The sequence below is a fragment of the Sorangium sp. So ce321 genome (assembly GCF_051530195.1).
Taxonomy (GTDB): Bacteria; Myxococcota_A; Polyangia; order Polyangiales; family Polyangiaceae; genus Sorangium.
In genome coordinates this window covers 8,933,330-8,991,000 of the sequence record NZ_CP150329.1, presented here as the reverse complement: position 1 = coordinate 8,991,000, position 57,671 = coordinate 8,933,330, and the positions used below count along the sequence as shown (strand labels likewise).

General features: G+C 71.1%; 39 protein-coding genes and 2 pseudogenes (1 of these 41 cut by a window edge). 28 read left to right on the top strand and 13 right to left on the bottom strand.

The features are described 5' to 3' along the window. A protein-coding gene (locus tag WME89_RS33120) for an AAA family ATPase (RefSeq protein WP_438003652.1) crosses the window boundary here: on the bottom strand, positions 1–5,794 show its 5' portion. The gene continues 488 nt to the left of window position 1, outside the view; 5,794 of the gene's 6,282 nt are visible here — the first part of the coding sequence; its start codon is at positions 5,792–5,794; its stop codon lies beyond the left edge, outside the window. A gap of 721 nt (positions 5,795–6,515) precedes the next feature. Here WME89_RS33120 and WME89_RS33115 point away from each other — a divergent pair. The 9 genes from WME89_RS33115 to WME89_RS33075 all read left to right on the top strand — a co-directional run bounded on the left by WME89_RS33115 (position 6,516) and on the right by WME89_RS33075 (position 15,058). Further along, a complete protein-coding gene (locus tag WME89_RS33115; protein ID WP_438003651.1) occupies positions 6,516–6,680 on the top strand; it encodes a hypothetical protein in 165 nt (54 codons plus the stop codon). A gap of 812 nt (positions 6,681–7,492) precedes the next feature. Next, on the top strand, positions 7,493–8,101 hold the full coding sequence (locus WME89_RS33110) for a hypothetical protein (RefSeq protein ID WP_438003644.1): 609 nt from the start codon (positions 7,493–7,495) through the stop codon (positions 8,099–8,101). 126 nt (positions 8,102–8,227) lie between these two features. Next, entirely contained in the window at positions 8,228–9,577 is a 1,350-nt protein-coding gene (locus tag WME89_RS33105) for a helix-turn-helix domain-containing protein (protein ID WP_438003645.1), read from the top strand. Then, positions 9,574–10,389, top strand: coding sequence for an ExeA family protein (locus WME89_RS33100; protein ID WP_438003646.1), 816 nt, complete (start codon positions 9,574–9,576; stop codon positions 10,387–10,389). The genes WME89_RS33105 and WME89_RS33100 overlap by 4 nt, the downstream gene beginning before the upstream one ends. Beyond that, on the top strand, positions 10,386–10,643 hold the full coding sequence (locus WME89_RS33095) for a hypothetical protein (protein WP_438003647.1): 258 nt from the start codon (positions 10,386–10,388) through the stop codon (positions 10,641–10,643). Before WME89_RS33100 ends, WME89_RS33095 begins: the two co-directional genes overlap by 4 nt. 706 nt (positions 10,644–11,349) lie before the next feature. Beyond that, the gene (locus tag WME89_RS33090; protein ID WP_438003650.1) at positions 11,350–13,053 is read left to right on the top strand and encodes a PAS domain-containing sensor histidine kinase; all 1,704 of its coding nucleotides are present in this window, start codon (positions 11,350–11,352) and stop codon (positions 13,051–13,053) included. Next, complete coding sequence (locus WME89_RS33085) at positions 13,037–13,414, top strand: response regulator (protein ID WP_438003649.1); 378 nt, start codon at positions 13,037–13,039, stop codon at positions 13,412–13,414. The genes WME89_RS33090 and WME89_RS33085 overlap by 17 nt, the downstream gene beginning before the upstream one ends. A gap of 93 nt (positions 13,415–13,507) precedes the next feature. After that, positions 13,508–14,269, top strand: a complete 762-nt coding sequence (locus WME89_RS33080) for a tyrosine-type recombinase/integrase (RefSeq protein WP_438003648.1) — start codon at positions 13,508–13,510, stop codon at positions 14,267–14,269. Between the two features lie 138 nt (positions 14,270–14,407). Beyond that, positions 14,408–15,058 (top strand): IS91 family transposase, encoded by a 651-nt coding sequence (locus WME89_RS33075; RefSeq protein ID WP_438012003.1) that lies wholly within the window; start codon positions 14,408–14,410, stop codon positions 15,056–15,058. 113 nt (positions 15,059–15,171) lie between these two features. On the opposite strand, the gene WME89_RS33070 is transcribed toward WME89_RS33075, so the two are convergent. The 4 genes from WME89_RS33070 to WME89_RS33055 form a co-directional block, all read right to left on the bottom strand. Further along, a complete protein-coding gene (locus tag WME89_RS33070; RefSeq protein WP_438003647.1) occupies positions 15,172–15,429 on the bottom strand; it encodes a hypothetical protein in 258 nt (85 codons plus the stop codon). Beyond that, a complete protein-coding gene (locus WME89_RS33065; RefSeq protein ID WP_438003646.1) occupies positions 15,426–16,241 on the bottom strand; it encodes an ExeA family protein in 816 nt (271 codons plus the stop codon). The genes WME89_RS33070 and WME89_RS33065 overlap by 4 nt, the downstream gene beginning before the upstream one ends. Continuing rightward, positions 16,238–17,587, bottom strand: coding sequence for a helix-turn-helix domain-containing protein (locus WME89_RS33060; RefSeq protein WP_438003645.1), 1,350 nt, complete (start codon positions 17,585–17,587; stop codon positions 16,238–16,240). The genes WME89_RS33065 and WME89_RS33060 overlap by 4 nt, the downstream gene beginning before the upstream one ends. Before the next feature lie 126 nt (positions 17,588–17,713). After that, on the bottom strand, positions 17,714–18,322 hold the full coding sequence (locus tag WME89_RS33055; RefSeq protein ID WP_438003644.1) for a hypothetical protein: 609 nt from the start codon (positions 18,320–18,322) through the stop codon (positions 17,714–17,716). Positions 18,323–18,745: 423 nt separating this feature from the next. On the opposite strand from WME89_RS33055, the pseudogene WME89_RS33050 reads away from it, so the two are divergent. The 7 genes and pseudogenes from WME89_RS33050 to WME89_RS33020 all read left to right on the top strand — a co-directional run. Then, positions 18,746–18,971, top strand: a pseudogene (locus WME89_RS33050) (transposase); the annotation flags it as partial. 1,667 nt (positions 18,972–20,638) lie between these two features. Next, positions 20,639–21,256, top strand: coding sequence for a hypothetical protein (locus tag WME89_RS33045; protein ID WP_438003643.1), 618 nt, complete (start codon positions 20,639–20,641; stop codon positions 21,254–21,256). Further along, complete coding sequence (locus WME89_RS33040; RefSeq protein WP_438003642.1) at positions 21,253–22,014, top strand: hypothetical protein; 762 nt, start codon at positions 21,253–21,255, stop codon at positions 22,012–22,014. Before WME89_RS33045 ends, WME89_RS33040 begins: the two co-directional genes overlap by 4 nt. Next, positions 22,011–22,574, top strand: a complete 564-nt coding sequence (locus tag WME89_RS33035; protein ID WP_438003641.1) for a hypothetical protein — start codon at positions 22,011–22,013, stop codon at positions 22,572–22,574. The genes WME89_RS33040 and WME89_RS33035 overlap by 4 nt, the downstream gene beginning before the upstream one ends. A gap of 104 nt (positions 22,575–22,678) precedes the next feature. Then, positions 22,679–22,828: a hypothetical protein gene (locus WME89_RS33030; protein ID WP_438003640.1), complete on the top strand. Its 150-nt coding sequence runs from the start codon at positions 22,679–22,681 to the stop codon at positions 22,826–22,828. Between the two features lie 368 nt (positions 22,829–23,196). Then, a complete protein-coding gene (locus WME89_RS33025; protein ID WP_438003639.1) occupies positions 23,197–23,502 on the top strand; it encodes a tetratricopeptide repeat protein in 306 nt (101 codons plus the stop codon). 583 nt (positions 23,503–24,085) lie between these two features. Next, positions 24,086–27,199 (top strand): hybrid sensor histidine kinase/response regulator, encoded by a 3,114-nt coding sequence (locus tag WME89_RS33020; RefSeq protein ID WP_438003638.1) that lies wholly within the window; start codon positions 24,086–24,088, stop codon positions 27,197–27,199. A gap of 33 nt (positions 27,200–27,232) precedes the next feature. Here WME89_RS33020 and WME89_RS33015 read toward each other — a convergent pair whose 3' ends face one another. Both WME89_RS33015 and WME89_RS33010 read right to left on the bottom strand, forming a co-directional pair. After that, positions 27,233–28,021: an OmpA family protein gene (locus tag WME89_RS33015; protein WP_437618546.1), complete on the bottom strand. Its 789-nt coding sequence runs from the start codon at positions 28,019–28,021 to the stop codon at positions 27,233–27,235. Between the two features lie 142 nt (positions 28,022–28,163). Next, entirely contained in the window at positions 28,164–30,299 is a 2,136-nt protein-coding gene (locus tag WME89_RS33010; protein WP_438003637.1) for an OmpA family protein, read from the bottom strand. Between the two features lie 430 nt (positions 30,300–30,729). Here WME89_RS33010 and WME89_RS33005 point away from each other — a divergent pair, with 430 nt between their 5' ends. From WME89_RS33005 to alaS, 3 genes are all read left to right on the top strand, one after another. After that, on the top strand, positions 30,730–33,048 hold the full coding sequence (locus WME89_RS33005) for a TIGR04551 family protein (protein ID WP_438003636.1): 2,319 nt from the start codon (positions 30,730–30,732) through the stop codon (positions 33,046–33,048). A 146-nt stretch (positions 33,049–33,194) separates the two neighbouring features. Then, entirely contained in the window at positions 33,195–34,157 is a 963-nt protein-coding gene (locus WME89_RS33000; RefSeq protein ID WP_438003635.1) for a HEAT repeat domain-containing protein, read from the top strand. Between the two features lie 284 nt (positions 34,158–34,441). After that, the gene (gene alaS / locus WME89_RS32995) at positions 34,442–37,195 is read left to right on the top strand and encodes an alanine--tRNA ligase (RefSeq protein ID WP_438003634.1); all 2,754 of its coding nucleotides are present in this window, start codon (positions 34,442–34,444) and stop codon (positions 37,193–37,195) included. Between the two features lie 250 nt (positions 37,196–37,445). On the opposite strand, the gene WME89_RS32990 is transcribed toward alaS, so the two are convergent. Continuing rightward, a complete protein-coding gene (locus WME89_RS32990) occupies positions 37,446–37,838 on the bottom strand; it encodes a hypothetical protein (protein WP_437618541.1) in 393 nt (130 codons plus the stop codon). Between the two features lie 768 nt (positions 37,839–38,606). Between WME89_RS32990 and WME89_RS32985 the strand changes: the two genes are divergently transcribed. The 3 genes from WME89_RS32985 (at position 38,607) to WME89_RS32975 (ending at position 43,220) form a co-directional block, all read left to right on the top strand. Beyond that, positions 38,607–40,520 carry an HTH domain-containing protein gene (locus WME89_RS32985; RefSeq protein WP_438003633.1) on the top strand — a complete coding sequence of 638 codons (1,914 nt, stop codon included), beginning with the start codon at positions 38,607–38,609 and terminating at the stop codon, positions 40,518–40,520. A gap of 175 nt (positions 40,521–40,695) precedes the next feature. After that, positions 40,696–41,583: a LolA family protein gene (locus WME89_RS32980; RefSeq protein WP_438003632.1), complete on the top strand. Its 888-nt coding sequence runs from the start codon at positions 40,696–40,698 to the stop codon at positions 41,581–41,583. A 158-nt stretch (positions 41,584–41,741) separates the two neighbouring features. Further along, positions 41,742–43,220, top strand: coding sequence for a serine/threonine-protein kinase (locus WME89_RS32975; protein WP_438003631.1), 1,479 nt, complete (start codon positions 41,742–41,744; stop codon positions 43,218–43,220). Positions 43,221–43,357: 137 nt separating this feature from the next. Here WME89_RS32975 and WME89_RS32970 read toward each other — a convergent pair whose 3' ends face one another. Both WME89_RS32970 and WME89_RS32965 read right to left on the bottom strand, forming a co-directional pair. Then, positions 43,358–44,146, bottom strand: coding sequence for a glycerophosphodiester phosphodiesterase (locus tag WME89_RS32970; RefSeq protein ID WP_438003630.1), 789 nt, complete (start codon positions 44,144–44,146; stop codon positions 43,358–43,360). Further along, complete coding sequence (locus WME89_RS32965; protein WP_438003629.1) at positions 44,143–45,147, bottom strand: hypothetical protein; 1,005 nt, start codon at positions 45,145–45,147, stop codon at positions 44,143–44,145. The genes WME89_RS32970 and WME89_RS32965 overlap by 4 nt, the downstream gene beginning before the upstream one ends. 133 nt (positions 45,148–45,280) lie before the next feature. On the opposite strand from WME89_RS32965, the gene WME89_RS32960 reads away from it, so the two are divergent. From WME89_RS32960 to WME89_RS32940, 5 genes are all read left to right on the top strand, one after another. After that, complete coding sequence (locus WME89_RS32960; protein WP_438003628.1) at positions 45,281–46,096, top strand: hypothetical protein; 816 nt, start codon at positions 45,281–45,283, stop codon at positions 46,094–46,096. 81 nt (positions 46,097–46,177) lie between these two features. Continuing rightward, complete coding sequence (locus tag WME89_RS32955) at positions 46,178–47,230, top strand: DNA-processing protein DprA (protein ID WP_438003627.1); 1,053 nt, start codon at positions 46,178–46,180, stop codon at positions 47,228–47,230. 126 nt (positions 47,231–47,356) lie between these two features. Beyond that, positions 47,357–49,951, top strand: coding sequence for a type I DNA topoisomerase (gene topA / locus WME89_RS32950; RefSeq protein WP_438003626.1), 2,595 nt, complete (start codon positions 47,357–47,359; stop codon positions 49,949–49,951). 39 nt (positions 49,952–49,990) lie between these two features. Continuing rightward, positions 49,991–51,430 (top strand): methylenetetrahydrofolate--tRNA-(uracil(54)-C(5))-methyltransferase (FADH(2)-oxidizing) TrmFO, encoded by a 1,440-nt coding sequence (gene trmFO, locus WME89_RS32945; protein ID WP_438003625.1) that lies wholly within the window; start codon positions 49,991–49,993, stop codon positions 51,428–51,430. Between the two features lie 213 nt (positions 51,431–51,643). Next, complete coding sequence (locus WME89_RS32940; protein WP_438003624.1) at positions 51,644–53,125, top strand: DUF2330 domain-containing protein; 1,482 nt, start codon at positions 51,644–51,646, stop codon at positions 53,123–53,125. A gap of 67 nt (positions 53,126–53,192) precedes the next feature. On the opposite strand, the pseudogene WME89_RS32935 reads toward WME89_RS32940, so the two are convergent. Next, a pseudogene (locus tag WME89_RS32935) lies at positions 53,193–53,447 on the bottom strand (YetF domain-containing protein); the annotation flags it as partial. Positions 53,448–53,637: 190 nt separating this feature from the next. Between WME89_RS32935 and WME89_RS32930 the strand changes: the two are divergent. Beyond that, the gene (locus WME89_RS32930) at positions 53,638–54,771 is read left to right on the top strand and encodes a phospholipase D-like domain-containing protein (protein WP_438003623.1); all 1,134 of its coding nucleotides are present in this window, start codon (positions 53,638–53,640) and stop codon (positions 54,769–54,771) included. A gap of 254 nt (positions 54,772–55,025) precedes the next feature. Here WME89_RS32930 and WME89_RS32925 read toward each other — a convergent pair whose 3' ends face one another. Both WME89_RS32925 and WME89_RS32920 read right to left on the bottom strand, forming a co-directional pair. After that, on the bottom strand, positions 55,026–56,891 hold the full coding sequence (locus tag WME89_RS32925; protein WP_438003622.1) for a protein kinase domain-containing protein: 1,866 nt from the start codon (positions 56,889–56,891) through the stop codon (positions 55,026–55,028). A 219-nt stretch (positions 56,892–57,110) separates the two neighbouring features. Further along, positions 57,111–57,578, bottom strand: a complete 468-nt coding sequence (locus WME89_RS32920) for a hypothetical protein (RefSeq protein WP_438003621.1) — start codon at positions 57,576–57,578, stop codon at positions 57,111–57,113. Positions 57,579–57,671 lie beyond the last annotated feature (93 nt).

Genomic DNA, 57,671 nt, shown 5'->3' with positions numbered 1-57,671 from the left:
GACGAATGCAATGGATGGCTGCCAGTCCGCCCATCACCGGCATGACCATATCCATCACCGCCAGATCCGGGGACGCAGCCATCTCCTGCTCGACGGCCTCCTGGCCGCTGGCCGCCTCGCAGACCTCGAAGCCCAGGCCGCTCAGCAGGTCCAACAGCACCGCCCGATTGCCCACTACATCGTCGGCGACCAGCACCTTCCGGCGCGGCCCCTCGTAGCCGATGGCATCCCGCTCGGAGGGCGGGCGTGGTGCTGCAACCTCGGCCACTGGCAGGGTCACCTCGAAGAAGAAGCGGCTGCCTTCGCCGGTCCGGCTTTGCACGTGGATCTCGCTGCCCATGAGGTGCACCAGCTGGCGGCTTATCATCAGCCCGAGGCCGGTCCCGGCGCGGCGCCGCACATCCCCCACCCGTTCGAAGGGCTGGAAGAGCTTTGCCAGGTGCTCCGGCGCCATTCCGACGCCGGTGTCCTCCACCTCGAAGCGCAGGCGCGCCGCGCTCCCGTCCTGGGCCAGCCCCTGCACCCCGAAGCGCACCCGCCCCCGATCGGTGAATTTCACCGCATTGCCCAGGAGGTTGAGCAGCACCTGACGCAGGCGCTTCTCGTCGGCCAGCACCGCCTGGGGCAGGTGGGGCGCGGCCTCATAGGTGAAGTAAAGGCTCTTCTGCTCCGCCCTGACGCGGATGATGTCGGCGACGACCGTGACGAAGGTCGAGAGGTGGATCGGCTCGGGGCAGAGATCGAGCTTGCCCGCCTCGATCTTGGCCAGGTCCAGGAGGTCGTCGATGAGGGTCAAGAGGTGCTGGCCGCTCTGCTGGATGGTATTCAGCCCCGTCGCCTCGCGGCCTTCGAGCCCCAGGGAGCGCTTGAGGACCTGGGCGTAGCCGAGGATGGCGTTGAGCGGCGTGCGCAGCTCGTGGCTCATGTTCCTCAGGAACTCGGTCTTCGCGCGGCTCTCGGCTTCGGCGGTCTTGCGGGCCTGGCGCTCCGCTTCGGCCTGCTTGCGCTCGGTGATGTCGGTGGAGATGCCGCAGACGGCATAGGGCTGCTGCGCCGCGTTGCACAGGGGGTACTTGAGGGCGATGTAGGTGTGCAGCCCATCGTCCTGGGGGACCTCTTCCTCGGCCTGCAGCGCCGCTCCGGTGGCCAGCACCTCCTGGTCGACGGCGCGGAAGGCATCGGCCCGCTCCCTGGGGAAGACATCGTAGTCGGTCCGGCCGACGATCGCTTGCTCACCGACGTGGAACAGCTCGGCGTAGCGTCGGTTGATCATCAGGTAGCGCCCCTCGAGGTCCTTGAGGTAGATGACCGCTGTCGAGTTGTCTACGATCGACTGCAGCAGCTCTTTGCTGTCCCGCACGGCCTGCTCCGCTCGCCGGCGTTCGCTGTTCTCCTGGAGCAGGTCGGCGTAGAGCGTGGCATTGGCGATCGATATGGCGGCCTGGGCCGAGAGCAGCTCCAGCACGGAGAGCCGGTCCGGGGTGAACGCGCCGGCGACGAGGTCGTTTTCCAGGTAGAGCAGCCCCACGAGCTCCGCCTGCCGCAGGATGGGCAGGCAGAGCGCGGATCTGGGGCGCCGAGAGAGGTGGTCGCCGGCGACGATCGGATTCCGTGCCGTCCCGTCGTCCAGGATCACCTTCTCCCGGCTGCGCCGGACGTAGTTGAGGAGGGACGCCGGCAGGTCCGGAGGGGAGGCTTCGGGCTCGTGGGGAATACGCACCTCGATCTGGGGCCCCTCCGCCTTCGCCTCGGCAGCCAAGAACAGGGTCTCGGCGTGGGCGAGGAGCAGGCAGCCCCGCCTCGCGCCGGCGTTCTTGACCAGGATGCGCATGAGCGCGTCGAGCAGGCGGTCGAGGACGATCTCGCCCGAGATGGCCTGGGAGGCCTTGAGCACCGAGCCGAGGTCGAGCGCGGCGCTGGCGGGCGCGGCGGCCTCCGGGCCCGTCGCGCCGCGGAGGATTTCGCTGGGGACGAGGTCGGGGTACGCGCGCTCGAGGCGCCGCATCGCCTCGGTCGCGCCCCAGCAGCCGTAGAGCCGGTGGGCCTCGCTCAGGTAGGCGCGGGCGATGGTGGTCTTGCCGAGAGCGCGAAAGGAGAGGCCGGCGAGCTCGTTGGCGAGCGCCTCGTCGTGGAGGTAGCCGCCGCGCTGCGCGAGGGCGATCGCCTCGTCGTAGCGGTCGCCGGCGGCCCGCGCGTCACCGCGGGCGCGCTCGAGCTCGGCGCCGAGCAGGACGCTGCGGTGCGCCAGGCTCTCCGGACACAGGCTCGCCCAGCGCGAGAGCCTCTCCGCGAAGAGCTCCGCGCGGGCGAGGAAGAGCGCGCGCTCGTCCGAGGAGACCATGTCCGCCGCCTGTGTGAGCGCGACGCCGGCGTAGAAATGGAACGCGGGGTTGCCGTGCCAGGCCGCCACGGCCGGGATCTCGATGTTCAGCGTCAGCGCGAGGCGTGCTGCGTCCTCGAACGCGCCCTGGAACACGCCGAGGAGCACGACGAAGAAGTGGGCGAAGAAGAGTGAAGCCTGGTTGTCGATCCGGCGGGCCTCCTCCACGACCTCGTCGATATCGACCCACTCGCCCTTGAGCGCGGCCGGGCGCGCCGTCTCGACCGAGAGCTGGTGCGCGAGCTGTCCGACCGCGCCGGTCACCCAGGTGATGGCGTTGGACTTGTCGAGCCGGTGTATCGGCTGGTAGCCCTCCGTCTCGGCGAGGAGGTCGGAGAGCGGGAGGCCGCGCAGGAGGCTGTTCGTGCTCAGGTTGACCGTGTTGTAGAACGCCCAGATATACTGGCCGGTCTCGAGCCCGGCGTGCATGCCGACGCGCAGCGTCTCCCTGCAGGCGGCGTAACCCTCCTTCCAGTGCTGAATGAAGGCACCCCACATGTTGCAGAGCATCGACTCGGACTTCTTGTCCGGGTACCGCTCGGCGAGCTCTACGGCGATTCGCCCGAGTCGATAGCCGAGCTCGATGTCGCCGCGCGCGCAGAGGAACATCCCGAAGTTCACGCAGCCGTAGATCGAGGTCTCCGACAGCCCGTGGCGGAGCGTGTTATCGAGGATCTTGGCGACGGCGATGCCGAAGTTGCGCGAGGCGAGGAAGTAGCAGGGAACGAACAGCTCCAGGAGCACGTCCTGCATGGCACCGATCTCCGGGTCCCGCAGCGGCGGCAGGCCCTGTAGCGCCTCGAGCGTCCGCTCCCGGACCAGCTCCATCGTCGCGTCGATCTGGGCGTCGACCATGGCTTGGTCGGGGAAGAGGGGCAGGTTGAGCCCGAACGGGCGCAGGGCGGCGAGTCCCTCCTCGAGCGCGGCGGGCAGGTCGTTCTTGAGCACCTGCACGTTCATCTTGAGCCGCAGCACCTCGGTGCGATCGAGCCGGCTCGCAACCCGCTCCAGGCAGTCGGAGAGGATCGCCAGCGCTTCGTCGTGCCGGCCGCTGAGCGAGAGCATGAGCGCGGTCTTCTTCGCGTACTCGAGGCGGAGCGGGCGCTGCGACGCCCAGGCGTCCTCCGGGAGGCGCAGGAGGCCGAATTGCAGGTAGCGCAGCGCGGCGCCGAAGGCCGCCGAGTCCGCGGCACGGCCCGCGGCCTCGAGGCTCATGCGAGCGAGCTGCAGGCGCTCCGCGGGGGCCGACACGAGGTCGCCTGCGCTGTTCAGGTGGCCGACGACGTCGAAGAGGCTCTGGCTGTCCGAGAGGTCCAGCTTGTCCGCGAGCAGCCGGCCGATCCGGAGGTGGAACGCGGGCCGGTCCGCCTCCGGGAACATCCCGTAGACGCCCTCCTGGACCTTGTCATGGGCGAACCGGTAGCGCTCGCGCCCGGCGATCACGAGCCCCTCGCTCACCGCGGGATCGAGGCGGGCGTACGCGTCTTTCGGCGAGCATTCGCTCACCGCGGCGAGCACGTCGAGGTCGAACCGGTTGCCGATCGCCGCGGCGAGCTTGAGCGCCTTCACCGTCGCCGGTGGCAGGCGCGCGATGGTCCGCACCATGAGGTCGACCACGTTGTCCGTGTACCCGAGCGCGTCGATCGCGGCGAGATCCCATCGCCAGCCCGATCCGGCCGTATACGCGAGGACGCCATGGTCGTACAGCGACCGGACGAACTCCTTGACGAAGAACGGGTTGCCGCCGGTCTTCGTCTGCACCGCATCGGCGAGCGGCCCGCAGTCGCTGCGCTTGAGGCTGTCCGAGAGCATCTCGATCAGGTGCGGGCGCGCGAGCGGGCCGAGGACGATGTTGCATACGACGAGCCCGGCCTCCTCGATGGCCCGAACGAACGGGTGCCCGGGCGATACCTCGTTGTCGCGGTAGGCGCCGCAGAAGAAGAGCGCCTCGAGCGAGGTGTCGGCGAGGAGCTCGCGGAGCAGCCCGAGGCTCGCGGGGTCGATCCATTGCAGATCGTCGAGGAACAGGACGAGCGGATGGGCGCGGCGCGCGAACACCGAGACGAGCTGCAAGAAGCACCGGTTCAGGCGGTTCTGCGCCTCGAGCGGGCCGAGCGTCGGGACGGGCGGCTGCGCTCCGATCACATGGGAGAGCGACGGGATGACGTCGCAGACGACCTGCGCGTTCGGCCCGAGCGCCTCGAGGATCGCGCTCCGCCACCGGGAGATGCGCGCCTCACTCTCGCTGAGGATCTGCCGCACGAGGCCGTCGAACGCCTGGATCACCACGCTGTAGGGCGCGTCGCGGTTGTACTGGTCCGATTTGCCGCACGTGAAATAGCCCTTCTTCCGCGCGAGCGGCCGCAGGATCTCCAGCACGAGCGAGGTCTTGCCGATGCCCGAGTAGCCGGAGACGAGGACGCTCTCGCGGCTGCCCTCGAGCGCGCGCTCGGACGCCGCCGCGCGCTCGAACGCGGCGGTGAGCGTCTCGATGTCCTGCTCGCGGCCGTAGAGCTTCTGGTGGATCCGGAACAGGTCCTGGCGATCGTGCTGGCCCGCGACGAAGGGCTCGATCGTCCCCGTGCCGCGCAAGGCCTCGCGGCAGCGATCGAGGTCGGCGAGCAGGCCCTCGGCGCTCTGGTAGCGGTCCTCGGCGTCCTTCGCGAGCAGCTTGAGCACAACGCCGGAGACGGCCTCGGGGATCGTCGGGTCGACGCGAGACGGCGGCGCGGGCGCGAGGGCGAGGTGCGCGTGGATGAGCTCCATCGGGTCCAGGGACTCGAAGGGGCGCTGGCCCGTGAGCATCTGGTGAAGGATGACGCCGAGCGCGTAGAGGTCCGTCCGGTAGTCGACGCCGCGGTTCATGCGGCCTGTCTGCTCGGGGGAGACGTAGGGCAGCACGTCGGCGATCACCGCCGGCTCGTAGAGCCGTTCGTGCGCGCGGGTGATCTCGGCGTCGACGCCGAAGCTCGTGATCTTGGCCGCGCCGCACGCGCCGACGAGCACGTTGTGCGGGCGCAGATCGCGGTGGATGAGCCCCGCCGCGTGCACCGCGGCGAGGCCTTCGGCGAGCGCCGCCGCGAGATCGAGCGCCTCGCAGATCGGCATTCTGCTCGACGGGCGCGCGGCGAGGACCCGCGCGAGATCGCGGCCCGGGAAGTCCTCGAGAACGACGATCAGGGCGCCGGCGAGCTCCTCGACGCCACGCAGCGCGACGAGGCGGGGTGAGGCGAGCTGCGCGATGCGCTCGCACTGGTGCTTGAAGCGCGCGACCTCGGCCCGAGTGGCTCTTTCCGCTCGCAGGATTTTCAGCAAGACCGGGACGTCCTCACCCTCGCGGCACGCGCGGATCAGGCTAAAATCGGCGGTTTCCTCGATCTTCTCGCGGAGCGCATAGCCTGTCCCGACGATCATCGACACCCCTGCTCGCTCGCCAGCGTGGTAATGCAGCTCACGCGTTCGAGTATATGCGCGAGGTGAGACTTCGCACAGGAATTGGGCCGCACCACCGGGGCTCGGCGCTGCCCACGCCCCCCGCCCGCTCGCGCGCCGCGACAGGAGATTTCACCGAGCTCAAGCTGCCGCTTGGTCCCCTGGTGGACGGTTCGATAAGTTTTTTAACGTAATCACGAGGCATGCCGCTCAACCCAGCGGTGCATCTTTTGCCGTGTCCAGGAGCATCTGAACGGGTGAGCGTAGAGCTGGTCGTACTCCCGCCAACTCGCGTCCAGGCGGCCAACGAACTGCTGGCGGCTCTTCCAGCTGCAGTGCCCTATGCGTCGGCGGAGAAAGCGCGTGATTCCAGGCGAGCAGAGAGGATGTCCTTCATGAGCGTCCTTCGGGTGAGCGAGCGCTACCATCACCTGCAGGAGAGCTCCTGTTCACGGGCTTCGTGGAGCGTGGCGTTCGCGCCCTAGGCGCGGCGGCTGCTCCGGGCGCCGAGCGTCTTCGGCGAGGTGTTCTGCAAGGGGGAAACGATTCGGAGACGCAAAAACAATCCCGAATGGTTCCGTGAGGTTGCATGCTGTGCCTGGCAGCTGCGGTGGCAAGCGCGGGGACGCCGGGGGAGCTGTACGGGGCCATGGGTGCGCGCCCGTGCCGATGCTGGCGGTAGCGGGTCGTCAAGGGCGCGGCTTTGGATCGCTGCGCCTGGGGCACGCGCTCGGGGCTGTGGTCGTTCACCATCCAGCAGCTCGACAAGGAGGAACTCGGCGCGGCCGCCGTCGAGTACCTGGCGCCGGAGCCGGTCGGCGCGGACCCGCGGCGCGGGCGTCGGGTCGGGGGACCACTCCACGCCTAGCCGACGTCGAGGTCCCCGGGCACGAACTCGGGGCCGCCGTCGTCCACTTAGGCTCGCTCGGGGCCGTCGCGGATGTCGAAGCGGACGTCGTCCACCTCGGCTAGTTCCGCGTGTCAGAAATCCCGCCAGGATCTCCGAGGGACCTGCCGGTCGCGACGCTCCGCAGGGAGTAGCCGCCGTCGCCCGTGGAGGCGACATCCCGGCTCCAGCGCATCGCGCCCGAGGAAGAGCGGCTGGAGCACTACGTCGTCAGGACGAAGCGCGGGACGGCGTCGGCGACGATCTCGCGAAGCTTGATGCTACTGGCGAGGTGCTGGTGGCGGGAGGGACCCGTGACCGCGTCATTTCTTCCTCCTCATTTTCAACCGCTGAGCTGCGCAATCCGACGACTGTTACTGAGCACCGTTCTTGATGCCGATGGTTCGCTTGTCGATCTAGCTCTTTGATGGCGGGGTGGCCGGCCGACCGCAGCGGGCCATCGGCGAGGCGGATCATGCTCGATGGCGGCGTCGTCCGGGGGGCGGCAAGGTGCCAGGGCGTTCTCGGTCATGCGTTACGCCGGGTCCGAGAAAATTCTCAACGTAGCTCCTGCTGAAACGACAGCGGCGGCGAGCGGCGGCTCCCACGCCAGAGAGGGCGTGGTGCATTCCGTTCACGCATCGAAAATTACCAACACGACTCCTCACCCGTCCGCATAAGGACCGGGGTAGGTCAGCGGCTGGAGCGGAGCATCGGCGCGGCGCCGGCCACAAAATAGGCGACGGGAGGAGCTCGTTTGGCCGCGTGCCCCCTCCCGTCGTGCTCCGAATCGCTTGAAAGAGCGGAGCCCCCAACAAATCGTTCATCTGGACCTCGATGTCAAAGGCTGGCTCGCTTCACCGCCCACCGTAAACCGCGCGCGGCCAGCCCGCTGCCCGCGTTGCGGCGCGGCGGGCTGCCCGCTGGGGGGCGCGTTGGGGCTGTGGGGTCACGGAACGCGGTCGCGGCAGGTGCGCGGGCCGCTGGCTGCCGGCGAGCGCGGCGGGCTCGTCACGATCGAGGCGCGCCGCTATCGATGCCAGCGCTGCGGCGCCGCGATCACGGTCGTGCCGCGGGGCGTCGCACCGCGACGGCACTTCGCCGCGACGGCCATCGGTCTGGCTCTGCTGCTCGTCGGCACCACCGGTGCAGCGCTTATCGAGGTGCGGCGGCGTGTCAGCCCCTGGTCTGCCAGCTTCGATGCCGACAGCTGGGCGACCGTGCGGCGCTGGTTGCTCGCCATCGACCAAAAGCGCCTCTTTCCGTCGGTCCGCCCCAGTCCTCCCGCTTCTTCCCTGCGGCAGCGGGCCGAGCGGGCCGCGATGACGCTCGTCGCGATGGCGCCTTGTGCGGCCGAGGTCCCCGAGGCCGCCGTCATGGCCGGCGCCGCGCGGGCTGCGTGATGGCGAGCGGCGCGCTGGCCGGGCTCATGTCGGGCCCCACCCAGTTGGATCCTCGGTCGGCGGAGCGCCTTGCGCTTGGATGGGTGTGCGGCCGGTGCGGTGTCATCGGCGCGGAAAGGACACGACGTGCAAGACCCCCTCCAGCCGAAGGACCACGCCGAAGCGGTGGCGCTCTACCGCAGTGAGATCATCGGCTCGCTCATGCACCGCGAGCTCGACCGCGGAGAGCTCGCCGAAGCGCTCGCCGACCTGAGCCAGCAGCGGTTTCGCCCCCCGCGCGCCCATTCTCCGCGCTCCTACTCGGTCCCCACGCTCGAGCGCTGGTACTACGCGTACAAGACCGAAGGTCTCGAAGGCCTTCGCCCCAAGCCCCGCAAGGACAAGGGGCGGGCGCGAGAGCTGACGGCCGAGCAACGGCAGATGCTGCTCGACATTCGAGAAGAGCACCCGAGCGCCTCGGTCTCGCTCATCCTCGACACCTTGATCGCGGCAGGCCGGATCGACAAGGAGGCCATCTCCGCCACCACGGTGCGACGCCTGTACGCCGAGCACCACCTCGATCGCGTCGCGCTGCGCGATCGCACGGGCGGCAAGGTGCGGCTGCGCTGGCAGGCCGAGCACCCCGGCGCTCTGTGGCACGGCGACGTGTGTCACGCGTCACCGATCTTCGTTGGCGGCAGCCCGGCGCCGGTGCGGATCCACGCGCTGCTCGACGACGCCTCCCGTTACATCCTCGCGATCGAGGCGATGAGCGCCGAGCGGGAGGTCGACATGCTGGCGCTCTTCATCCGGGCGCTGCGCAAGCACGGCGCTCCCGACGCCCTCTACCTGGACAACGGCTCGACCTACCGCGGGCACACCTTGCACCTTGCGTGCGAGCGACTCGGCACCACCCTGATCCACGCTCGTCCGTACGACGCCCCCGCACGCGGCAAGATGGAGCGCTTCTGGAGGACATTGCGAGAGAGGTGTGTGGACTTCACCGGCGCGCTCGGCTCGCTGCACGACCTCAACGTCCGGCTCTACGCGTGGGTCGACGAGCACTACCACCGCACGCCGCACGCGGCGCTCTTCGGCAAATCCCCCGCGCAGGTCTACGAGGAATATCCCCACGTCACCGACGACCTCGACGAGCGAAAGCTGCGCGACGCGCTCACGACCCAGGCCCGCCGGCGCGTCCGGCGTGACAGCACGCTCTCGATGGATGGAGAGGACTGGGAGACCGACCTCGGCTTCCTCGCCGGCCAGCTCGTCACGGTGTCGCGGTGCCTCGTCGCGCCGAACGAGCCGCCCTGGATCGAACACGAGGGCAAACGCTTCGCCCTGCACCGGGTCGATCCGGTGAAGAACGCCCGTCGCCCGCGGTCCGCCTGCAACCTCGATGTCGCTCACGAGGCGCGCGTGCCCTTCGACCCGCCGAAGACGCTCCTGGACAAGGCGCTCGGCCGAACGCCCCGCGATGACGAGGAAGGATGACCATGGACTTCTGTAGCTATTTCAGCTTCACCGCAGAGCCGTTTTCCAAGGAGGTCGAAGACGGCGAGCTCTGGCTACCCCCGTCCAAGCAGATGGTACTCGAGACACTCATCGAGGCGGTGCACGCCAGAAAGAGCGTGCTCCTCGCCGGTGACCCAGGCGTCGGCAAGACGTGCCTCCTCCGCGCGCTCCGTCATGCCCTTTCGCCGCAGACGTTTCGCTTGACCTACTGCGCCAACGTGACGCTTGGACGTCGGGACTTCTATCGCCAGCTCTGTCTGGCGCTCGGCCTCGCTCGCTGCAGCACCGCTGGAGACGTCTTCTACGCGGTCAGCACGCACGTCGAGGAACTCGCGAAGGAGCGCGTATTCCCGGTCTTCGTCCTTGATGAGGCCCATCTACTTCATCAGGACACGCTCGATCATCTTCACATACTCCTTAATTACGCGTGGGATAGCCGCGCACTGCTTTCGCTCGTGTTGCTTGGCTTGCCCGAGCTCGGCGAGCGGCTCCGCGTGCGCCGCAATCGCTCCCTGTATTCGCGCCTCCACTACCGATTGACCATCGACCCGCTCACGCCGGACGATACGGCCGACTATCTGCGTGTACGTCTCAACCGAGTCGGCTGCACGAAAGAGCTCTTCACCTCGGACGCGATCGCGATGTTGCACGAGGCGGCCGCCGGCAGCCTGCGCGACACCGACCGACTCGCCACGGCCGCGCTCCGCGCCGCTGCGCGTAAAAAACGCAAGCTCGTCGAGCGCGATGTCCTGAGCCGCATCCTGCAACTGGACGCAGAGGAAGCCGGATGAACCCCATCCCCCTGGCCGAGGAGGACACGCGGCGGGCTGACGACGAGGGCAGCGCAGCCGCCGCCCTCGTCGTTGCCCTCGCGCTCGCCCGCGACGCGCTCACCGCGAACTACCCGGACGACCCCGACCCGCTGTGCCCTCGCCTCTACGCCGTCGACGTCGTGCTCCACCACATCGACGGGCTGAGCGACGCCCTCGCTCGCCACCGCGCCGCCCTCGACGGCGACGATCGCCTGCCCACTCACATCGACTGAGAACGTCGGCGCCCCGCGACCGCTGAAGTGCCCCGGCGCCTCGCCTCGCTGCCATCGCGGCAAGCGGAGATCCAGGTCGACGATGGCCATCACGGAGCCGGATCTTCCGGCCATCAAGCAGCCCGCTCGGTAACAACGACCAATGACCGGTCGGCGGCCGGGGACGCAGCACCATCGGATCTGCTTTGACCGCCGAGCTGCCCAGAGCATCATCGCGAGGGCATCCTCGCCGCTCTCCGAAGGGTGCCCGGGCCGCGCGTCGAGGGCGGCGAACCAGGGTAGGGCTCGACCGCCGGCCGGCTCGTCGCGCTGCGTCATCAGGAGCGGTGCCGTCGCGCCCACCTTGACAACCTGACGGTGCTTCGCACGATCCGTCATTGTGGGGGTCCATGCGTACCGAGATCGACGATCACACAGAGCCAGGCGCGCTCGTTGTCAACCATGCCCGCCACCCGGCCCGGGGCTGGGCGAGCCCGCGCCGTCGGAGCGCGCTGAGAGCGCGGGCCTCGGGCCGCACGGGGCCGCCTCCGGCTGCCCGCCGGAGCAGCGTCTGGACGATCTCGGGATGAAGACCTCTTCGCCCGGGAGCGGCCGAAGAAGCCAATCAAGCACGGTCGCGATCGACATTCCGACGGACATTGCTCGCAAGTGGCAGGATATGACCGATCTCCTCGCGGAGATCCTTCGCGTCCCGGCCGCTCTGATCATGAGAATCGAGCCGTCCGAGATCGTCGTCTGCGTCTCCAGCAAGTCGAAGGGGAACCCTTACGAGCCCAACGAACGCGCGCGTCTCGACACCGGGCTCTACTGCGAGACGGTGATGAAGACCCGAATGCCGCTGCTGGTCACTGACGCCTTGAAAGACGAGCTGTGGAGGTCATCTCCGGATGTCAAACTCGGGATGATATCCTACCTCGGTTTCCCGATCACCTGGCCGACGGGGGATATTTTCGGAACCATCTGCGTGCTGGATGACCGCACGAACCACTACAGCAAGGCCTACCAGACGCTCATCGCGCAATGTCGCGATGTGATCGAGGTGGACTTGAAATCCATCTTCGCCTTCGATGCTCGCCTGGCAGAAGAAGCCCGGGCAAAAGAGCGGCTGGAACAGCAGGTCGCCGAGCGCACCGCCGAGCTCAGCCGTATCAACGCCCAGCTCAGGCAGAAGATCGCGGAGCACGAGCAGACGGAGGCGGCGCTGCGGAAGGTCGCGGAGGAGCGCAGGCGCGCGGAGGAGGCGTTGCGCACGAGCCAGGAGCTCCTGCGCGCCATCATCGACAGCTCGACGGCCGTCGTCTCCGTCAAGGACATCGAGGGGCGCTACATCCTCGTCAACCGCTGCTTCGAGGAGCTGTTCGGCATCACTCGCGAGGCCATCGTGGGCAAGAGCGACTATGACGTGTTCTCCCGGGAGCACGCCGAGGCGCTTCGCGCCTTCGACCAGCGGGCGCTCCTCGCTGGGACGGCGCTGAAAGACGAGGAGGTGATGCCCCAGGACGACGGCGTGCACACCTATCTCGCCATCAAGTTCCCTCTGCGCGACGCTGCCGGCGTCCCGTACGCGGTGGGCGGCATCTCCACGGACATCACGGAGCGGAAGAAGATCGAGGCGGAGCGCGTCCTGCTCCTGGAGTACGAGCAGAGGGCGCGGGCCGCTGCCGAAGCAGCGGTGCGGATGCGCGACGACTTCGTGTCGATCGCCTCTCATGAGCTCTATACCCCCATCGCGGGCCTGAAGCTCGCCGTGCAAGGCTTGATGCGTGAGGCCACGACGCTCCCCGCCGGCGCGGAGAGGCTGGCCGGGATGGCCGAGCGGCAGTGCCAGCGGCTCGTCAGGCTCATTGAAGATCTGCTCAACGTGGCTCGGATCCAGGCAGGCAAGCTCGAGCTGACGTTGGGAGACGTCGATCTCCGGGCGCTTTCGCGAGAGGTCGTGGAGGACTTCGACGTCGAGCTGAAGCAGGCCGGAAGTACAGTGATATGGCGGGCCGACGCTCCCGTGGTGGGCAGGTGGGACAGGGCCCGTCTGGAGCAGGTGGTGACGAACCTGGTGCTGAACGCCATCAAGTATGGGAGGGGCAAGCCGATCGAGATCAGCGTCGCGGCCGAGGGCGAGATGGCCAAGCTGGTCGTCGCCGATCACGGCATCGGGATCGACGCGGGCTGCGTGCCGTACATCTTCGAACGCTTCGAGCGAGGCGTCTCGACGCAGCACTACGGCGGTCTCGGCCTGGGGCTGTACATCAGCCGCCGAATCGTGAACGCCCATGGTGGCTCGATTCGGGTCGAGAGCGAGCTCGGCGCGGGGGCTGCCTTCATCGTGGAGCTCCCCCTGCGCCGGCGCCGCCACGCTCCGCGGACCGAGGTGTCCCCGCCGGCCGGAGGTCCCGATGAGCCCGCAGGATGATCATCGCGACGGCGTCTTGGTCGTCGATGACGACAGTGGGTTTCGCTCTGTCGTAGAGGAGCTCTTGCAGGCATTCGGCTACGAGGTCGTCTGCGCGGAAAATGGCTCGGTGGCGCTGGATCTGCTCCGCCGCGGCCTCCGCCCGAGCATCATCCTGCTCGACCTCATGATGCCGGAGATCAATGGCTGGGAGTTTCTCGCGCTCAAGCGACAGGAGCCCGCGCTGGCGGGCATCCCGGTGGCGATCCTGTCGGGCGTCGACTCTCTGGAAGTCAGAGCGGCCACCCTGGACGCGTGCGCGCTGCTCAAGAAGCCGCTCGATCTCGACACCCTTCTCGCCGTGGTCGCGCGGACACAATGAGCGCGTGTCGGGGCCGAGGGCGACGGCGCGGCTCAGGGAGTTGGCGAGCGAGGCGACCACCGCAGCCCGACGCGACGGCTGTCACGGCAGTGATTGCACCGCAAGCCGCCGCAGCAGCTGGGTCTCGACGAGGTGCGCGCGTTTTTGCTCTACCTCGCCGAGCAGCGGAAGATCGCGGAGGCGACGCAGCACCAGTACGTGGCGGCGATCAAGTTCCTCTACGCCACCACGCTCGGGCGTGCGGAGGTCGCCGTCGCGATCCCCTGGCCGAAGGTCCCCCAGAAGCTGCCGCCGGTCCTCAGCGGCACCGAGGTCGAGGCGCTGCTCAACGCGATCGGCTCGGTCAAGCAGCGCACGATCGTACTGACGGCGTACGGCGCCGGTCTGCGGATCGATGAGGTCTGCTCGCTGCGGGTCGAGGACATCGACAGCAAGCGCAACCTCATCCACGTCCGCAATGGCAAGCACGGGCGTGATCGGTACGTGATGCTCAGCGCCCCCGTGCTGACCGCGCTGCGCAGCTACTGGCGGGCGGACAGACCCGCTGGACCGGAGCTGTTCCCGGGTCGCAAGCAGGGCTCGGTCATCTCGCACGAGGCGGTGCGCAGCGCGCTGCGCGAGGCAGCGAAGCGCTGCAAGCTGCACAAGCGCGTCACCCCGCACGTGCTGCGGCACAGCTTCGCTACCCACCTGCTCGAGCTCGGCACCGTCATCCGCGTCATCCAGGCCTTGCTCGGCCATCGCTCCATCCGCACCACCGTCCGCTACGCCCGCGTCAGCCAGGCTCACGTCGGTCGCACCCGCAGCCCGGTCGAAGTGCTCGGCACCCAGGAGGCCAAGAAGAAGCTCGGCTGAGGCCGCGTGCACCCGCATCGCCCGGCGCCGCGGCCCGCCGCGACAGGTAGGCCTCGGCTCGAGGTCGCGGATATCGTCCGCGCCCACGGCGAGGCCTACCTGCGCGCCCACGCCGTCTCCGCCGCCCAGCGCTAGGTCCTGCGCGACATTGCTGCGTGCAGGACCGCGGTGCTGGGCGGCCACGTCGACGTGTGCACGAGCTGCGGCCACGAGCAGCCCTCGTACGACTCCTGCCGCAACCGCCACTGTCCCAAGTGCCAGAGCCTCAGCCAGGCCAGGTGGATCGCCGAGCGGCAGCAGCGCATCCTGCCGGCGCACTACTTCCACGTCGTCTTCACGCTCCCGGCCGAGCTGCGCCCGCCGGCGCTCGTCAACCAGCAGACGGTCTTCGATCTGCTCTTCCAGTGCGGCTCGCAGACCCTGCTCACGATCGGCCGCGATCCCAAGCGGCTCGGCGCCGACCTCGGTGTCACCGCCGTGCTGCACACCTGGAGCCGCGATCTCAGCTTCCATCCACACCTGCACTGCATCGTCACCGGCGGCGGGCTCTCGCTCGACGGCTCGCGCTGGATTGAGGGGCGGCGCGGCTACCTCTTCCCTGTGCAGGTCCTCGGCAAGCTCTTCCGCGGCAAGTTGCTCGCCGCGCTCCGGCAGGCCTATGACGCCGGAGAGCTCGACCTGACCGGCGGGGCCGCCGCGCTGGCCGACCCCGCGGCCTTTGCTGCGCTGCTCGGCGCGCTCTACCGCAAGCCCTGGGTAGTCTACGCTGTTACCGAGCGGGCTGCTTGATGGCCGGAAGATCCGGCTCCGTGATGGCCATCGTCGACCTGGATCTCCGCTTGCCGCGATGGCAGCGAGGCGAGGCGCCGGGGCACTTCAGCGGTCGCGGGGCGCCGACGTTCTCAGTCGATGTGAGTGGGCAGGCGATCGTCGCCGTCGAGGGCGGCGCGGTGGCGAGCGAGGGCGTCGCTCAGCCCGTCGATGTGGTGGAGCACGACGTCGACGGCGTAGAGGCGAGGGCACAGCGGGTCGGGGTCGTCCGGGTAGTTCGCGGTGAGCGCGTCGCGGGCGAGCGCGAGGGCAACGACGAGGGCGGCGGCTGCGCTGCCCTCGTCGTCAGCCCGCCGCGTGTCCTCCTCGGCCAGGGGGATGGGGTTCATCCGGCTTCCTCTGCGTCCAGTTGCAGGATGCGGCTCAGGACATCGCGCTCGACGAGCTTGCGTTTTTTACGCGCAGCGGCGCGGAGCGCGGCCGTGGCGAGTCGGTCGGTGTCGCGCAGGCTGCCGGCGGCCGCCTCGTGCAACATCGCGATCGCGTCCGAGGTGAAGAGCTCTTTCGTGCAGCCGACTCGGTTGAGACGTACACGCAGATAGTCGGCCGTATCGTCCGGCGTGAGCGGGTCGATGGTCAATCGGTAGTGGAGGCGCGAATACAGGGAGCGATTGCGGCGCACGCGGAGCCGCTCGCCGAGCTCGGGCAAGCCAAGCAACACGAGCGAAAGCAGTGCGCGGCTATCCCACGCGTAATTAAGGAGTATGTGAAGATGATCGAGCGTGTCCTGATGAAGTAGATGGGCCTCATCAAGGACGAAGACCGGGAATACGCGCTCCTTCGCGAGTTCCTCGACGTGCGTGCTGACCGCGTAGAAGACGTCTCCAGCGGTGCTGCAGCGAGCGAGGCCGAGCGCCAGACAGAGCTGGCGATAGAAGTCCCGACGTCCAAGCGTCACGTTGGCGCAGTAGGTCAAGCGAAACGTCTGCGGCGAAAGGGCATGACGGAGCGCGCGGAGGAGGCACGTCTTGCCGACGCCTGGGTCACCGGCGAGGAGCACGCTCTTTCTGGCGTGCACCGCCTCGATGAGTGTCTCGAGTACCATCTGCTTGGACGGGGGTAGCCAGAGCTCGCCGTCTTCGACCTCCTTGGAAAACGGCTCTGCGGTGAAGCTGAAATAGCTACAGAAGTCCATGGTCATCCTTCCTCGTCATCGCGGGGCGTTCGGCCGAGCGCCTTGTCCAGGAGCGTCTTCGGCGGGTCGAAGGGCACGCGCGCCTCGTGAGCGACATCGAGGTTGCAGGCGGACCGCGGGCGACGGGCGTTCTTCACCGGATCGACCCGGTGCAGGGCGAAGCGTTTGCCCTCGTGTTCGATCCAGGGCGGCTCGTTCGGCGCGACGAGGCACCGCGACACCGTGACGAGCTGGCCGGCGAGGAAGCCGAGGTCGGTCTCCCAGTCCTCTCCATCCATCGAGAGCGTGCTGTCACGCCGGACGCGCCGGCGGGCCTGGGTCGTGAGCGCGTCGCGCAGCTTTCGCTCGTCGAGGTCGTCGGTGACGTGGGGATATTCCTCGTAGACCTGCGCGGGGGATTTGCCGAAGAGCGCCGCGTGCGGCGTGCGGTGGTAGTGCTCGTCGACCCACGCGTAGAGCCGGACGTTGAGGTCGTGCAGCGAGCCGAGCGCGCCGGTGAAGTCCACACACCTCTCTCGCAATGTCCTCCAGAAGCGCTCCATCTTGCCGCGTGCGGGGGCGTCGTACGGACGAGCGTGGATCAGGGTGGTGCCGAGTCGCTCGCACGCAAGGTGCAAGGTGTGCCCGCGGTAGGTCGAGCCGTTGTCCAGGTAGAGGGCGTCGGGAGCGCCGTGCTTGCGCAGCGCCCGGATGAAGAGCGCCAGCATGTCGACCTCCCGCTCGGCGCTCATCGCCTCGATCGCGAGGATGTAACGGGAGGCGTCGTCGAGCAGCGCGTGGATCCGCACCGGCGCCGGGCTGCCGCCAACGAAGATCGGTGACGCGTGACACACGTCGCCGTGCCACAGAGCGCCGGGGTGCTCGGCCTGCCAGCGCAGCCGCACCTTGCCGCCCGTGCGATCGCGCAGCGCGACGCGATCGAGGTGGTGCTCGGCGTACAGGCGTCGCACCGTGGTGGCGGAGATGGCCTCCTTGTCGATCCGGCCTGCCGCGATCAAGGTGTCGAGGATGAGCGAGACCGAGGCGCTCGGGTGCTCTTCTCGAATGTCGAGCAGCATCTGCCGTTGCTCGGCCGTCAGCTCTCGCGCCCGCCCCTTGTCCTTGCGGGGCTTGGGGCGAAGGCCTTCGAGACCTTCGGTCTTGTACGCGTAGTACCAGCGCTCGAGCGTGGGGACCGAGTAGGAGCGCGGAGAATGGGCGCGCGGGGGGCGAAACCGCTGCTGGCTCAGGTCGGCGAGCGCTTCGGCGAGCTCTCCGCGGTCGAGCTCGCGGTGCATGAGCGAGCCGATGATCTCACTGCGGTAGAGCGCCACCGCTTCGGCGTGGTCCTTCGGCTGGAGGGGGTCTTGCACGTCGTGTCCTTTCCGCGCCGATGACACCGCACCGGCCGCACACCCATCCAAGCGCAAGGCGCTCCGCCGACCGAGGATCCAACTGGGTGGGGCCCGACATGAGCCCGGCCAGCGCGCCGCTCGCCATCACGCAGCCCGCGCGGCGCCGGCCATGACGGCGGCCTCGGGGACCTCGGCCGCACAAGGCGCCATCGCGACGAGCGTCATCGCGGCCCGCTCGGCCCGCTGCCGCAGGGAAGAAGCGGGAGGACTGGGGCGGACCGACGGAAAGAGGCGCTTTTGGTCGATGGCGAGCAACCAGCGCCGCACGGTCGCCCAGCTGTCGGCATCGAAGCTGGCAGACCAGGGGCTGACACGCCGCCGCACCTCGATAAGCGCTGCACCGGTGGTGCCGACGAGCAGCAGAGCCAGACCGATGGCCGTCGCGGCGAAGTGCCGTCGCGGTGCGACGCCCCGCGGCACGACCGTGATCGCGGCGCCGCAGCGCTGGCATCGATAGCGGCGCGCCTCGATCGTGACGAGCCCGCCGCGCTCGCCGGCAGCCAGCGGCCCGCGCACCTGCCGCGACCGCGTTCCGTGACCCCACAGCCCCAACGCGCCCCCCAGCGGGCAGCCCGCCGCGCCGCAACGCGGGCAGCGGGCTGGCCGCGCGCGGTTTACGGTGGGCGGTGAAGCGAGCCAGCCTTTGACATCGAGGTCCAGATGAACGATTTGTTGGGGGCTCCGCTCTTTCAAGCGATTCGGAGCACGACGGGAGGGGGCACGCGGCCAAACGAGCTCCTCCCGTCGCCTATTTTGTGGCCGGCGCCGCGCCGATGCTCCGCTCCAGCCGCTGACCTACCCCGGTCCTTATGCGGACGGGTGAGGAGTCGTGTTGGTAATTTTCGATGCGTGAACGGAATGCACCACGCCCTCTCTGGCGTGGGAGCCGCCGCTCGCCGCCGCTGTCGTTTCAGCAGGAGCTACGTTGAGAATTTTCTCGGACCCGGCGTAACGCATGACCGAGAACGCCCTGGCACCTTGCCGCCCCCCGGACGACGCCGCCATCGAGCATGATCCGCCTCGCCGATGGCCCGCTGCGGTCGGCCGGCCACCCCGCCATCAAAGAGCTAGATCGACAAGCGAACCATCGGCATCAAGAACGGTGCTCAGTAACACTACGCCAAGCCGCCCTTCGCTGGGCCCGAGCAGGTCTTTGCCTACGTCGGTCGCTATACCCACCGGGTCGGGCTGTCCAATCACCGGCTGCGGTCGATGGATGAGCGCGGCGTGTGCTTCCGGACCCGCGGAGACAAGACCGTGACGCTCTCCGCAGAGGAGTTTCTGCGTCGCTTCCTGCTGCACGTGCTGCCTCATCGCTTCGTGAAGATCCGACACTTCGGCTTGATGGCGGCGTGTCACGCCACCACCACGCTCGAGGTGGCACGCACGAGGATCCTGGCGGCGCGAGACGCAGAGCAGCGAGCTGTCGGGGGAGATGAGCACCTGGAAGGCAGCTCTTACGAGCACGAGCCCTCTCCGCCTCGCGTCGTCAAGGTCGACTGGTGCACGCTGCTCGCCGCGCTCACGGGGATCGACCTGTCCATCTGTCCTCGCTGTGGTCAGGCTGCGATGGCTCGCCGCCCGCTGCCGTCGTGCGTCGTCGCCTCTTCCGCTGCTCCTCCGGACACGTCATGAGCATCGCTGGCCTGGGCAGGAGCAGCAACAACACCACCTCCGTTGCGCGGCGGTCAGGCATCGATCCGCCTTCTGCGCCGTCCATGTCGGCGGCGTGCGTGCTCCTGGGCCTCCGTCGGCACCGCGCTCTGTCTCGGCACGCCTGCGACCCATCTCGTGGTGGCGGGACGCACCCCGCGTGCGAGCCCCGCCGAGCCCGACCTCTGCTGCCTTCTCGGGCAGGATCCCCATAGGCCTCGCGACCGCCCCGCCCGGCCGCGAACCGGCCCGGTCCAACCCGAGTTTTGCGGGACTGCGCCGGGACCTCGCCGCCGCCGCTGCTCAGGCGCAGTCCCGCAAACGCCTATTCGTTGGGTCCATGGCTTCCAAGAGGGCGCGATCGGTGGTCTGGTGCCCCCCGAATCGCGGCGAAAGCGACAGATCGCGACGGTTCGCCCCCGCGGAACAGTCCCGCCAGAAAAATCGGTCGACAACGAGCGATTGCCGGAAACATTAGTGATTTTCATAGTTTTCGCCTGTTTCGCCACTGAGGATGGCTCCGGTGTGGCCCAACGGGGCGCCCTGCGCCGCCGCGTCGCCCGCGGTTAAGGGCCCGCGGCATCACCAGTCGGGGTCGGTGCCTGGCCCGGCGGCGCAGCGCCGAGGATTCTCGTTTGCTCGCCGCCCGGTTGCCGGGCCCCTCGATGCGCTGCAGCCTGCTTCGGGATCGTGCCTGCGTCCCCGCACTCTGCCGGCTCAACGTCGGACGCTCTGCGGGTATGCGTTCTATTATCGGGCGCTGGTGGCTGGCGTTCGTCGACCGGTTGGTTGGCGAACACTCCCGCCGCGTAGCCACCTGCGCACCTGCGCAACACCACCGCGGCGACGCCCTCGGGCAGCGGCGGGGGGCTGCCGGCTCGTCCCGGGCTGCCGGGTCCTGCGGAGCCCTACCGGGCCATCCGTAGCCGGTCTCGTGGCTACTCGCCGATGGCGCCGCGACGTGCGGTGCTCGCGGCCGGCGCGGACGCGAGCGCGACGTCGTGCGGCTCCAGGCGCGTGAGCGCTAGCGCGTCGTCGTCGCTGATCGCGCAGGCCACCGCCAGGCGCCGCGCTCGCGGGCGGCGTGGCCGGGCGAGCGACGTCGTGCGGCGCCCCGCGCGCGGCCGTCCCAGCGCGCGGTCACCGCTGCCTGCGCACGGTGCTACGGTGGGTCAGGCTTGCAGCCGACATCGTGCAGCCCGGGGCGTGTGGCCGGTAGCGCGCTCTCGCGGCGGCGTGGACAGGTAGCTGGTGCCAGCAGGTCGACAAGCGCTGGCGCCACATAGAAAGCTGCGCTGGCGCACGCTCTGGACGGTACGACCCCGGGCCAGTGTAGTGTTCTCGTCTAGATTCCGTTTGACGCCGATCCTGTTATCAGAAGAATGGCCCGCGTCGCCACATTGCTCGCGTGTTTCGGAAGACGGGGAAAGGGACGATGAGAACGACAGGCCGGCAGATCTCCTCGGCGACGGGTTCGCTCTCGTTCTCAGTGTCGTTGCGACGCAGGCAGAGGCATCCGAGCTGAACGCCGGAATTAGCTTGGGGTGGATCCAGGCTGGCACCGCGACGCGCCTCGCGGTGAGCCCGCATGCGGGGATATCGTGGCGCATCAAGCGCGATGTCCTGTTTAGGCTTCACGATCTGTTCAGCGTCGTGCCCCCAATCCAGATCGGTGGAGCTGGTGTCTACAACAGCGCCATCGTTGCTCTCGGATATGGTGGGGATAATGGCGATTTAAGTGCGGGGCCGTCGATTGCGATCTACTTCATGCCGGCTTGCGGACGTGCATTGTGTGGGCACGTTACCGGGATGGCGGCAGGCGCGCATGCGCAAACCAACGCGGCCGTTGCCGGGCCGCTCGGCGTGTCGATGAGCGCCAACGTAGATTGGGTTGGCGGGAGCAGTCTTGTGCTTCCAGGTTACGTTTCGGTGCTTGTTGTCGCCGGTCCCGTGCTTCGATGGATTGTAAAGTGAACACAAAAAGAACTCTGCTGCCGATCTTGGCCATCGCCACCTGCGTGCTAACGGCATGCAACTGGACGGTAGGAGACTGCTATCCTCGCGAGGAGTGGGAGAGAGGTGCAGGTGCAGGTGGCCCAGTCGGGCCGCCCGTTCCCGTCATCACCTCCGTCGCGTCGGGTGACTTCGGGGATGCGCCGCCGAGCGGATCGCAGGACGGCAGCGAGCACAAGATCCAGTGCAACAAAACGGACGGCGAAGACGAGGAGGAGAGGCCGACAGGTAGCCCGGAGAGCCCGCCAGACCCCTGTCCTGGAGTCGACGACATAGCCGGAAACGGAGCGACCTTCCTGAGCTGCAGCGATGCGTGTAGCTCGAAGTGCCCGCCGCCTGGAATGGCCCCATGGGTATACGTAGATATCGATCCAACGGAATTCGCGTTTGTTACCATTGTCAAGGACGATGGCGAGGACGAGGGAGGCGGGTGGCAAGAGGCCAGGGCCAACCTAGATTTCAGGAGACTCACGATCCCGCGGAAAATCGCGAGCTGGAGCTGCCCTCTTACCATCGGAATGCCACTCCCGACCGAGTTTCTGGGGCGAATCGATCCAGTCCGTGCAGCCAGCCTCAGCGAGGAGATCACGGAGGAGGTCGCAAACGGCATGGACTACAAACTCCCGCAAGTGACCTTCTGCAAATTGTTTGCCGATACGGCGAATGCTGTGTTCAAGTCCAAGTACCCGCTGCTCGGCGCCAGGGTGACGAGTCCATGATGACAACTCGCTCCGAGCTGCTCGACCTCGTCTACCGCTTCTACCCGCGGGGCGTGCATAAATTCCAGCGCATCGACGTGCCTCCCAACGAGCCCGTCTACGACGACACGGAGCAGCGCCGCCGCTTGGAGGAAGCTGCAAACCGCGGGCGAGCGGAGTACCCGACGTGGAAAGCAATGATCCGCCGCCTGAAGAATCGATACCGCCTTCAAAACGAGTCGCTCCACCTGTTGGCGGGGGGGGGCGACCCGGCGTACTCGGCCCGCATCTATCGCCCCAAGGACCTAGAGCCCGCTCCCTCGCTCAGCAGCAGGGCTTCGCTCAGCTTCCACGTGAGCCTCCTCGGGCCCTATTACGGGATCCACGACAGGGGTGAGCCCGACGACATACCGGCGGCGGTCGCAGAAGAGATCGAGGCCACGTACCCCGGGTACCGACCGATCCCGCCCGAGCTCGGGAACGAGGTGGTGCCGGATGTGGACATGGACGGGGTGTCGATGGGCGACGCGACGATCTACGTGTGCCTCTTCTCGCCCGTCTGGACTTGGGTCGATCCGTAGCCATTCCCCTGGGCGGCGGCGTCCACTTGGCCGAGCTCGTCACCGCGGCGGGATCCGCACCTTCCCGCGGACCGGAGGGGGCGGTTGATGAGAGGATGGGCTGAATGATGAAAAGAGCGTGTTCTCCCGGGTGCGGCGCGGTGGCCGTCTCCTTTAGCTCGGATCCCCGGGATTGGGTGTGGGTCGGCGCGGCCCTGCTCGTGCTCGTCGGCATGTGCGCCGCGCTCGTCCTCGGCCTCCGGCGCCGTCGCTGACGTGGTGGGCCAGCTGTACCCCGCAGGGGGCGCCGCTCGATTGGGGGGGCGCCAGGCGGGGAGCGGCCGCTCGCCACGCTCGCTCCGACGGCGCGCCGGGTGCTACGCGCCGCCAGCGTATTTGGTGAGGTCTTCTGGAAGGGCGGGGTCGCGGCCCTCGTGGGCGGCGCGACGGTGGCGCGGTGGCTCGCCGAGCTCGCGCGGCGGGAGATCGTCGTGCGGCGTCGCGAGGCGCGCGTCGCGGGCGAGGTGGAGAGCGCGCCATTGCACGAGCAGAGACACAGGACATCGAGGTGGGGGCGCACCTCCACGAAGCGCGGTCCTACCTCGCGATGTGTGCTGGTGATCTGGGCGCCGGGGCGAGCGGCATGGAGGTTTCGGTGCTTGCGTTCGAGCAAGCCGGCGATCGTCGGAACGCTTGGAACATGCGCGCGAATCTCGGGGCTGCTTATGCGGAGCTCGGCGACTCGGAGCAGGCGGAGTCGATGATACGCGCAGCGCTGGCGGAGGCTGAGGAGATTCATCTGCATGAATTGAAGTCTGCAATGCAGACGAACCTTGCGCAGGTACTCACGTGTCGCGGTCATCTGGTCGAGGCGCGGACGCTCGCCGAGTCCGCTATGGCGTCGCGCGCTCGAGCGGGGCTCGAGCGGGGGTGGTGCGCACCGAGCTGATTGCTCGTTGCTACCTCGCAAGAGTCGCCCTCGCGCCGAGCACCGGAGCGATCAGGGGCGGATCAGATATTCGGAAGCGAGTCGCGCGCTCCGCTCGAGCTCACGAACGATGATTTCACGGTGATGGGCTCGGCGATGACGAGACCGCCTTGGCAGTGCTGGGCGTGATCGAGGCAGCGGCGCCGCGCCGGCCCCTGGGGCGCCCGGCCCCGTCAACCCATAGAGGTCGGTGGTGTCCCGGTGTCCGCGCAGCGCCCGTGGGTTCGGCCCGTGGGTTCGGCCCCCGTGAGGCGGCCTGCCTCGCTTCAGGCGCCTGGCCCGCTTCAGGCGCCTGGCCCGCTTCAGGCGGCCGATCTCCTGTTTATCAAGATCGCTCAAGTTGCCTGCGATTCCGGAGGTCTCATCCTGACGATCCCACCCCAGCAGCGGTTGCAGCATGCGCTGGAGGCAGACAAAAGCTCGCGATGCTCATCGGCGCCCCCTTGCCCATCTGTCGAGCCGTCCGTCTCGAGGGAGAGACGTGCTGAAGGCGACGCCGGAGCGTCCTTGCCTCTGGCCGGACCGGGGGGCGGCGAGCCCTCCCATGTCCGAGACCTTCCCGACGCACGACCCCCGCGAGAGGGGGCCGGTCGCGGATGAGCTGCAGCTGAAGGCGGCCCTCCTCGATCAGGTCAGCGAGGCTGCGTTCGCCTGGGAGCTCGGGGGCACGTGCGGCATCGTGTACTTCGGCCCTGGAGCCGAGCAGCTCTACGGCTTCCCGGCGCACGAAGCCATCGGGCGGTCGAGCCACGCTCTCCTCTCCACTGTGTTCCCGGTGCCGCTCTCGCACATCGAGAGCGTGCTCGAGCGCGAAGGCCGCTGGGCGGGCAAGCTCCAGCACACGACCCGCGACGGTCGGCAGCTCCTGCTCGACAGCCGGATGCGGCTCGTCGATGGGGTCGAAGGAATGGAGCGCCGGCGGCTCGTCCTGGAGACGGGGCGCGACATCACCGTCCGCTGGCGCGCCGAGGAGGGCCTGCGCGAGAGCGAGAAGCGGTTGCGGCTGGCCCTCGAGGGCGGCCAGCTCGGCATCTGGGAGTGGGATGTGCCGAGCGGGCGCGTCTTCTGGTCGCGCGAGGCATTCGAGCACGTGGGGATCAGCGACGCGGAGCTCGGCGGCCACGTGGACGGCTTCACCCGGCTGCTGCACCCCGACGACAGGGAGGCCGTGTGGGCGCAGATCGAGAGCGCGCTGCGCGGGGAGGCGGACTACTCGTGCGAGTACCGCATCATCGACGCCAGCGGTCGCGAGCGCTGGGTCTACAGCCGGGCGCTGGTGCAGCGCGACCGCGAGGGGCGGCCGCTCCGGATGACGGGCGTGCTCGGCGACATCACCGCCCGGAAGCTCGCCGAGCTGGCCTTGCGCGAGAGTGAGGCGCGCTTCCGGAACATGGCGGATCACGCGCCCGTCATGATCTGGATCACGAGCCCCGACGGGTACTGCACGTACGCCAACCGGGGCTGGCTGGACTTCACGGGGCAGACCGAGTCGGCCGTCCTCGGCCTCGGCTGGCTCGAGGCGGTCCACCCCGAGGATCGGCCGGCGGCAGCGGAGGCGTTCCTGCGGGCCAGCGGGCGGGGCGAGGCCTACAGGGTGGATTTCCGCGTGCGCCGCAGCGACGGCGTGTACCGCTGGTGCCTCGACTCGGCGTCGCCGCGGCTCGGCCCGCGCGGCGAGTACCTCGGCTACATCGGCTCGATCATCGACATCACCGAGCGCAAGAACGCGGAGCTCCTGCTGCAGGAGAGCGAGGAGCGGCTCCGCCGCGCCGTGATGGCGGCCCCGTTTCCCATGATGATTCACGCCGAGGACGGGCAGATCATCACCATGAACCGCGCATGGCTGGCCCTCAGCGGGTACACCCGCGAGGAGGTCCCCACCGTCGCCGCATGGACCGAGAGGGCATATGGCCCCCGGAAGGACGTCGTCCGCGCCGCGATCCAGGCGATCTATGGCATGGAGGGCACGCCGATCGAGAACGAGTTCACCGTCACCACGGCGAGCGGCGACCGGCGCACGTGGGTGTTCAGCGGGGCGCCGCTCGGGAAGGACGCGGTCGGGAGGCGGCTCGTCATCAGCGCTGCCCACGACATCACGGAGAGGAAGCGGATCGCCGACGCGCTCCGCGTGAGCGAGGCGCGGTTCCGGGAGCTGGCCGACGCGATGCCGCAGATCGTCTGGACGGCCGGCCCCGACGGCCGTGTCGATTACTTCAATCGCCAGTGGTGCGAGCGCACCGGCACGACGGAGACCCAGGGGCTCGGTGAGGGCTGGGTCTCCTCCCTGCACCAGGACGATCGCGAGCGGTGCCTGACCTTGTGGCACCGAGCGGTCGTGACCGGCGAACCCTATGAGATCGAATACCGCTTCGGCGGTGTCGCCGGCCGCGAGTACCGCTGGTACCTGGGCCGGGCCGTGCCTGTCCGCGGGCCGGAGGGCGACATCGTGCGGTGGTATGGCACCTGCACGGATATCCACGATCAGAAATGTGCGGAGGCCGGACTGCAAGAGGCGGATCAGCGCAAGGACGAGTTCCTGGCGATGCTGGCGCACGAGCTGCGCAATCCGCTCGGACCCATCCGCAACGCGGTCGAGATCCTGCGGCGCGTCGCGGGGCAGCAGCCGTCGCTCGCGCGGGCGTGCGGCGTGATCGATCGGCAAGCGTCGCACATGGCCCGGCTGGTGGACGACCTGCTCGACGTCTCACGCGTGGCGCGCGGGAGGATCCAGCTTCGCAAGGAGCACTGCGACCTGTCCACGCTGCTCCGGCAGACCGCCGAGGACTACCGCAGCACGCTGGAGGCGAGCGGCCTGTCGCTCGATCTGGAGCTGCCGGCCGAGCCGGCCTGGGTCTCTGGCGACCCCACGCGGCTGTCGCAGGCGGTCAGCAACGTGCTGCACAACGCCAACAAGTTCACCGACGCCGGGGGCTGGGTGACGGTCACGCTGTCAGCGACGTCGGAGAGCTCCGCGGCCATCCGCATCCGCGACACGGGCATCGGCATGGATCCGGCGATGCTGGGGCGCATGTTCGAGCCGTTCAGCCAGGCCGATCGGGGCCTGGATCGCAGCCGGGGCGGGCTCGGTCTGGGGCTTTCGCTCGTGAAGGGCGTGGTCGAGCTCCACGGCGGCACGGTGTCGGCCGAGAGCGCGGGCGTCGGTCAGGGGACCGAGATCGTCCTTCATCTGCCGCTCTCGCGCGGGCCCGGGTCGTCCCCGGAGCGCGCGGCGCCTTCGTCAGGCGTCGACTCGAGGTCGCTGCGCATCCTGATCATCGAGGACAACCAGGACGCCGCCGAGACCCTGCAGGCGCTCCTCATCATGGATGGCCATCGGGTCGAGGTGGCCCTGTCCGGCCATGCCGGTGTGGAAGCGGCCCGCTCGTTCCGGCCGGAGGTCATCCTCTGTGACATCGGTCTCCCCGGCGGCATGGATGGATACGATGTGGCGCGGGCGCTGAGAGGGAGCGCGGGGGAGGGGAGCTCGGGGACAGGGAGCACGGGCATCTCGCCCTCGCTGATGATCGCGCTGACCGGCTATGGCCAGGAGGAGGATCGGCGTCGTGTGCTGGAAGCCGGCTTCGACGTGCACGTCATCAAGCCGTTCGATCCGAGCTCTCTGCAGGAGCTCCTGGCCTCGCTCACGATCCAGGCGTGAGGCGACCGGCGGCGTCCCCGAGCGCGCCCGCCGTCACTTGGCGAGCTTCGTGAGGTCCAGCATCTCGTCCACGTCCGGCATCACGATGAGATCGCACCGGCGGTTCTTCTGCTTGCCGGCCGGCGTGGCGTTGTTCGCGATCGGGTCGGTGTCCCCGAACCCGGCCGCGCTCCAGTGGCGCGTCGGCAGCTGGCCTTCCTTGCCGATCAGGAACAGCAGCACGGCGCGCGCGCGCATCAGCGACAGCCCCCAGTTGTCGAAGTACGGACCGTTCTTGTACGGCTGGCTGTCCGTGTGCCCGGCGACCTGGTAGTCGCGATCCACCAGCGACTTGTCGCCCCGGATGACGTCCGCGATCTTCTTCAGGATCTCCTGGCCCTCCTTGCTCAGGGTGTCCTTGCCCGAGTCGAAGAGGACGTCGCCGGGCAGCGAGATGACCATCCGGTTCCTGCGGACCTGGACCTCCAGGCCGAGCTTGGTCAGCTCCTCGAGCTTCTTCCGGAGCAGGTCGAACCGCGCCTGGATCGCCTCGAGCTGCTTCGCGCGCGCCTTGTACTCCGCCAGCGCCTTCTCGCGGTCCTCCAGCGTCGAGCTCATCTTCGAGATGTCGGCGCCCTGGTCCGCGAGCTTCTTCTCGAGCTCCTCGACGCGCTGCTTCGCATCGGCGAGCTCCTTCTCGAGCTCCGCCTCCCTCTTCTGGCTCCGGTTCTGGAGCGCACTGTACTTGTCGAGCTGCGCCTTCCACTCCTGCTCGGAGTGGCCGCAGCCCGCGGCCAGCAACGACGACAGCACGAGCGGTAGTGCGATGAGTGTCCGGTTCATGAGCGGCTTTCTCCATGGCTCCGTCAGGCGGAGCGGGATGCTGCGGCCGGAAGCCTCGCTCAGCTCGGGCGAGAGATCCAGAGGGGAGGACGGCGAGCTCCGGCCGTCCGGGCGGCCGGGTGCCGGCGGGGGCAGGGCCGGATCAGGGCTTCGGCGGAGGAGGCATCAGCGGCAGCGGAGCCGCAGGCGGCGCTGGCCGACGCGGAGCCGCCGCCGGCGGCGCCCCAGGGGGAGCTGCCGGCGCAGGCGTCGCCGCCGGCGCGGCGGCCGGCGGAGGCGCCGCCGCGGGCGCGGTCGTCGCCGGCTCCAGGCCGCCCGGCGCCTGCGGCTTCTTCACCGAGTGCAGGATGACGAACTCGACGCGCCGGTTCTTCTGGCGCCCCAGGGGGCCCTTGTTGTCCTCGATCGGCCTGTCCGGGCCGTAGCCCTTCGCCACGAGCTGCTTCGCGTCGATGCCCTTGCTCGTCAGGTACGCCACGACGGCCTCGGCGCGCTTCTGCGACAGCGCGCGGTTCATGTCCGCCGGCCCGGCGTTGTCCGTGTGGCCCGCGACCTCCACCTTGAAGATCTCCGGGTGCAGCTTCAGGGCGGAGACCACGGCGTCGAGCACCGCGAAGCTCTGCGCGCCCTGGATCTTGTCGCTGTTGATCGCGAACTCGACGCGCTGGAGGATCTTGATGTTCTCCTCGCCGACCTGCACGAGGCTCGCGCCGCGGTCCGGGCAGCCGTCCAGGTCCTCGACGCCGTTCAGGTTCTCGGGCTGCTTCGGGCACTTGTCCTTGTCGTCCGGGATGCCGTCCGCGTCGGTGTCGGGCAGCTCGTCGGGGCAGCCGTCCTCGTCCTTGAAGCCGTTCTTGACCTCGGGCTGGTCGACGCACTCGTCCTGATTGTCGAGGACGCCGTCGCGGTCGTTGTCCGGGTCGGTGCAGCCGTCCTCGTCCTCGAACCCGTCGGTGTCCTCGGCCGCGTCGGGGCACTTGTCGACCGGATCCGCCACGCCGTCCTCGTCCTTGTCGGGGCAGCCGTAGTGCTCCGGCGTGAGCACGCGCCCCGCCTGATCCGGGCACTTGTCCTGCGCGTCGGCGACGCGATCCTTGTCGCGGTCGGCCACCTCGTCGGGGCAGCCGTCCTTGTCGTCGAGGCCGTTGATGACCTCCGCCTTGGCCGGGCAGCGGTCGCTCTCGTCCGCCACGCCGTCCGAGTCCCCGTCGTCCTCGGGGCAGCCGTCCTCGTCGGCGATCCCGTCCCTGTCCTCGGGCTGCGCCGGGCACCGGTCCGCCGCGTCGGCGACGCCGTCGGCGTCCTCGTCCCCGGGCTCGTGCACGAAGAGGATCCCCGCGATGGCGCGCGCGGCGGGCACCCCGATGCCCTGGACGACGCCCGCGCCCCCGCCGACAGTGAACACGAGGCCGAGGTCGCGCGGCGCGATCTGGAGCGCGCCGTCGACCTCGAGCGAGTTCGTCCCGCCCTGCGCGCTGAACTCGGTCGCGCCGTACCCCTCGGCGATCGCGCGGAGCGCCGGCGTGATCTGGTAGCCGAGGCCCCCGCCGTAGCGGAACTCTACCGGGCCGACCTCCGTCGCCGCGATCCGCGCCTTCTCCGGCAGCAGCTTGCCGCGCAGGTTGAGCCCGAACGACAGCGGCCCCGCGCTGCCGTCCAGGATGAGCCGCAGCCCCGCGGTCACCGGCGACGAGCTGCCGAGGTAGCTCCCCTCGCTGGTCGCGTGCCCGAGCGGAAAGCTGACGTCGGCGGCGGCGCCGAGCACCAGCGGATCGCGCGGCCCGCCGAGGAACCGCACCTTCGCCTCGAGGGTCGGGTCGCCCACGCCGAACGCCTTCAGCCCCTCCGCGGCCGGCGCGCCTGTCGCGGCGTCGATGCCCTCGCCGCTCACGTACGCGACGGGGAAGCGCAGGCCGGCCTGGAGCCACGGCGTGGGCGTGATCGACGCGAGCAGGTTCCAGGTGAGCATGTCCGAGATGACCGGCACCTCCTGCTTGGCGGTCGCGCCTGGGGCGGAGCAGTCGGTCGCGGAGACGCAGCGATCGACGACGAACGGCTCCCGGGCGTAGTCGAACAGGAGGCCCGCCGTGACCCCGAGCGACGCTTCCATCCGGGCGCCCTCGACGCTCAGGTAGTTCCTCGACCCCGGCGCCGGCTCGAACCGCTGCGCCGAGAACTCCCCCTCGAGGACCGCCTCCTGCGCGCGCGCCACGTTCGAGACGAGCCCGACCCCGGCGCATACGATCGACAGCAGACACAGCGCTCGCAGCGTTCTCATCGATCCCCTTTCAGCCATCTTCCCGTGAGCGCCCTGCAGCGCACAGCGCGGTGCAGGGCGTACGTGCGCTGGGACAGAGGCGCTCCGCGCGGACGGTGAGGCGAGTACAGCAGCCGAGGCGCGCGGCGGCATCCACCGCAACGTGGGCGAATCTTCCCGGATCGCGCGCAGATTTCCAAGGGGGCTCAAATCGCGCGGCCCCCGCCGCGCTCGCGCGGACCAGCTCGCGCACACCAGGACGGCGGCTCGGGTGCTGCCTGGACGACCCCTGTGCGCTCCCGGGGCCGGGTTCCAGGGGTCGGGGCCGAGCGGCGCCTTGACCACACCGGCCGGGCATGAGACATCGGCCCCCGGCTCCGGGCCACCGAGAGCTCGGAACCTCAACCTCTTCCTGCGCGCGGGGCAGAAAACGCGCGAACGAACCAAGCAGATGCCCATCTCGTCGCGGTCTCCGGGAACGTCGTGCAGCCCTGGCACCCCTCGCCGTCGCCTCCGGTCGGGCCTCGTGCTCGCGCTCGTGCTGGGCGCGTCCTCCGCGTCCGCCCAGCCGGCGCGCCGGCCGGCCCAGCCGCCGGCGGCCCCAGCGCAGCCGCCTGCCGGACAGGCGGGCGCTCCTGCGCCGCAGCCCGGCGCCGCCCAGCCCGGCGCCGCGCCGGCCGCTCCGGCGCAGCCCGGCGCCGCGCAGCCCGCCCCCGCGCAGCCCGGCGTGGCGCCCCGCACCGCGGCGCAGCCCGGCGCGGCGCAGCCCGGCGCGGCGCAGCCCGGCGCGGCGCAGCCCGCCCCGGTCCAGCCTGGCGCGGCGCAGCCCGCGCCGCCTGGCGCGGCGCCGGCCGCTGGCGACGACGTGGAGGCCCTCGAGCCCCCGGCGGTGTCGCCCGAGCCGCTGATGCCGCCGGCTGGCACCGCCGCCCCGGCCGCGCCGCAGCCGGCCAGGCCGGCGGCCTCGGAGGGGCCCGCGGCCGCCGCGCCGGCCGAGCAGCCGGAGCGGAAGGCGACCCAGGGGGAGGTCGGCGCCCGGCCCAGCGAGGTCTACGCCGAGGACTGGTGGTCTCACGCGCGGCCGACGTTCGAGTTCCACGGCTACTACCGGCTCCGGTGGGAGCTCTTCAACAGCTTCGCCCTCGGGCGCGTCGACCCGCGCGACGAGGCGCTCTGGCCGCAGCCGGCCGACAACTCGTACAACCAGACCCACGCGGTCAACCTCTGCAACCCGAGCGAGGGCACGACCGGCGGCGTGCGCTCGTTCGAGTGGTGCAAGAACGACACCCAGGCTGGCGCGAACATGCGGTTCCGGCTCAACCCCGAGCTGCACATCAGCGACAACCTGCGCGTCCTCTCGCAGGTCGATCTCCTCGACAACGTGGTGCTCGGCTCGACGCCGGACGGCTACGTGAACCAGCCGGGGGCGGACGGCTACCGGGTCGCCCGCCGGGGCGGCTACTCGCCGCTCGGCGCCTTCTCCAGCACCCAGTGGGCGCCGAGCGCCGGCGTCAACTCGACGAGGGACTCGATCTCCGTCAAGCGGATCTGGGGTGAGTACATGACCCCGATCGGCCTCCTGCGCTTCGGCCGCATGCCGAACCACTGGGGTCTCGGCATGGTGGCGAACAGCGGTGATGGGTACGACTCCGACTACCAGTCGACCGTCGACCGGGTGATGTTCGTCACCGGCATCAAGAAATACGACATCTACTTCGCCGGCGCGTGGGACTGGACCAACGAGGGCGCGACGAGCGCCTCCTTCCAGGAGCTCGAGGGCCAGCCCTACGATCTCGCCCAGTACGATGACGTCGATCAGTACGTGTTCGTCGCCGTCCGCCGGAAGAACCCGGAGCTCCAGAAGCTCGAGCTCGCCCGCGGCAACATGGTCCTGAACGGCGGTGTCTACTTCGCTTACCGGCAGCAGACGCTGGCGAACGACAGCTCCGCCGCCGACCCCCCGGGCGCCCCCCTCGGCCAGACGGCCGACGACGTCGCGACGGGGTACGTGCACCGGGGCGCGGAGATGATCACCCCCGACGTGTGGTTCCAGCTCCTCTACAAGAAGTTCCGCTTCGAGCTGGAGGCGGCGATGATCTACGGATCCCTCGACGTGCGCGGGCAGGGCGACACCGATTACGCGAACTTCCTCTCGCCGGACGACAACGGCTGGGGCATCCGGCAGTTCGGGCTCGCGACGCAGGCGGAGCTCATCGAGATGGAGGGCCGGCTGCGCATCCACTTCGGCTTCGGCTACGCGACCGGCGACGACGACGTGCCCTCGCTCGAGCCCCGGGGCAGCGCGATCGGGGCCCTGGATCCCCAGAACTCGACCGATCGCACCTACTCGACCTTCCGCTTCCACCCCGACTACCGCGTCGACCAGATCCTCTTCAGGAACATCCTGTCTCGGGTCCAGGGGGCCTATTATTTCCGTCCTGGCGTGGACTGGGACTTCGCTCGTGACAAGAACGGTCAGCGGGCCGGCCTCGGCGCCGCCGCCATCTGGAGCCGCGCCTCGGAGTTCGTTCAGGCGCCCGGAAATGCCAGGGATCTCGGCATCGAGCTGAACGCTCAGCTGTACTTCCAGTCGAAGGACGGCACGCTCAACGACGATCCGGACAAGATGGGCGGCTTCTACACGGCGGTGCAGTACGGCGTGCTGTTCCCGCTCGGCGGGCTCGGCCAGCTCCCGGGAGAACAGGCAGTCCAGGAGGTCGACCTGGAGACCGCGCAGACGGTGCGCTGGTATCTCGGTATTCTCTTCTGAGCTGACGCGCCGACCCGGACTCATCCGTAGCAGTGTGTCTGGAAATAAGCGCTCCGGGCGGCAAAGTGGTCGCGCGGCGCTGGAAGGCGACAACGTCGCCGTGCTCGTCATGAGTCCTGCATGAGCCATCCGGGGCCAAAGGGGCCTTGATCTCGCGACCGTCCTGGACCAAGGATAAGTCCGTCTGGGCGCCAGGGCGCGTCGCGAAGCTGGTTTGGTTCACCGAGGAGAACGGATGGGCGAAGGCCGACGATCTCCGGAGGGACGTGATGGTCCGTCGTCTCTTCATTGCGATGATCTTGGCGACCTCGATGATCCTCGGGGGCACCTCCCTGTCGGTCGCCGAGGACGGCGACACCTCGGCTTTCCGCGACATCGCGGTCGGCAAGGACTACCGGCTGCGGGTGGCGGCGGCGCTGGCGCTCAGCCGGTCGAAGAGCCCGGGCGCGCGGCCGGCGCTCGAGAAGGCGCTCAAGGACGCGCACCCGGCGGTGCGCGCCTCGGCCGCGGCGGCGCTCGGCGCGCTGGGCAACCCGGCGGCCGTCCCGGCGCTCAAGGCGGCGCTCGACACCGAGGCGGCGCCCCCCCTGAAGCGCCAGATCCAGGCCGCCATCGAGAAGCTGTCGAAGTCGTCCGCGAGGGCGCGCTTCCTCGTCAGCCTGGGCAAGTTCGAGAACCGCTCCGGCGTGAAGGACGCGATGCTCGGGTCGATGCTCCGGCAGCACACGCGCAGCCGCGTGTCGCAGTTCGTCGACATCGAGATCGTGGCCGACGGCACGGACGTGGCGGCGGAGGGGAAGACCCGCAAGCTGCCCGCCTTCACGCTGGACGGCTCCGTCACGCAGCTGAGCAAGCGCCAGGGGGCTGACGGGGTCGGCTACGCGGCCAAGGTCGAGTACGTGATCCGCGAGATGCCCAGCCAGACGCTGAAGGGCTCGATGACCGGCTCGGCCCAGGCGGTCGCCGAGGCGCGACGTGCCAAGGGCCGGAGGGAGCTCGCGCAACTGCAGAGCGACGCTGTCGCCGGCGCCATCGAGAGCGCGCTCCAGCGGGCGCCGCTCGCCCTCGAGGCCGCCTCCGGCACGAGCGGCCTCCCCGCCGGCCGCTGATCCGCCCCGCCGGCCGCTGATCCGCCCCGCCACCGCGGAGGACGTGCCCGCCGCCCGCGACCCGCCGCGCGCGCCGGCGGTCGCCGCGCCGCTGGCCTCGACCTGCGGCGCCGCGGCCGGTCGCGCCTGACCGACCGGCGCCGAGCCGGTCGCGCCTGACCCACCGGCTCCGACCGGCGTCCCGGCGCGTCCTCCGCGGCGGCGCCTCCGCGGTGGCGCCTCCGGGCGCGGCCATCGAGCGGGGAGAAGCCGCTGCCCGGTCGTGCTAGACCGCGCCTCCTCCTATGTCCACCGCCACGCCTGCCAGCTCCGACCAGATCCGACGCACGTTCCTCGAGTTCTTCGCCCAGCGCGGCCACGAAGTCGTCCCGAGCGCGCCGCTCGTGCCCCAGAACGATCCGACGCTGATGTTCGTGAACGCGGGCATGGTGCCGTTCAAGGACGTCTTCACCGGCAAGGACAAGCGCCCCTACCAGCGCGCCGCGTCGAGCCAGAAGTGCATCCGGATCAGCGGCAAGCACAACGACCTCGAGAACGTCGGCGTCACCGCGCGCCATCAGACGTTCTTCGAGATGCTCGGCAACTTCAGCTTTGGCGACTACTTCAAGGAAGACGCGATCGCCTTTGCCTGGGAGCTCCTGACCAAGGGGTACGGCGTCTCGCCCTCGCGGCTCGTCGTCACCATCTACAACGGCGAGGGGGGCTTCCCGGCCGACGACGAGGCCGCCGCGATCTGGCGCAAGGTCACCGGGTTCGGCGACGACCGGATCCTGCGCCTCGGCCTGGCCGACAACTTCTGGACCATGGGCGACGTCGGCCCGTGCGGCCCCTGCTCGGAGATCCACTTCTTCCACGGGAACGAGCCCGACGTCTCGCGCTTCGGCGAGGAGCCGCGCATCGACGGCACCGGCTGGACCGAGATCTGGAACAACGTGTTCATGCAGTACGAGCGCACCGAGAAGGACGGCCCGCTCGTCCCGCTGCCGGCGCCGAGCATCGACACGGGCATGGGCCTGGAGCGCATCGCGAGCGTGCTCCAGGGGGTGACGGCGAACTACGACACGGACCTGCTCCGGGGGCTGGTCGAGAAGGCGGCGGAGCTCAGCGGCAAGCCGTACACGGGGAGCAGCGCCGACGACGACGTGTCGATGCGGGTCATCGCGGATCACGCGCGGACGACGGCGTTCCTGATCGCCGAGGGCGTGATGCCCGATCGGCAGCGGCGCGAGTACGTGCTCCGGCGGGTGATGCGCCGCGCGATCCGCCACGGGCATCGGCTCGGGATCGACCGGCCGTTCCTGCACGAGGTAGCGCTCGAGGTGGTCCGCCGGATGAGCGAGACGTACCCGGAGCTCCGCGACAGGCGGGAGCTCATCGCCCGCGTCACCGAGGACGAGGAGGTCCGCTTCCGCTCCACGCTGAAGCGCGGGATGAAGATCCTGGACGAGCGCTTCGAGGAGATGCGCTCGTCGGGCGAGAGGACGCTCCCGGCCGCAGCGGCCGCGGATCTCTACACCACCTACGGCTTCCCGCTCGACCTGACCCAGGTGATCTGCGCCGAGTCGAACTTCGAGGTCGACGTCCCGGGAGCCGAGGCGGTCATCCACGGCGCCGCCGAGGCCGACGGGCCGATCGATCCGACCGCCGCCGTGGACCTGGCGCACCGCTCGGCCCGCGCGGCGCTCGCGCACCCGGTCGTCTTCACGGGCTACGAGCACGAGCAGGGCGACAGCGAGATCGTCGCGATCATCCGGGTCGAGGTGCAGGGCGAGGGCGACCGGGCGCGCAAGGTCCGGACGCTGGTCGAGCACGCCGAGGCGGGGGCGGCGGTGGAGATCGTGGTCCGCGAGACGCCGTTCTACGCCGAGTCGGGCGGTCAGGTCGGCGACAGCGGCGAGGTGACGGCCGACGGGGTGCGCGTCGAGGTGACGGACGCGCAGAAGCCGCTCACCGGGCTGGTCGTGCACGAGGGTGTGGTCCGCGAGGGGGCGATCTCGGTGGGCCAGCGCGTCCACCTGGAGGTGGACCACGCGGCGCGGTCGGCGACGCGCCGCAACCACTCGGCGACGCACGTGCTGCACTGGGCGCTGCGCAAGGTGCTCGGCGAGCACGCGCAGCAGAAGGGCTCGCGCGTCGGCCCGGACATCCTCCGCTTCGACTTCACGCACAACCGGCCGCTCACCCGCGAGGAGATCTCGCGGATCGAGGACCTGGTGAACGAGAAGGTCCTCACGAACGACAGGGTGACCACCGAGATCCTCCCGATGGACGAGGCGCGTCGGCGGGGCGCGATGGCGATCTTCGAGGAGAAGTACGGCGACACCGTGCGAATGCTCACGATGACGCCCGAGGTCGTGGAGCTCTGCGGCGGCACGCACGCGCGCGCGCTCGGGGACATCGGGCTGTTCAAGATCACGAGCGAGGGCGGCGTGGCTGCGGGCGTGCGCCGGATCATGGCGACGACCGGGCTGAACGCGCTCGCGTACACGCGGAACGTCGAGGCCGAGATCGCGCGGGCGCGGCAGGCCGCGAAGGCGCAGGGCGGCGATCTCGCCGAGAAGATCGGGAAGATCGTGGCGCACGAGCGGGAGCTCGAGAAGAAGATCGCGGAGCTCGAGCGGCGGATCCTGGAGGGCGCGGGCCCGGCGCAGGGCGGCGGCGGCGGCGGCATCGACGCGATGCTGGAGGGCGCCCGGGAGATCGGCGGGATCAAGGTGCTCGCGCGCCGGGTGCCGGACGGCACCAACCCGGGCGCGCTGCGCGATCTCGCGGAGAAGCTGCGCGACAAGCTCGGCGATCGCGCCGCGGTGCTGCTCGGCGCGGCCGTGGGCGACAAGGCGCAGCTCGCCGTGATGGTCTCCAAGGCGGCCGCCGAGCGGCTCAAGGCCGGAGAGCTCATCAAGCCGATCGCCCGCATCGTCGGGGGGTCGGGCGGCGGTCGCCCCGACATGGCGCAGGCCGGCGGTACCGACGTCGCGCAGCTCGACGCGGCGATCGCGGCGACCTACGTCGAGGTCGAGCGGGCGCTCGCCTCGTAGCGCGCCGCGCGAGAGAAACCGCGCCGAACGAGAGCCCGCCAGGACGGGAGCGCCAGGAAGGCGCAGCGCCTTTCCCCTTCCTGGCGACCCAGACGGTCCCACGCTCCTGTCACCCCTGCACCACCCCCGTCACCGCGCCGCGCGCCGCCACGCACCCTGCGTGGCCGGTGATCCGCCGCACGCCCGCGGCATGCGGCGCGCCCCTCACACCTGCGGCGCGCGGCGCGCCGCGAGGACCGCGCCGCCGCGGTCAGGCGTCGCGCCACTTGGTGCGCGCGAGCGGGAGCAGCCTCTGGGCCTTTCCGCCCCTCCCGCGGCGCGCCGGCAGCCGGACGGGCTCGCCCGGCGCGGCCGCTCGGGGCCGCGCGCCGGGGGCGTGGGCGCCGATGGTGGCGCGCACGATCGGCGGCAGGAACACCGACTCCAGGTCCACGCGCGCGAGCGCGCCCGCGATCGTGGCGATGCGATCCGGCAGCGACGCGTTGGCGTCGACCAGGATGAGCCGCCGGCCGAGCACCTTGCAGAGCCCGCCGCGCGGATTGCGCGCGTCCGACAGGTGCGGATCGAACGCCTCCATCCTGACGGCGATGCCGACCTTGCTGGCCGCCAGGGTGAGCTCATCGAGCAACCGCGAAAGCTCCACCCACGCAGCGTAACCCTCTTATCCGGGAGATGGCAAAGCGCAAAAGCGATGTCCGCAGCCGCGCCGGCCGGCGCGCCGGGCTGGCCCGCCCGCGCCGCGCGCCCCGGCGGGGCGCGGCCGCGACGCCGGCGGCGCGCCGCCCGGGAGCGCTCTCCTTCGCGCGGCTTTGCGCGGCTTTATGCGGCTTTATGCGGCTTTGCCCGGCGCGCGCTGGCCGGCGTGGCGCGCCACGTCCAATCGCGTTCTCCATCACCCGATGTTCGCGCCGCGCCACGCGGCGGCCAGGGCGGCCGTGCGACGACCGCTCAACCGATCTCCCGTATTCACCTTATCCCGTGCTCCGGACTGGCCGACAGCTGCCCTGTCGTCACATCGATGCTCGTGCGGGCCCCGCGCGCCTCTGTCGTCTGTCGCCTCACGCGGCGCCCCGCGACGCGCGCGCCGTCCTCGCGCGCTCGTCGCTCGCGCGCTCGTCGAGTTCACCGCGGCGCGCGGCCGATCCGGGCTTCGCGCCGGCGGCGCCCTGGTTCCGTGCCCATCAGGCCGGCCAGCGGCTTATCTTGAGCCAGATCGCGCGCCCCGTTGACCGCGGTTTCCGAGCGTGCTACGAGCAGGCCGTTCCGCGCGTCGTGGCCGAGTGGGAGCGAATGTGCGTTTCCCGGCTGCGGTGGGGTATCCCGCGCGCTTCGTCAGCCACTTTGGACGGGGCGGCCGCGATGGGGACGACGAGGGCGCCCGCCGGGCGGCGCGCCCCGAAGGGCGAACAAAATGACGTTCACGGATGCAGCCGCCGAGGTGCTTCGCCTCATCGGTAGACCGCTTCACTATAAAGAGATCACCGATATAGCGATCGAGAAGAACCTCCTTAGCCACGTTGGTAAGAGCCCAGAGGTCACCATGGGCGCCCGCCTGGCGGCGACGCTGAAGAAGGACACGGCGGACAACCCCCTGGTGCGGGTGAAGCCGGGCGTCTTCGCGCTGCGCGAGTGGGACGAGAAGACGATCAAGTCGGGGCTCGACGGCAAGAAGGCGAAGCGGGGCGGAAAGCCGGAGGCGGTCAAGGCGCGCAAGGACGAGGAGCAGCCGACCCTGTTCGAGGCGGCCGCGGACGACGAGGCGGCGGAGGAGGGCGATTCGGGCGCTGCGGCGGCCGAGGTCGGGACGGAGACCGAGGCGGCCGAGGCCGGGACGGAGACCGGGGCGGCCGGCGGAGGGGCGCAGGCCGCGACTGCGGTCGACGACGACGAGGACGATGACGAGGCCGTGGTCGGCGCGACCGCGATGAACGGCGTGGAGACCGCGGCAGCGCGCGAGCACGTGCCGCCGCCGGCGCCGTCCTCCCCGCGCGCCGCGAGCACCTACGTCGACGAGGAAGAAGGCGAGCTCGAGGACGCGGAGCCGCAGGGCCCGGACGAGGCGATGCGGGCCGAGGCCGTCGCCGGCGCCGCCGAGCTCTTCGACGAGGAGGACGACGACGATCAGCCGATCCTCGGCGGCGACGACCGCGCGACCCCCGGCTCGTCGGGCGAGCAGGGCGAGGGGCGCCGCCGCCGCCGTCGCCGCCGCCGGGGCCGCGGGACCGCGGAAGCCACCCCGAGCACCGGGGGGCTGCCCTCCTACGTGGCGACGCCCGTGTTCGAGGCGCGTCGCGAGAACGGCCGCGAGCCGCCGCGCTCCGACCGTGGTGAGCGCGAAGGCCGCCCCGAGCGCTTCGACCGGCCCGAGCGCATCGATCGCCCCGAGCGCACCGACCGGCCCGAGCGCGTCGATCGCCCCGAGCGCGTCGAGCGGGCCGACCGGCCCGAGCGGACCGATAGCTTCGGCGCCGAGCCCGTCTACCGTGGTCCGCAGGTGATCGAGCTCACGGGCGGTGAAGGGCACGCGCTCGACGACCTGGCCGGCCGCGATCTCGCCGACGCTGTCGCGGGCATCCTCTCGACCTTCGATCGGAACGCGGGCGCTGTGTCGCTCCGGCAGATCGCGGAGACGGCGCAGCGCCGCGGCCGCCTCGTCGGCGACGTGCAGCTCGTCCAGTCGCAGGTCGCGGCCGCCGTGCGCGCCGACAATGCGCGCCGCACGGCCGCGGGGCAGCGGACGCGCTTCCGCTTCGCCGGCGGCCGGATCGCGCTGACGGACTGGCTGCTCCCGGGCGACCTCGCGCGGCTGGAGCAGGAGGCGCTCGCCGCCGTGGATCGCTACCGCGACGCCGCGCGGCGCGCCTTCGTGCGCAAGCTCTCCGAGCTCCCGGGCCACGCCTTCGTCGAGATCTGTGTCCTCGCCCTCGAGCGCATCGGGCTCGGCCAGCTGCGCGCGGTCCGCCGCGCCGGGGCGCCGGGCGGTGAGAGCCACTTCTCCGGGGCGCTCCGCACGGCGGGCGACGAGATCAAGCTGGCGCTGGTCATCCGGCGGGACGGCCGCGAGGTCGGCCGCGAGCGGGTCACCGAGCTCCGCGGCTCGCTCCACCACTACGGCCCCGCGACCGCCGGCTGGATCCTGACCGCCGGTCAGATGCTCTCGGGCGCGCGCGAGGAGGCCGCGATCCCGGGGACCGCGCCGATCTCCCTCTTCGACGGGCTCGCGGTGGCGCGCGTCTGTGAGGACAACGATGTCGCTGTCCTCCGCGCCCGCCTGCCGATCGCGATCCCCGACATCGACCTGCTCGAGGCGCTCCGCGCTTCCTGATTCCTGCCGCGCGCGTCCGGCCGGGGCTCGCTCCCGCCGGACGCGCGGCGTCCTTCCGTTCTCATCCTCGCTGGCGCCCCGGCTCCTGGGCCGGCCCCTCCTCTGGCTCCTCGGCGGCATCTCGCGACGCTTCCGCGGTTGACGGGCTCGGGGATCCTTGTCAGCGTCCGCGCCCATGCGCCATCGCGCGATCGCCTGGGCCGCGCCCCTCGCCGTGCTCGTGACCGGATGTGCTTCCGTGGCTCCGCCTGCGTCCCGGTTCCCGACCGCCGACGCGGCGCTCGACCGGATGAAGGAGACGTATGCCTGCGTGAACGGCGTCCAGGGCACGGCCAAGATCGATCACTTCTCCCGCCAGGGCAGGATCCGCGGGGACGTGTACATCCTGGCGGTCAATCCCGATCGGGTCCGGTTCGATATCGTGAGCCCCTTCGGCGCCAACCTCTACACGCTCACGTCGGATGGAACCCTGTTCCAGATGCTCGATGTCGGGCAGAAGCAGCTTTTGCACGGGCCTGCGAGCGCGTGCAACCTCGCGCGGCTCACCCAGGTGCCCATCCCCGGGCACGCGCTCGTCTCGCTGCTCCGCGGCGAGGCGCCGGTGCTCGTGCACGAGCCGCGCGCCGCGTCGATCGCGTGGGACGGCGACGGCTTCTACCGTGTGCTGATCCAGAGCACCCGCGACGCGACGCAGGAGATCCACCTCGAGCCGCGCCCGGACGACTGGCGCTTGCCCTGGAGCCAGCAGCGCCTGCGCGTCAGGCAGGTCCGGGTCGCGCAGCGCGGGATGGACCTTTATCAGGCCGAGCTGAGCCATCATGAGGTGATCCGCACCGCGCCGCCGCGCGTCGATCCGGAGGGCATCGATGATCCGATCCCGCCGAGCGGCGGCGTCTGCCAGGCGGAGGTCCCGAGATCGATCCGTATGCGGGTCCCCAACACCGAGGACGACGTCATCTTTCAATACAAGGAGGCGAAGTGGAATCCGCCCCTCATCTCAGGGGCGTTCACCCAGCCGATCCCTGGCGGAGTCATCCGTCGTTATGTCGACTGCCAGGACTGAGTCGGTGGACTCAGGTTATTCCTGAGAGCCTGCGTTGGCGCGTCGACCTCCGCGCAGGGCCGGCTGTGTCTGCCAACTTCTGGCTTACGGCGTGGACGCCGCCCTCGTGAACGTCTAGAAATGCGCAATCCACCTCGCCTTGGCGAGAGGAGTCGGCGATGGACGTCGAGCCGGGAACGATCGTCGGCGAAAAATACCGGCTGGAGGGGCCGCTCTCGCGCGGCGGGATGGGGTCCGTGTGGGTGGCCCGGCACGTCCAGCTGGGCGCGCCGGTGGCCATCAAGTTCATGGACCCGGAGCACGCGGCCTCGCCCGAGTTCCGCGCTCGCTTCTACCGTGAGGCGCGCACGGCGGCGAACCTCGAGAGCCCGCACGTGGTGAGCGTGCAGGACTACGGCATCCAGGGGACCGTGCCCTACCTCGTCATGGAGCTGCTCCGGGGCGAGGACCTCAGCCGCCGGCTGCGGCGGGTCCGGCGCCTGCCGCTCGCCGAGGCGGCGCGCATCGCGATCGAGACCTGCAAGGCGCTGCGCCGCGCGCACGACTCCGGGCTCGTCCACCGCGACCTCAAGCCTGGCAACCTGTTCCTCGCGCGCGTCGACGACGAGGAGGAGATCGTCAAGGTCCTCGACTTCGGCATCGCCAAGCAGCTCACCGGCAAGCTCCTCAGCGACGAGACAACGAAGACCGGCGAGCTCCTGGGCTCGCCTTTCTACATGAGCCCGGAGCAGGCGCGCGGCGACAAGGACCTCGACGCGCGCAGCGACCTGTGGTCGCTCGGGGTCATCCTCTTCCGCGCGGTCACGGGCAGGCTCCCTTTCGAGGGCGACGTGCTCGGCGCGGTGCTGTCGAGGATCCTCGTCGAGCCGATCCCGCAGGCGACGCAGCTCGCGCCCGACCTGCCGGCCGAGCTGGACGACTTCTTCCTGCGCGCGCTCTCGCGCGATCGGTCCCAGCGGTTCCAGTCGGCGCAGGAGATGGTGCTCGCCTTCGTGGCCGCGGCGGGCGACATCGGCGTCCCGCTGCCGGTGCCGTCGGCGCCCCGGCCGCCGCCGTCGGCGTCGCGCACGGGGACGCTGCTCGGGCTGTCGCCGGGCGGCACCGCCGAGCCCGAGGGGCCAGGCGACGCCCGCGCGCTCTCCTGGTCTGGCGCGGAGGCGCCGCGCCCGCGGCTGGACGCGCCCGCGCCGCTGCCCGAGCCGTCGCAGCCCGGCACGCTCACGGCCGCCGCGACCGGGGAGGTCCCCGACACGCGCAGGCCGCGCGCGAGCGCGACGCGGCGCTGGCTCCTCGCGTGCGGCGCGCTCTCGGTGATCAGCGGGACGGTCGCGATCACGGCGCTGCGTCCCGTCGGCGACGAGAGCGCCGCGCCCGCGCTCGCGCCGGCGCAGCCTGCGGCCGTGCTCGCGGCCACGCCGCCCGTGGAGGTGGTCCGCGCGTCGACGCCCGTCGTGAATCGCCTGCCCGTCGCCGCCGAGGGCGCGCCCGTGAGAGACGGCGCGCCGCCTTCGCCGGCGCCCTCGGACAGGGCGGAGCCGGGGTCGGCCGCCGCGCCCCAGGCCTCGCCGGCGCGCCCGGCGAAGCGCCGGATCCCACGCCGCTCGCGCGAGCTGGTCGACCCGTGGCAGGGAAGATAGCGGGCGGCCGCGCCCGAGCTCGCCGGTCGCGCTCGAGCCTGCCGGTTTCGCCGAGCCTGCCGGTTTCGCCGAGCCTGCCGGTTTCGCCGAGCCTGCCGGCTTCGCCCGAGCCTGCCGGTCGCGCCTGACGACGCCGGCTACGCGAGCGCGTCGCGGAGGCGGCGCGGCGCGTCCGTGATCAGCCCGTCGACGCCGAGCGCCGCGAGGTCCTGCGCTTCGCGCGGGTCGTTCACCGTCCACACGTTGACCACGCGCCCCTGCCGCTTCAGCAGCGCGATGCGCTCGGGCGACGCGATCGTCCGCTCGATGTGCGCGGCGAGCGCCCCGAGCGCCGGCGTGAGGCGCACGGCCGCGTCGTGGTAGCGGCTCCGGTGCACGAGGAGCGCGCGCGGAACGGCCGGCGCCAGGACCCCGAAGGACGCGACCATGACCGGATCGAACGACGAGACGATCACCGCGTGACCGGGATCCCAGGCGCGCAGGAAACGCGCGGTCGCGCGCACGAGGGCGGCGCGGTCGGGCACGTCCCGCTTCATCTCGATGTTGACGGCGAGCCGGCGCCCGCGCGCGAACGCGAGCACCTCGGCGAGGAGCGGCACCCGGCCGCCGCCGAGGTCGACCTGCCGGAGCTCGTCCCAGCGGAGCGCCGCGGCGGCGCGCGCGTCCGCGCCGTGGGTCACCCGCTCGAGGTCCGGGTCGTGCAGCGCCACGACCTCGCCCGAGCCGCACACCCGCACGTCGAGCTCGATCCCGTCGGCCCCCTGCGCCGCCGCCTCCTCGAAGGCGGCGAGCGTGTTCTCCGTGGGCGCGCCCTCGCCCCGCACGCCCCGGTGCCCGAGGAGGAGCGGCGCGCGCGCGGCCGCGCCGCGCGGCGACGACCCCGGCTCGCGCGCGCTCCGGCGGAAGCGCTGCTCGGCCCAGGTCAACGCCCGGGCTCCTCGTTGAGCTCCTCCGCGACGGTGCGGGCCGCCTCGCGCGCGCGCTCCAGCGCGGAGAGCGGGAAGGACGCCGCGCCGACGGCCGGGTGCCCGCCCCCGTCGTAGCGGCGGCAGATCGGCGCGATGTCGCGATCGCGCGGGACGCCGCACCAGGGGTTATAGCCGACCGAGAGCTTGTAGTGCTGCTTGTGCCGGGAGAGCGTGACCGAGTAAACGCACTCCGGGTACATCGCGTAGGTCATGAACTTGCCGACCGCCTCGAGCGGCGCGTCGGAGAGGTCGACCAGCACGACGCGGCCGAGCTTGCGCGCGCCGCGCTCGATGCGCGCGACGAACGTCTGCCGCGAGAGGGAGAGCGGACGCCAGAGATCCTGGATATCGGGGGCGCGCGCCACCTCGCTCACGGGCTGCTCGACGAGCCGCGGCACCACGGACGCGAGGAAGGGCCCGTCCCCGTGGTGCTCCACGACGGAGGCGAGCTGCATGATCGGCTCCTCGCGGCTGACGGCGGCCTCGGCCGAGGGGAAGCGCGCTGTGTCGATGACGTCGGCCCACCGGATGAGCTCATCGACGCCGGACATCTCGACGCTGAAGTGGTCGCGGCCGACGTCCGCGATGAGCTTCGTGCACGAGCCGTAGGCGGCGTCATAAAAGACGTGCGGCGCGTCCGCGGCGACCCTCGACCCCGTGGCGCCGGCGAGCGCCGCGTCGCGCTCGTCGTCCGAGCCGAACCCGGTGATGTGGTGGTCGAAGTACCACGTCAGCTTCTTCGTCGGCGTGTAGCGGAAGTCGAGGATCGCGTTCTCGTCGCCGTCGAGCCACGAGGGCGGGATCATCGTCATGCCCGGGCCGTACCCGCAGGAGCGGTAACGGAAAGCGAGCGGCTCGCCGGGGCGGAGCGCCTGCATCAGGCGGGTGAACAGCGCCGCGCTCGCCATGCCGTCGAAGCAGTGGCCGTGCGTCGCGACGACGATGTCCCTGGGCTTCATCGGGCGAGGGGGTAGCACGCTCCATGGCCGGCCGCTCGCGGGCCGAGCATCGCGCGGCGGTTCTGGTACTCTCCGCGCCGTGCGGCGCGCCCTCGCTCTCGTTCATCTGTATCCGTTCAGGCCGGCGCGCCGCTTGCTCGCCGCGTCGCTCGCGCTCGCCGCGCCAGGCTGCGGCGGCGCGCCGGCGTCCCGCGTCGAGGTGCTGCAACCGAGCCCGCCCCCCGCGCCGGCCCCGGCGCCCGCGCCCGAGGTGCGGAACCCGCCGCCGCCGAGCGATGCGCCCGAGCCGGACCCCGAAGCGTCGCGCCTGTTCCTGAGCCGCGTCGGGCAGCAGCGGCAGCCGGCGAGCGCGCCGGTGCCGCGCGTGACGGCGCTCGCGCTCGCGAACACGGCGCGCGGCGAGGCGAGGGGGATGACGGCGATGGGCGACGTCGTGTCGCTCGCGATCGCGGAGGGAGAGAGCGGCGCGATCCCCGTGCGCGTCGCGCCGGGGGAGTGCACGGTGTTCATCGCGCAGGGCGGGCTCGGCGTGATCGAGGTCGACCTCTTCGTCACGAAGGGCGCGGCGCCCGCGCTGGAAATCGCGGCCCAGGACGCGGACAGCGGGCCGGTCGCGGTGATCGGCGGCAGGGGCGCGTGCTTCTCCGTGCCGGGCAACGCGCCGCTCGCCGTGAGCCTCCACGCGCAGGTGCGGCGCGGCGCCGGCGTCGTGCTCGTACAGGGCTACCGCGGCCCGCGCCCGCCGGCGCCGCCCGCCGCGGCGCCCGGCGCGACGCCGCCGGACACGGCGCCGCCGAGCGCAGCGCCGCCCGCCGCGGCCTCGCCGAGCGCAGCGCCGCCCGCCGCGGCCTCGCCGAGCGCGGCGCCGCCCGCCGCGCCCTCGTCGTCGACCGCGCCGCCGCCAGCCGCGACGCCGCCCCGCGCCTCGCGTGGCGCGCCGCCCCGGTAGCGCGGCGACGCTCGGCGCGCGTTCGATCGCGCGCTCCTCATTTCGCGCAACTCGGCTCGGTCGCCGGTCGACACGCCGCGTATGGCGTCGATCGAGATCCTGCCCTCCGATCCATCTTACCCCGCGCCGCTCTGGGCCCTCGTGACGGAGTCCGAGGCCGCGCCGCCGACGCTCTACGTGCGCGGCGTGCTCCCCGCGCGCCCGGGCGTCGCGATCGTCGGGACGCGCGCCGCGAGCGACGAGGCGCTCCGTTTCACCCGCGCGCTCGCCGCGGCGCTCGGCGACGCGGGCTTCTCGATCTGGTCGGGCGGCGCGCGCGGCGTCGACGCGGCCGCGCACGAGGGCGCGCTCGATGCGCGCGCGCCGACCGTGGTCGTGAGCGGCGCCGGCCACGCGCGCCCGTACCCGCGCGAGCACGCGCCGCTCTTCGATCGCATCCTCGCCGCGGGCGGCGCGCTGCTCGCGCGCGTCCCCGACGACACGCCGCCGCTGCCGGGGCTGTTCCTCCAGCGCAACGCGGTCCTCGCCGCGCTCACGCTCGCGACCGTCGTCGTCGAGGCGGGCATCGAGAGCGGCGCCCGCTCCGCCGCCGCGGCCGCCCGACGCCTCGGGCGCCACCTCTGCGTCGTGCCCCACGCGCCGTGGAGCCCGCGCGGCGTCGGCTGCGCGCTCGAGCTCGTCGGCGGCGCGCGCCCGATCACGCGCGCGGCCGACGTGATCGACGTCCTCGGCGGGCCGGCGCCCCCGCCCCGCCGGCGAGCGCGGCGTGCGCTGCGCAACAGCCCGCCCGCCACCGGCACGCTGCCGCTGCCGGACGCGGCCTTCGCGCCGGCGGGCGCTCCGCCCGGGAAAATCGCGCCTGCGCCGGCGGCCGGCGCGGGGCTCGGCGCGATCGCCGGCGGGGCGATCGGCGCGGAGAACAACGCGGAAATGACCGCAGAAATGACCGCAGAAATGACCGCAGAGCAGCGCGCCGTCCTCGACGCCCTGGACGCCCACCCGGCGCACGTCGATGAGGTCTGCGAGCGGACGGGCCTTCCGCCCAGGCGCGCCGTGGAGGCACTCTTGACGTTGACGCTCCAGGCCGTAGTAGTAGAGGGGCCCGCCGGGTTGTTTCGGCGGGCTCTTCGTTGAAGGGGCACGTCGGCTCACCCTCCCAGTGCGGTTCCGGGTGGCCGTCTCCTCGCGGGGGGCCTCCCTCGCACCGAAGCTAGCCCCTCAATCCTCTACCAGCCCCGACACGTTGCTCAGAAGGTGGTGATGGCCAAGACGCTCGTCATCGTGGAGTCGCCGGCGAAGGCGAAGACCATCAAGAAGTATCTCGGCAACGGGTACGAGGTGTTCGCCTCGAAGGGGCACGTCAAGGACCTGCCCAAGAAGCAGAACGCCGTCGACGTGCAGAACGATTTTGCCGAGACCTACGTGGTCATCGAGGGCAAGGAGAAGGTCCTGGAGGAGCTCAAGTCTGCCGCGAAGAGGGCGGACGAGGTGCTCCTGGCGACCGACCCTGATCGCGAGGGAGAGGCGATCGCGTTCCACATCTCGGAGGAGATCAAGAACCCGAGGCTCAAGGTGGCCCGGGTGGAGTTCCACGAGATCACGAAGAAGGGGGTCGACCACGGCGTCCACAACCCCCGCAAGCTCGACGAGAACCTGTACGACGCCCAGCGGGCGCGGCGCGTCCTCGATCGCATCGTCGGCTACGACGTCTCGGCGCTCGTCTGGTCGAAGCTCGCGTTCGGCCTGTCGGCGGGCCGGGTGCAGTCGGTCGCGCTGCGGCTCATCGTGGATCGCGAGCGCGAGGTCGAGGCGTTCGTCCCCGAGGAGTACTGGAACATCGCGGTCGGCCTCGGCGCGGCGAGCCCGCCGCAGCGCGCGCCGTTCGTCGCCAAGGTCGCCTCCGCCGACGGCAAGAAGCTCGAGGTGACGAACGGCGAGGTCGCCGCGAAGGTGCGCGCCGACCTCGAGGCGGCCCGCTACCGCGTGGCGAAGGTCGTGCGGCGCGAGCAGAAGCGCAACCCGCCCGCCCCGTACACCACCTCGAAGCTCCAGCAGGACGCGACGAACTACCTGCACTTCGGCGCCAAGCGGACGATGCAGATCGCGCAGGCGCTCTACGAGGGCATCGACCTCAAGCGCGACGGCGGTCCGGTCGGCCTCATCACGTACATGCGTACCGACTCGACGCGCGTGAGCGACGACGCGATCGCCGAGGTGCGCGGCGTGGTCGCGAAGCGGTACGGCAAGGAGTTCGTCCCCGAGCGCCCGAACGTCTACAAGTCGAAGAAGAACGCGCAGGACGCGCACGAGGCGATCCGGCCCTCGAGCGTCGAGATCCACCCGGACTCGATCAAGAAGCACCTGAAGGACGAGCAGTACAAGCTGTACAAGCTCATCTGGAACCGCTTCGTCGCCTCGCAGATGAACCCGGCGGTCTACGACCGGACGACGGTCGAGATCGACGTGACGCCCACGGTCGCGGCGCCCGCGTACCGGAGCTACCTCGCCAGGGCGAGCGGGCGGATCCTGAAGTTCGCCGGCTGGCTGCAGGTGACGGAGGGCCAGCAGGAGTTCGCCGGCGAGGAGGAGAGCGCCGGCGCCGCGGCGGAGGGCGGCGCCGCCGCGCCTGCGCCCGCCGAGGCGAGCGCCGCGGAGGCGGAGCGGGCCGCGCCCGGCGTCCCGGCCGAGGAGGACTCGGAGGCGCTCCTGCCCGACATGAAGGAGGGCGAGGCGCTCGCCGTGTCGCCCCCGGGGGTCATCACCGACCAGAAGTTCACGCAGCCGCCGCCCCGCTACAACGAGGGCTCGCTCGTGCGCGAGCTGGAGAAGCGCGGCATCGGCCGCCCGTCGACGTACGCCGAGATCATCAGCAAGGTGCAGCAGCGCGCGTACGTGGAGAAGCGGGAGGGGGGCGCGTTCCAGCCGTCGCTCCTCGGGAAGTTCGTGGTCGACGGGCTCGTCCGGTCGAACCTCGACATCATGGATCCGAACTTCACGGCGCAGATGGAGGAGGAGCTCGACGAGGTCGGCGCCGGCACCCTGAAGCGCGAGCAGCTGCTCAAGCGCTTCTACAAGAAGTTCAGGGAGCAGCTCGACAAGTCGAAGAAGCTCGCGCCGTGGAAGCCCGACGCCGAGAAGACCGACATCGTCTGCGACGAGTGCGGCTCGATGATGCTCAAGAAGTGGGGCAAGAACGGCTGGTTCTTGAGCTGCGAGCGCTACCCGAAGTGCAAGGCCACGCGCGACCTGTCCGACGCGCGGGGCAGCGCCGCCGTCCGCGAGACCGACATCTCGTGCGACAAGTGCGGCAAGCCGATGATCATCAAGACGGGGCGCTTCGGGGACTTCCTGTCGTGCACCGGGTACCCGACCTGCAAGAACACGCGCCCGGTGCCGCTCGGCGTCGCGTGCCCGAACTGCGGCGGCGACCTCATCGAGATCCGGCCGCGCAAGAAGGGCGGGCGCACGTTCTACGGCTGCTCGAACTGGAACGCCGAGCAGAAGTGCGACTTCAAGCTCTGGCAGAAGCCGGTGCCCATCCCGTGCCCGCAGTGCGGCGCGAAGTTCGTCACCCGCACCGCCGGCAAGAAGGCGATGCTCGTCTGCGCGACCAAGGAATGCGGCTTCAAGCAGGAGATCGTCGAGGGAGAAGGGGAGGACGGCGCCGCGGACGGCGCCGTCGCCCTGGACGCCGCGGCGGTCGACGCGAGCGCGGCGCCGGCCGCCCGGCCCGCGCCGGCGGTGGCGCCGCCCGCAGCCGTCCAGCGGCCCGAGCCGGCGCCGAGCCCCGGCGCGACCGGAGGGGCAGCGGAAAAGCCCGCGCGGGCCGTGCGCGCCCGCCGCACGGCGAGCTAAGACGGTCGCGAGATCCCCCCAACATCCCTTGTGAGCTGTATGAACGGAGCAGAGAGCCCGTGCGACGTCGTCGTCGTCGGAGGCGGCCTGGCCGGTTGCGAGGCGGCGTACCAGCTCGCGCAGCGCGGGCTGCGCGTGCGCCTGGTCGAGATGAAGCCGCACAAGCGCACGCCCGCGCAGACGAGCGATCGGATGGCCGAGCTCGTGTGCTCGAACTCGCTGCGCGGCGCGGCGCTGAGCAACGCGGTGGGGCTCCTCAAGGAAGAGCTCCGGCGCGTGGGCTCGCTCGCCCTGCGGTGCGCGGACGAGACCTCGGTGCCGGCCGGCGGCGCGCTCGCTGTCGATCGCGAGCGGTTCGCGGAGGCGATGACGCGGGCGATCGAGGCCCACCCGCGCATCGCGGTCGAGCGGCGGGAGGTGACGGAGATCCCCGCCGAGCGGCCGGTGATCCTCGCGACCGGCCCGCTCACGTCCGACGCCCTCGCGGCGAGCCTCGCCGCGGCCATCGGCGCCGAGCACCTCGCCTACTACGACGCGATCGCGCCCATCGTCAGCGCCGACTCGATCGACTGGTCGCGCGTGTGGAAGCAGTCGCGCTACGGCAAGGGCGGCGCCGTCCGCGGCGAGCGGGCCGCGCCGCCGGAGCAGCGGGCAGCGCCGCCGGAGCAGCGGGCAGCGCCGCCGGAGGACGCGGCCGAGCGGCGCGACGACGCCGAGGCAGGCGACGAGGCCTACGTGAACTGCCCCTTCGACGAGGCGCAGTACAAGGCGTTCGTCCGGGCGCTCGTCGAGTCGGAGAAGGTGGAGGCGCGCGACTTCGAGGAGGTGCGCTACTTCGAGGGGTGCCTGCCGTGCGAGGTCATGGCCGCGCGCGGCGAGCAGACGCTCGCGTTCGGGCCGATGAAGCCGGTCGGGCTCACCGATCCGCGCACCGGCCGGCGTCCCTACGCGGTGCTCCAGCTGCGCCCGGAGGACGAGGCCGCGACCGCGTACAACCTCGTCGGGTTCCAGACGCGCATGAAGTACGCCGAGCAGCTCCGGGTCTTCCGGATGGTGCCCGGCCTGGAGGAGGCGGACTTCCTCCGCATGGGCTCCGTGCACCGGAACACCTTCGTGGACGCGCCGGCGCTCCTCGGCCCGGCGATGGAGCTCCGCGCGCTCCCGGGCGTGCACCTGGCCGGCCAGATCGCGGGCGTGGAGGGCTACGTGGAGAGCGCCGCGGCCGGGTTCGTGTGCGCGATGCTCCTCGCGCAGCAGCTGCGGAACGAGCCGCTCCGGCCGCCGCCGCCCACGACGGCGCTCGGTGGCATCCTGACGCACCTCGGCCGCAAGCAGCCCAAGTATCAGCCGTCGAACATCACCTGGGCGCACATCGCGCCGCTCGATCCCGCGCACGGCAAGCTGCGCAAGCGCGCCCGCTACGAGGCGATGGCCGAGCGCGCCCTCCGCGACCTCGACGCGTGGTGGGCCGCGGGCTGACGGGCGGGCTCGACGGCAGCGGGCAGCGCGCCCGCGAGCGGCGCTGAACATCCGTTTCCGCGGCCGGCGCGGGCGCGGCGCGTCGCCGACGCGCCAATCGTGCGCGGGCCGCCCGCCGCGCGCGGGCTTCGATACCCTGGCGGTGGTGCGTTGCGCGCCGCATGCGCGCTCCGGGAGCCCGCCCGCGCGGGCCCGCGCCCACGGAGGTCGTCGATGAAACTTCGCTTGTTCGCGTTCCTTGCGCTCGCTGTCCCTGCCGCCACGCTCCTGCCACCCCGCGAGGCGCTCGCGTGCGGCGGGTGCTTCGCCCCGGTCACCCAGACGACCGTCGTCAACGCGCACCGGATGGTGCTCTCCGTCTCGCCCGTGCAGTCGGTGCTCTGGGATCAGATCCAGTACGCCGGCGACCCGAGCGAGTTCGCCTGGGTGCTCCCGGTCAAGCGCGGGGCGACGATCCAGGTCGGCTCGGACGCGTGGTTCGAGACGCTCGACGCGGCCACGTCGGTGCGCATCACGCCGCCGAACTCGATGTGCAGCGGGAGCGGAGGGGGCTGTGGTGTGATGATGGGCAGCGACTCGGCCGACGCGGCCGGGGGCTTCGGCAACGAGCAGGTCACGGTGCTCCACCGCGGCACCGTCGGCCCGTACGAGACCGCGACGCTCGCGACCGACACGCCCGGCGCCCTGAACAAGTGGCTGGACACGAACGGCTTCGGCGTCGACGAGTCGACGCAGCCGGTCATCGACGCCTACGTCGAGGAGGACTTCGACTTCATCGCCCTCAAGCTCCAGCCGGGCAAAGACGTGAAGGAGATGACGCCGGTGCGGGTCGTCATGCCGGGGGCGAACGCGACGCTCCCGCTCCGGATGGTCGCCGCCGGCACGGGCGCGAACGTCGCGATCACCCTGTTCACCATCAGCGAGGCGCGGCTCGCGCCCGAGGGGTTCGTCGCCGCGAGCATCCCCAGCGACCTGCTCGCGTGGGACTTCGCCTCGCAGGACTCGAACTACGGCGTGCTCCGCGAGAAGGCGCTCGCCGCGGCCGACGGCGGCCGCGCGTTCCTCACGCCCTACGCGCAGCAGGGCTCGCTCTTCTCGCCCGTGTCGAGCTCCGCGGCGCCGTTCGGCGTGCAGTACACGACGAGCGGCTCGACGACCCCGGTCGACACGATCGCCGCGGCGTTCGCCCAGCAGGGGCTCGCGAACGGCGAGACCGAGGACACAGCGTGCGCCGTGCGCTTCGCCGAGCTCGCGATGGAGGGCCGCGCCGTGGGCAACCCGTGCCCGGCCGGCGTGCTGCTCTCCGATCCGAGCTGCGACTCGGTCGCCTCGGGCCAGATCGACGCGCGCGAGCTCGCGTGCGGGCCGCTCGACGACCTCGCGGTCGCGATGATCGGCCTGCACCCGAAGGACGTCTGGCTCACGCGCCTCGAGGCGAACCTGCCGCGCGCCGCGCTCGACACGGACCTCGTCCTGAGCCCCGCGCCGCAGGAGCGGGTCGACAACTGGCTGCGCGCCCGCGTGAGCGTCCACGCCGAGGTGCTCTGCGGCGCGGCGACCCCGGTCCTCGACGGCGACCGCGCCTCGCGGTCGCGGGGGCAGGGCACGCTCGTGGGCATGACGCTCGGCGCCCTCGCGCTCGCGGCGGCGGTCGCCCGCCGCGGCGCGCGCCGCTTCGCCGCCCGCCTGGCCTGACCGGCGCTCGGAGGCCCGCGTCCCGGTCCCTGGTCCGCACCACCGGCAGGCCGTGGCCCTTCTCCGGGATGATCGTGAGATCGCCGTCCGCCTCCAGGATCGCCCAGCGCACCTGAGAGAGGTGCTCCAGGCCGCTCTTGTGCATCTCGGAGAAGATCTCCTCCGGCTGGATCCGCTTCGTGCAGACGGCGGGCCCGGTTCTGCCGGAGAGACCACTTGCCTCGGCGGCGCTGTGGCGCGGCGGTCGGGCGTGGCAGTCTGCCACGTCGCGGGTCTCGTTCAGCGGAGTTCCCCGCGCGATCGCGCCTCGGCGTGGTGGCATACGCGCTGCTTGAGCATTGTGTCGAGGGCGTGCGGGCCACTGCCGCAATCGTGCAGCAGCCGTCCGGCGCTCAGGACGCGACATGACCTGCTCGGTGCTGACTCTTCCAGGCTCCAGGGCGAACTCCAGATCAAGCCAGGCAGAGGCCGGCAATGCGCACGCGCCTCACGCCACGCGCCTCCTGCCAGGGATGACGACGGTGCTCGAATCGCTCCTCGACGACATCTCGCGCGCCCGGGAGAAGATCTGGGTCTCGACGTACATCTACCGCAACGACAAGATGGGTCATCGCTTCGCCGACGCCTTCGCGGAAGCGGCGCGGCGCGGCGTCGACGTGCGGCTCCTCTACGACGCGCTCGGCAGCCACAGCACGCCTGGGGCTTTCTTCGAGGACATGAGGGCTCGCGGCATCCGCACCCGCGCTTACCGGCCGCTCAGCACCGTCCTCCGCGGGGGCGCCCTGTTCCCGCGGGAGCACTCGCGCATCGTGGTCATCGACGGCGCCGGCTACGTGGGCGGCGCGGCGTGGGCCGACGAGTGGCTCCCGCGCGATCAGGGCGGCGGCGGCTGGCACGAGGTCTGTAGCCGGGTGATGGGGCCGTGCGTGGACGACATGGAGCGAGCGTTCGAGTGCCGCTGGATGCTCGCCAACGACGCCGAGGGCCGCTCCTTCGATTACTGGACCGGCGGCGTCTACGATGACGTGGAGTTCATCACCGACGCGCCGACGCCGCCGGCGGTCATCTACGAGCGCCACCTGGAGCGGGTGCGCGCGGCGCGGCGCCGGGTGTGGATCGAGAACGCGTATTTCTGCCCGCCTCGCGCGCTCGAGCGCGAGCTCATGGACGCCGCGCGCCGCGGGATCGACGTGAAGATCATCGTGCCGCGCAGCTCCGATCTCCCGACCATCCGCAACGCGAGCCTGGCGAGGTACAGGTCGTGGCTGGAGAACGGGCTGCAGATCCACGAGTTCCTCCCGTCGATGCTCCACTCGAAGTTCGCGGTCATCGACGACGACTGGGCGACCGTGGGCACCTTCAACGTGAACCCCACCAGCCTGAGGTGGGTGAGCGAGGCGAACCTCATCGTCAAGCAACCTGCCTTCGTGAGGGACGCCGCCCAGCTCTTCGAGCGGGACCTCCAGCAGTGCGACGAGGTCTGCCTCAACAACCTCCCCGCGCTGGGGCCGCTTGCGCGCATCCGGAACGCGCTGTTGAGCATGGGCATCGACCTGCTGGAGCCACGCTACGCGGGCGCTCGCTGGCACAACGCGCTCCCGGAGCGCGAGCGAGACGGCGGGTTGCTCCAGGCGCTCGGGGTCTAGAACACCGATCCACCACATCGATCGAGCGAGGATGAAGCGCCAGGGCGCCAAGATATCGTCTTGTTCTTGGCGCCTTGGCGGTTCGAAATTCTGCTCGTTTCAGGCGGGCTCGACCCGTTTCTTGCCCTAGAGCACCGAACAGCTTGGAACGAGAGCCGAGGCGCGGGGGACGCGAGGGAGAGGCCTGCTCCCCCGCGTCCTCTGCTCCCCGTCGCTCGAGCGCCGTCGCCCTGAGCCGCGGCTCCCCCGAGCGGCTACGGCGACGGCGCTGCCGGCACGCCCGGCGACGGCTCCGCCGCCCCGCCGTCCGGGGCTGGCGGCGCCTCGTCGACCGCTGCCCTGTGCGTCCCGGGCTCCTGCCTGGCCGGCGCGGCGTCCTCGCGGGCCTCGACCGCGCTCGTCGAGCCCTCGGGCGCCGGCGGCGGGCAGGCCGCTTCCCCGCCTGCCTGCCCGCCATTCGCAGAGCAGGCCGCGCTCCCCGTCTCGGGCGTCGACCCGGCCGGGGCCGCCTGCGCAAGGAGCTGCGGCGCCTCCGCGCCCGCGTCGGCCGCGGGCAGCTCCGGCAGCGCGCTCGCCGCCGGCGCAGGCGGCTTCGCTTCCGCAGTGGCCCTCGCCGTGGCCGGCGCCGCGGGTGCAGGCGCCTTCACGGTGCGTGCCGGGCGCGGCGCCACGGTCGCGACCGGCGGCGCCACGAACCCGCGCGCCATGCTCGCCGTGAGCGAGCTCGGCTCGGCCGCTGGCCGCGCCGTCGCCGCCGGCGCCTCGGCGGCCGTCGCCGCCGGCGCCGGCGCCGGCGCCGCCGGCGTCAGCTCGGCGACGGGGCCCGTCGCGACCGGCGCCACGCTCCACGCCGCCGCCCCCGCCATCAGCACGAACCCCGCCGCCGCGACGCGGCGGAACGGGAAGCGCTCTCGCAACGACGGCCGCAGCGACGCCGCCACGACCCCCGGCGGCGTCCCCACCGCCGTCGCCTCGGACCACGCGCGCTCGCCGCTGTCTTCCAGCAGCTTGCGCCCAACGACCACCGGCGCCCTGGGCCCGCTCTCGCCCGGCGCCCTCCGCGCTGACGCCATGGGCAGCTGCAGCTCCACAGCATCCTCGGCGCGGCGCGAGTGCAGCGTCGGCGCGGAGCTCACCACCATCGGCCGCGGCGACGCCGCCGGGACCTGGCTGCTCCGCTCATCCAGCCATTGCGCGCGGAGCGACGCGCCGCACACGTCCTCCGAGACGCCCCGCGAGAGGAGCCACGTCGCGAGCGCGACGCCGAGCTCGCGCATGCTCCCCCAGCGCTCCGCCGGGTCCTTGCGCAGCCCGCGCTCGACGATCGACCACAGCGCCGGATCGGTGCCGCACCGCTCGACCAGCGACCGGACCGGATCCTGGATGATCGCGCGCAGCGTCCCGAACCCTTGCTCCCCGGCATACGGCGTCTCCCCCGCGATCACCTCGTAGAGCATCGTGCAGAGCGCCCAGATATCCGCGCGATGATCGATGTGCCCCTGCCCGAGCGCCTGCTCGGGCGGCATGTACTGCGGCGTGCCGATCACGGCCGCGCCCGTCGAGCCGGACTCGGGCTCGGTCCACGTGACCTTCGCGATCCCGAAATCGACGACCTTCGGCTGGATCCTCCCGTCGCCCTGCTCCGCGAGCATCACGTTGTCCGGCTTGAGATCCCGGTGAACGACGCCCCGCTCGTGGGCCGCGTGCATCGCGCTCGCGACGGGCAAGAGGATCGCGATCGCCGTCTCGGGCAGGAGCTGCGGCTCGCGGCAGAGCAGGTCCCGCAGGGCCTCTCCCTCGAGGAGCTCCATCACGATATAGGGCGTGCCCTCCGCGGTCTTGCCGAGATCGAAGACACGCACGATCCCGGGGTGGCTGAGCTTCGCCGCCGCCCGCGCCTCGCGCAGCAGCCGCTCCGCGATCGCGGGAGAGCGCATCTCCGGGCGCAGCACCTTGATCGCCACGTTCGCCTCGAGCGCCGTGTTCGCGGCGACCCAGACAGAGCCCATCGCCCCCTCTCCCGCCTTGCGGAGGAGCTGGTACTTGTCGCCCACCAACGTGCCGACCTCGAAGCGTTCCCCTAAGGTGTGCTCGAACCCCTGGGTCATGTTGATTGACATGCGCTCTCCTGCCGCCTGCTCCGGCCATCCCGCCGCTCACCACGCCACGCCATGCTTCGACGCCAGATCTGGAGCATCGCGCATGCCAGGCGCTCCTCTCGGGGATCGCCTGAAATGCCGCACGGACGCGTCGGCGGCAGCGCGCCTCGGCGAGGCAAGTTGCCACGCACCGAGCGCAGCCGCGGCACGCGAGCCCCCCTGCGCGCGAGCCCCCCGGAGCTAGATGAAGCTGTCGTAGGGGCGCTTCAGCCCGCTGTCGCTCCGGACGTTCTCGGCGCCGGCATACTCGAGGATCATCTCCAGGATCTCGGCGTCTCGCTGCGACTGGGCGTGAACGCCGAGGAGGACCTCACCCCGCTGCAGGCCGCTCTCGTAGGCGCGCGCGCGGTGCTCGGGGACGCCGGCGCCGACGAGCGCACCGACGAGCCCTCCGGCCGCGCTGCCGGCGCCCGCGCCCGCGATCGCGGCCTCGATCGGCCCCGCCACGACGAGGCCCAGCCCGGGGAACATCAGGCTCGTTCCGACCGCCGCGAACGCAGCGAAGGCCGCCCCCACCGCCCCGCCGACAGCGCCGCCGAGGCCGGCGCCCTCCACCGCCCTCGAGCCGGTTCCGCTCTCGACATGCTGGCCGCGCGCGGCGTGGCCCATCACCAGGCTGATCGCGTCGCGCTTGTATCCACAGCTCATGACGCGCTCAATGGCCCTCTCGGCGTCCACCCGTGTCTTCAGCAGACCGGTCACCAGCTTTGCCCTCACTGACAGGCTCCTTTCCCAAGACCG

Bases quoted from the DNA above. Each gene is read 5' to 3' on its own strand.
- WME89_RS33100 (WP_438003646.1), top strand. From the start codon at position 9,574: ATGACCATGGACTTCTGTAGCTATTTCAGCTTCACCGCAGAGCCGTTT.
- WME89_RS33095 (WP_438003647.1), top strand. From the start codon at position 10,386: ATGAACCCCATCCCCCTGGCCGAGGAGGACACGCGGCGGGCTGACGAC.
- WME89_RS33090 (WP_438003650.1), top strand. From the start codon at position 11,350: ATGAGAATCGAGCCGTCCGAGATCGTCGTCTGCGTCTCCAGCAAGTCG.
- WME89_RS33085 (WP_438003649.1), top strand. From the start codon at position 13,037: ATGAGCCCGCAGGATGATCATCGCGACGGCGTCTTGGTCGTCGATGAC.
- WME89_RS33070 (WP_438003647.1), bottom strand. From the start codon at position 15,429: ATGAACCCCATCCCCCTGGCCGAGGAGGACACGCGGCGGGCTGACGAC.
- WME89_RS33065 (WP_438003646.1), bottom strand. From the start codon at position 16,241: ATGACCATGGACTTCTGTAGCTATTTCAGCTTCACCGCAGAGCCGTTT.
- WME89_RS33035 (WP_438003641.1), top strand. From the start codon at position 22,011: ATGATGACAACTCGCTCCGAGCTGCTCGACCTCGTCTACCGCTTCTAC.
- WME89_RS33030 (WP_438003640.1), top strand. From the start codon at position 22,679: ATGATGAAAAGAGCGTGTTCTCCCGGGTGCGGCGCGGTGGCCGTCTCC.
- WME89_RS33025 (WP_438003639.1), top strand. From the start codon at position 23,197: ATGGAGGTTTCGGTGCTTGCGTTCGAGCAAGCCGGCGATCGTCGGAAC.
- WME89_RS33020 (WP_438003638.1), top strand. From the start codon at position 24,086: ATGTCCGAGACCTTCCCGACGCACGACCCCCGCGAGAGGGGGCCGGTC.
- WME89_RS33015 (WP_437618546.1), bottom strand. From the start codon at position 28,021: ATGAACCGGACACTCATCGCACTACCGCTCGTGCTGTCGTCGTTGCTG.
- WME89_RS33010 (WP_438003637.1), bottom strand. From the start codon at position 30,299: ATGAGAACGCTGCGAGCGCTGTGTCTGCTGTCGATCGTATGCGCCGGG.
- WME89_RS33005 (WP_438003636.1), top strand. From the start codon at position 30,730: ATGCCCATCTCGTCGCGGTCTCCGGGAACGTCGTGCAGCCCTGGCACC.
- alaS (WP_438003634.1), top strand. From the start codon at position 34,442: ATGTCCACCGCCACGCCTGCCAGCTCCGACCAGATCCGACGCACGTTC.
- WME89_RS32985 (WP_438003633.1), top strand. From the start codon at position 38,607: ATGACGTTCACGGATGCAGCCGCCGAGGTGCTTCGCCTCATCGGTAGA.
- WME89_RS32980 (WP_438003632.1), top strand. From the start codon at position 40,696: ATGCGCCATCGCGCGATCGCCTGGGCCGCGCCCCTCGCCGTGCTCGTG.
- WME89_RS32975 (WP_438003631.1), top strand. From the start codon at position 41,742: ATGGACGTCGAGCCGGGAACGATCGTCGGCGAAAAATACCGGCTGGAG.
- WME89_RS32965 (WP_438003629.1), bottom strand. From the start codon at position 45,147: ATGAAGCCCAGGGACATCGTCGTCGCGACGCACGGCCACTGCTTCGAC.
- WME89_RS32955 (WP_438003627.1), top strand. From the start codon at position 46,178: ATGGCGTCGATCGAGATCCTGCCCTCCGATCCATCTTACCCCGCGCCG.
- topA (WP_438003626.1), top strand. From the start codon at position 47,357: ATGGCCAAGACGCTCGTCATCGTGGAGTCGCCGGCGAAGGCGAAGACC.
- trmFO (WP_438003625.1), top strand. From the start codon at position 49,991: ATGAACGGAGCAGAGAGCCCGTGCGACGTCGTCGTCGTCGGAGGCGGC.
- WME89_RS32940 (WP_438003624.1), top strand. From the start codon at position 51,644: ATGAAACTTCGCTTGTTCGCGTTCCTTGCGCTCGCTGTCCCTGCCGCC.
- WME89_RS32930 (WP_438003623.1), top strand. From the start codon at position 53,638: ATGACGACGGTGCTCGAATCGCTCCTCGACGACATCTCGCGCGCCCGG.
- WME89_RS32925 (WP_438003622.1), bottom strand. From the start codon at position 56,891: ATGTCAATCAACATGACCCAGGGGTTCGAGCACACCTTAGGGGAACGC.
- WME89_RS32920 (WP_438003621.1), bottom strand. From the start codon at position 57,578: ATGAGCTGTGGATACAAGCGCGACGCGATCAGCCTGGTGATGGGCCAC.